54 protein-coding genes and 2 pseudogenes (1 of these 56 cut by a window edge) are annotated in these 56,071 nt (G+C 65.2%); 27 read left to right on the top strand and 29 right to left on the bottom strand.

Annotated features, from left to right (window positions below; all coding sequences use genetic code 11):
* Positions 1-910, bottom strand: a 910-nt coding sequence (locus AB3X94_RS05960) for an ammonium transporter (protein ID WP_368611028.1), incomplete at its 3' end; no start/stop codon positions are given.
* Between the two features lie 46 nt (positions 911-956).
* The gene (locus AB3X94_RS05965; protein ID WP_013088261.1) at positions 957-1,295 is read right to left on the bottom strand and encodes a P-II family nitrogen regulator; all 339 of its coding nucleotides are present in this window, start codon (positions 1,293-1,295) and stop codon (positions 957-959) included.
* Positions 1,296-1,682: 387 nt separating this feature from the next.
* On the opposite strand from AB3X94_RS05965, the gene AB3X94_RS05970 reads away from it, so the two are divergent.
* Both AB3X94_RS05970 and AB3X94_RS05975 read left to right on the top strand, forming a co-directional pair.
* Entirely contained in the window at positions 1,683-1,937 is a 255-nt protein-coding gene (locus AB3X94_RS05970) for an accessory factor UbiK family protein (protein WP_176109667.1), read from the top strand.
* 120 nt (positions 1,938-2,057) lie between these two features.
* Positions 2,058-3,680: pseudogene (locus AB3X94_RS05975) on the top strand (YifB family Mg chelatase-like AAA ATPase).
* A gap of 332 nt (positions 3,681-4,012) precedes the next feature.
* On the opposite strand, the gene AB3X94_RS05980 reads toward AB3X94_RS05975, so the two are convergent.
* Positions 4,013-4,696 (bottom strand): hypothetical protein, encoded by a 684-nt coding sequence (locus AB3X94_RS05980; protein ID WP_368611029.1) that lies wholly within the window; start codon positions 4,694-4,696, stop codon positions 4,013-4,015.
* Between the two features lie 205 nt (positions 4,697-4,901).
* Here AB3X94_RS05980 and AB3X94_RS05985 point away from each other — a divergent pair, with 205 nt between their 5' ends.
* On the top strand, positions 4,902-5,438 hold the full coding sequence (locus AB3X94_RS05985) for a TlpA disulfide reductase family protein (protein WP_176109669.1): 537 nt from the start codon (positions 4,902-4,904) through the stop codon (positions 5,436-5,438).
* A gap of 60 nt (positions 5,439-5,498) precedes the next feature.
* Here AB3X94_RS05985 and AB3X94_RS05990 read toward each other — a convergent pair whose 3' ends face one another.
* From AB3X94_RS05990 to AB3X94_RS06020, 7 genes are all read right to left on the bottom strand, one after another.
* Positions 5,499-6,848: a sigma-54 dependent transcriptional regulator gene (locus tag AB3X94_RS05990; RefSeq protein WP_176109670.1), complete on the bottom strand. Its 1,350-nt coding sequence runs from the start codon at positions 6,846-6,848 to the stop codon at positions 5,499-5,501.
* 31 nt (positions 6,849-6,879) lie between these two features.
* Positions 6,880-8,832, bottom strand: a complete 1,953-nt coding sequence (locus tag AB3X94_RS05995; protein WP_368611030.1) for an ATP-binding protein — start codon at positions 8,830-8,832, stop codon at positions 6,880-6,882.
* 152 nt (positions 8,833-8,984) lie between these two features.
* A complete protein-coding gene (locus AB3X94_RS06000; RefSeq protein WP_176109672.1) occupies positions 8,985-10,265 on the bottom strand; it encodes a dicarboxylate/amino acid:cation symporter in 1,281 nt (426 codons plus the stop codon).
* Between the two features lie 377 nt (positions 10,266-10,642).
* Entirely contained in the window at positions 10,643-11,395 is a 753-nt protein-coding gene (ugpQ, locus tag AB3X94_RS06005; protein ID WP_176109673.1) for a glycerophosphodiester phosphodiesterase, read from the bottom strand.
* Between the two features lie 125 nt (positions 11,396-11,520).
* On the bottom strand, positions 11,521-12,528 hold the full coding sequence (gene lipA / locus AB3X94_RS06010; protein WP_176109674.1) for a lipoyl synthase: 1,008 nt from the start codon (positions 12,526-12,528) through the stop codon (positions 11,521-11,523).
* Positions 12,529-12,541: 13 nt separating this feature from the next.
* Positions 12,542-13,267, bottom strand: coding sequence for a lipoyl(octanoyl) transferase LipB (gene lipB, locus AB3X94_RS06015; RefSeq protein WP_176109675.1), 726 nt, complete (start codon positions 13,265-13,267; stop codon positions 12,542-12,544).
* Positions 13,268-13,385: 118 nt separating this feature from the next.
* Positions 13,386-13,712: a DUF2917 domain-containing protein gene (locus AB3X94_RS06020; RefSeq protein WP_176109676.1), complete on the bottom strand. Its 327-nt coding sequence runs from the start codon at positions 13,710-13,712 to the stop codon at positions 13,386-13,388.
* A gap of 98 nt (positions 13,713-13,810) precedes the next feature.
* Between AB3X94_RS06020 and AB3X94_RS06025 the strand changes: the two genes are divergently transcribed.
* The gene (locus AB3X94_RS06025; RefSeq protein WP_176109677.1) at positions 13,811-14,794 is read left to right on the top strand and encodes a transcriptional regulator GcvA; all 984 of its coding nucleotides are present in this window, start codon (positions 13,811-13,813) and stop codon (positions 14,792-14,794) included.
* Between the two features lie 27 nt (positions 14,795-14,821).
* Here the strand turns inward: AB3X94_RS06025 and AB3X94_RS06030 are convergent, their stop codons facing one another.
* The 10 genes from AB3X94_RS06030 to AB3X94_RS06075 form a co-directional block, all read right to left on the bottom strand.
* Positions 14,822-15,091, bottom strand: a complete 270-nt coding sequence (locus AB3X94_RS06030) for a DUF493 family protein (RefSeq protein ID WP_013088246.1) — start codon at positions 15,089-15,091, stop codon at positions 14,822-14,824.
* Positions 15,063-16,022 (bottom strand): D-amino acid aminotransferase, encoded by a 960-nt coding sequence (locus AB3X94_RS06035; RefSeq protein WP_368611031.1) that lies wholly within the window; start codon positions 16,020-16,022, stop codon positions 15,063-15,065. Before AB3X94_RS06035 ends, AB3X94_RS06030 begins: the two co-directional genes overlap by 29 nt.
* Positions 16,023-16,035: 13 nt before the next feature.
* Positions 16,036-17,265: a D-alanyl-D-alanine carboxypeptidase family protein gene (locus tag AB3X94_RS06040; protein ID WP_176109679.1), complete on the bottom strand. Its 1,230-nt coding sequence runs from the start codon at positions 17,263-17,265 to the stop codon at positions 16,036-16,038.
* Between the two features lie 322 nt (positions 17,266-17,587).
* On the bottom strand, positions 17,588-18,232 hold the full coding sequence (locus AB3X94_RS06045) for an alpha/beta hydrolase (RefSeq protein WP_176109680.1): 645 nt from the start codon (positions 18,230-18,232) through the stop codon (positions 17,588-17,590).
* Positions 18,233-18,264: 32 nt separating this feature from the next.
* Positions 18,265-18,588: a ferredoxin gene (locus AB3X94_RS06050; protein ID WP_176122244.1), complete on the bottom strand. Its 324-nt coding sequence runs from the start codon at positions 18,586-18,588 to the stop codon at positions 18,265-18,267.
* Positions 18,589-18,724: 136 nt separating this feature from the next.
* A complete protein-coding gene (locus AB3X94_RS06055; RefSeq protein ID WP_368611032.1) occupies positions 18,725-19,882 on the bottom strand; it encodes a VanZ family protein in 1,158 nt (385 codons plus the stop codon).
* A 31-nt stretch (positions 19,883-19,913) separates the two neighbouring features.
* Positions 19,914-20,540 (bottom strand): ABC-type transport auxiliary lipoprotein family protein, encoded by a 627-nt coding sequence (locus AB3X94_RS06060; protein WP_368611033.1) that lies wholly within the window; start codon positions 20,538-20,540, stop codon positions 19,914-19,916.
* A 30-nt stretch (positions 20,541-20,570) separates the two neighbouring features.
* Positions 20,571-21,548, bottom strand: a complete 978-nt coding sequence (locus AB3X94_RS06065; RefSeq protein WP_368611034.1) for an MlaD family protein — start codon at positions 21,546-21,548, stop codon at positions 20,571-20,573.
* 46 nt (positions 21,549-21,594) lie between these two features.
* Positions 21,595-22,473 carry an ABC transporter ATP-binding protein gene (locus AB3X94_RS06070; protein ID WP_176109685.1) on the bottom strand — a complete coding sequence of 293 codons (879 nt, stop codon included), beginning with the start codon at positions 22,471-22,473 and terminating at the stop codon, positions 21,595-21,597.
* Complete coding sequence (locus AB3X94_RS06075; protein WP_176109686.1) at positions 22,470-23,603, bottom strand: ABC transporter permease; 1,134 nt, start codon at positions 23,601-23,603, stop codon at positions 22,470-22,472. Before AB3X94_RS06075 ends, AB3X94_RS06070 begins: the two co-directional genes overlap by 4 nt.
* 148 nt (positions 23,604-23,751) lie before the next feature.
* Between AB3X94_RS06075 and AB3X94_RS06080 the strand changes: the two genes are divergently transcribed.
* The 3 genes from AB3X94_RS06080 (at position 23,752) to AB3X94_RS06090 (ending at position 25,844) form a co-directional block, all read left to right on the top strand.
* Positions 23,752-24,690, top strand: coding sequence for a biotin--[acetyl-CoA-carboxylase] ligase (locus AB3X94_RS06080; RefSeq protein WP_176122248.1), 939 nt, complete (start codon positions 23,752-23,754; stop codon positions 24,688-24,690).
* Positions 24,687-25,526, top strand: a complete 840-nt coding sequence (locus tag AB3X94_RS06085; RefSeq protein ID WP_368611035.1) for a type III pantothenate kinase — start codon at positions 24,687-24,689, stop codon at positions 25,524-25,526. The genes AB3X94_RS06080 and AB3X94_RS06085 overlap by 4 nt, the downstream gene beginning before the upstream one ends.
* Positions 25,527-25,604: 78 nt before the next feature.
* Entirely contained in the window at positions 25,605-25,844 is a 240-nt protein-coding gene (locus tag AB3X94_RS06090) for a hypothetical protein (RefSeq protein ID WP_368611036.1), read from the top strand.
* Between the two features lie 68 nt (positions 25,845-25,912).
* On the opposite strand, the gene rfaE2 is transcribed toward AB3X94_RS06090, so the two are convergent.
* The 6 genes from rfaE2 to AB3X94_RS06120 all read right to left on the bottom strand — a co-directional run bounded on the left by rfaE2 (position 25,913) and on the right by AB3X94_RS06120 (position 32,160).
* Positions 25,913-26,395 (bottom strand): D-glycero-beta-D-manno-heptose 1-phosphate adenylyltransferase, encoded by a 483-nt coding sequence (gene rfaE2 / locus AB3X94_RS06095; RefSeq protein ID WP_176109690.1) that lies wholly within the window; start codon positions 26,393-26,395, stop codon positions 25,913-25,915.
* A 153-nt stretch (positions 26,396-26,548) separates the two neighbouring features.
* Positions 26,549-27,427 carry a ferritin-like domain-containing protein gene (locus AB3X94_RS06100; protein WP_176109691.1) on the bottom strand — a complete coding sequence of 293 codons (879 nt, stop codon included), beginning with the start codon at positions 27,425-27,427 and terminating at the stop codon, positions 26,549-26,551.
* Between the two features lie 480 nt (positions 27,428-27,907).
* On the bottom strand, positions 27,908-28,732 hold the full coding sequence (locus AB3X94_RS06105; RefSeq protein ID WP_176109692.1) for a PhaM family polyhydroxyalkanoate granule multifunctional regulatory protein: 825 nt from the start codon (positions 28,730-28,732) through the stop codon (positions 27,908-27,910).
* Between the two features lie 82 nt (positions 28,733-28,814).
* The gene (locus AB3X94_RS06110) at positions 28,815-29,672 is read right to left on the bottom strand and encodes an enoyl-CoA hydratase/isomerase family protein (RefSeq protein ID WP_368611037.1); all 858 of its coding nucleotides are present in this window, start codon (positions 29,670-29,672) and stop codon (positions 28,815-28,817) included.
* A gap of 54 nt (positions 29,673-29,726) precedes the next feature.
* On the bottom strand, positions 29,727-30,980 hold the full coding sequence (locus AB3X94_RS06115) for an ABC transporter substrate-binding protein (RefSeq protein WP_368611038.1): 1,254 nt from the start codon (positions 30,978-30,980) through the stop codon (positions 29,727-29,729).
* 196 nt (positions 30,981-31,176) lie between these two features.
* Entirely contained in the window at positions 31,177-32,160 is a 984-nt protein-coding gene (locus tag AB3X94_RS06120; RefSeq protein WP_368611039.1) for a fumarylacetoacetate hydrolase family protein, read from the bottom strand.
* 159 nt (positions 32,161-32,319) lie between these two features.
* On the opposite strand from AB3X94_RS06120, the gene AB3X94_RS06125 reads away from it, so the two are divergent.
* From AB3X94_RS06125 to AB3X94_RS06155, 7 genes and pseudogenes are all read left to right on the top strand, one after another.
* Complete coding sequence (locus tag AB3X94_RS06125; RefSeq protein ID WP_176109696.1) at positions 32,320-33,246, top strand: IclR family transcriptional regulator; 927 nt, start codon at positions 32,320-32,322, stop codon at positions 33,244-33,246.
* 41 nt (positions 33,247-33,287) lie between these two features.
* Positions 33,288-34,577 (top strand): DUF3108 domain-containing protein, encoded by a 1,290-nt coding sequence (locus AB3X94_RS06130; RefSeq protein ID WP_368611040.1) that lies wholly within the window; start codon positions 33,288-33,290, stop codon positions 34,575-34,577.
* Positions 34,578-34,729: 152 nt separating this feature from the next.
* The gene (locus AB3X94_RS06135) at positions 34,730-35,518 is read left to right on the top strand and encodes an alpha/beta fold hydrolase (protein ID WP_368611041.1); all 789 of its coding nucleotides are present in this window, start codon (positions 34,730-34,732) and stop codon (positions 35,516-35,518) included.
* Between the two features lie 119 nt (positions 35,519-35,637).
* Positions 35,638-35,895 carry a DUF3567 domain-containing protein gene (locus tag AB3X94_RS06140; protein ID WP_013088223.1) on the top strand — a complete coding sequence of 86 codons (258 nt, stop codon included), beginning with the start codon at positions 35,638-35,640 and terminating at the stop codon, positions 35,893-35,895.
* A 295-nt stretch (positions 35,896-36,190) separates the two neighbouring features.
* Positions 36,191-37,261 carry a homocysteine S-methyltransferase family protein gene (locus AB3X94_RS06145; RefSeq protein ID WP_368611042.1) on the top strand — a complete coding sequence of 357 codons (1,071 nt, stop codon included), beginning with the start codon at positions 36,191-36,193 and terminating at the stop codon, positions 37,259-37,261.
* Positions 37,262-37,323: 62 nt separating this feature from the next.
* A pseudogene (gene metH, locus AB3X94_RS06150) lies at positions 37,324-40,050 on the top strand (methionine synthase); the annotation flags it as partial.
* A 188-nt stretch (positions 40,051-40,238) separates the two neighbouring features.
* Complete coding sequence (locus AB3X94_RS06155; protein WP_176122261.1) at positions 40,239-40,436, top strand: acid-shock protein; 198 nt, start codon at positions 40,239-40,241, stop codon at positions 40,434-40,436.
* A gap of 131 nt (positions 40,437-40,567) precedes the next feature.
* Here the strand turns inward: AB3X94_RS06155 and AB3X94_RS06160 are convergent, their stop codons facing one another.
* On the bottom strand, positions 40,568-40,894 hold the full coding sequence (locus AB3X94_RS06160) for a DUF1840 domain-containing protein (RefSeq protein WP_013088219.1): 327 nt from the start codon (positions 40,892-40,894) through the stop codon (positions 40,568-40,570).
* Between the two features lie 458 nt (positions 40,895-41,352).
* Here AB3X94_RS06160 and argS point away from each other — a divergent pair, with 458 nt between their 5' ends.
* The 6 genes from argS (at position 41,353) to AB3X94_RS06190 (ending at position 48,338) form a co-directional block, all read left to right on the top strand.
* On the top strand, positions 41,353-43,143 hold the full coding sequence (argS, locus tag AB3X94_RS06165) for an arginine--tRNA ligase (RefSeq protein ID WP_368611043.1): 1,791 nt from the start codon (positions 41,353-41,355) through the stop codon (positions 43,141-43,143).
* A gap of 79 nt (positions 43,144-43,222) precedes the next feature.
* Positions 43,223-44,044, top strand: coding sequence for an SPOR domain-containing protein (locus AB3X94_RS06170; RefSeq protein WP_368611044.1), 822 nt, complete (start codon positions 43,223-43,225; stop codon positions 44,042-44,044).
* A 176-nt stretch (positions 44,045-44,220) separates the two neighbouring features.
* On the top strand, positions 44,221-44,859 hold the full coding sequence (locus AB3X94_RS06175) for a thiol:disulfide interchange protein DsbA/DsbL (RefSeq protein WP_368611045.1): 639 nt from the start codon (positions 44,221-44,223) through the stop codon (positions 44,857-44,859).
* A gap of 15 nt (positions 44,860-44,874) precedes the next feature.
* Entirely contained in the window at positions 44,875-45,648 is a 774-nt protein-coding gene (locus AB3X94_RS06180) for an SDR family oxidoreductase (protein WP_176109705.1), read from the top strand.
* A gap of 3 nt (positions 45,649-45,651) precedes the next feature.
* Positions 45,652-46,470, top strand: a complete 819-nt coding sequence (locus tag AB3X94_RS06185) for a helical backbone metal receptor (protein WP_176109706.1) — start codon at positions 45,652-45,654, stop codon at positions 46,468-46,470.
* Between the two features lie 281 nt (positions 46,471-46,751).
* Entirely contained in the window at positions 46,752-48,338 is a 1,587-nt protein-coding gene (locus AB3X94_RS06190) for an ABC transporter substrate-binding protein (RefSeq protein ID WP_176109707.1), read from the top strand.
* Between the two features lie 95 nt (positions 48,339-48,433).
* Here AB3X94_RS06190 and AB3X94_RS06195 read toward each other — a convergent pair whose 3' ends face one another.
* A complete protein-coding gene (locus tag AB3X94_RS06195; protein WP_312883619.1) occupies positions 48,434-49,027 on the bottom strand; it encodes a hypothetical protein in 594 nt (197 codons plus the stop codon).
* Between the two features lie 170 nt (positions 49,028-49,197).
* Here AB3X94_RS06195 and AB3X94_RS06200 point away from each other — a divergent pair, with 170 nt between their 5' ends.
* Together AB3X94_RS06200 and AB3X94_RS06205 are read left to right on the top strand one after the other, a co-directional pair.
* The gene (locus tag AB3X94_RS06200) at positions 49,198-49,938 is read left to right on the top strand and encodes a LysM peptidoglycan-binding domain-containing protein (protein WP_368611046.1); all 741 of its coding nucleotides are present in this window, start codon (positions 49,198-49,200) and stop codon (positions 49,936-49,938) included.
* Complete coding sequence (locus tag AB3X94_RS06205) at positions 49,926-50,369, top strand: lysozyme inhibitor LprI family protein (protein ID WP_368611047.1); 444 nt, start codon at positions 49,926-49,928, stop codon at positions 50,367-50,369. The genes AB3X94_RS06200 and AB3X94_RS06205 overlap by 13 nt, the downstream gene beginning before the upstream one ends.
* 100 nt (positions 50,370-50,469) lie before the next feature.
* On the opposite strand, the gene AB3X94_RS06210 is transcribed toward AB3X94_RS06205, so the two are convergent.
* Entirely contained in the window at positions 50,470-51,543 is a 1,074-nt protein-coding gene (locus AB3X94_RS06210) for an MBL fold metallo-hydrolase (protein ID WP_368611048.1), read from the bottom strand.
* Between the two features lie 158 nt (positions 51,544-51,701).
* Between AB3X94_RS06210 and AB3X94_RS06215 the strand changes: the two genes are divergently transcribed.
* From AB3X94_RS06215 to AB3X94_RS06235, 5 genes are all read left to right on the top strand, one after another.
* Positions 51,702-52,106 (top strand): MerR family DNA-binding transcriptional regulator, encoded by a 405-nt coding sequence (locus AB3X94_RS06215; RefSeq protein ID WP_176109710.1) that lies wholly within the window; start codon positions 51,702-51,704, stop codon positions 52,104-52,106.
* Positions 52,107-52,145: 39 nt separating this feature from the next.
* A complete protein-coding gene (gene aceK / locus AB3X94_RS06220) occupies positions 52,146-53,963 on the top strand; it encodes a bifunctional isocitrate dehydrogenase kinase/phosphatase (RefSeq protein WP_368611266.1) in 1,818 nt (605 codons plus the stop codon).
* Positions 53,964-54,035: 72 nt separating this feature from the next.
* Complete coding sequence (locus AB3X94_RS06225; protein WP_368611049.1) at positions 54,036-55,244, top strand: acetyl-CoA C-acetyltransferase; 1,209 nt, start codon at positions 54,036-54,038, stop codon at positions 55,242-55,244.
* 27 nt (positions 55,245-55,271) lie between these two features.
* Positions 55,272-55,949, top strand: coding sequence for an SDR family oxidoreductase (locus tag AB3X94_RS06230; protein ID WP_176109713.1), 678 nt, complete (start codon positions 55,272-55,274; stop codon positions 55,947-55,949).
* Between the two features lie 33 nt (positions 55,950-55,982).
* Positions 55,983-56,071 carry the 5' end (the start) of an acyl-CoA dehydrogenase family protein gene (locus AB3X94_RS06235; RefSeq protein WP_176109714.1) on the top strand. 1,042 nt of this gene lie beyond the right edge of the window, so only the first 89 of its 1,131 coding nucleotides appear in the window; its start codon is at positions 55,983-55,985; the stop codon falls past the right edge of the window.

Raw genomic sequence — 56,071 nt, forward strand, 5'->3', positions numbered from 1 at the left:
TGTGCGGCGCCATCGACTCCTTGCCGTAGCCGACGCGCTTGCCGAGCACCAGACAGCAGACCAGACCCGCGATACCCGCGTTGATGTGCACCACCGTGCCGCCCGCGAAGTCGAGGATGCCCGCGGTCGCCAGCCAGCCGCTCGGTTCCCACACCATGTGCGCGATCGGCGAGTAGACGATGATCGACCACAGCGTCATGAACACCAGCATCGCCGAGAACTTCATGCGGTCCGCGAACGCACCGGTGATCAGCGCCGGCGTGATGATCGCGAAAGTCATCTGGTAGACGAAGTAGACCGTCTCGGGGATCGTCGGCGCGAGATGGCTGACGGTCAGCGTCGTGGCCTTGTCGCCCTTGATGTAGTTCATGCCCGTCATGAACACGCGCGAGAAGCCGCCGATGAACGAGTTGCCCGGCGTGAACGCGAGGCTGTAGCCGACCACGGTCCAGACGATCGTCACCAGACAGGTGATCGCGAAGCTTTGCATCAGCGTCGCGAGCACGTTCTTCTTGCGGACCATGCCGCCGTAGAACAGTGCGAGGCCCGGGATCGTCATGAACAGCACCAGCGCGGTGGAAGTCAGCATCCACGCGGTGTCGCCGGAGTTGAGCTTCGACGAATCGACCGAGAACGGTGCGGTCGGCGCGGCCGGCGCGGCTGCGGCAGCGGCAGCCGATGCGTCGGTGGCGGCCGGTGCGCTTGCCGCCGGCGCGGCGGACGCTTCGGCGGCGGGAGCCGAAGCAGCCGGGGCAGCGACTGCGGCGGAGGCGTCCGGTGCGGGCGCGCTCGCCGTCGTATCGGGAGCGGAGGCGGCCGCGGGAGCGGACGCGTCGTCCGCGAGGGCGGTGCCGACACCGGCCGCGAGCAGCGAGCCGGCCATCAGCAGGGACATCATGAGTTTGCGCATCTTGGTTTTCCTCTTGTCGCGATCCGTGTCGCTATGCTTTGATTTTTTACAGTGCGTCCGCGCCGGTCTCGCCGGTGCGGATCCGAACCACCTGCTCGATCGGCGTGACGAAGATCTTGCCGTCGCCGATCTTGCCGGTTCGCGCCGCGCGCTCGAGCGCCTCGATCGCCTGATCCACGATGTCGTCCGATACCGCCGCTTCGATCTTCACCTTCGGCAGAAAATCGACCACGTATTCAGCGCCCCGATACAGCTCGGTGTGGCCCTTCTGCCGTCCGAAGCCTTTGACTTCGGTCACCGTGATGCCCGACACGCCGATCGCCGACAGGGCTTCGCGCGCTTCATCCAGCTTGAACGGCTTGATGATTGCGGTAATGAGTTTCATGAAATCCTCGCTAGTTGTTGCTGAACCGTTGCTGCCCCGTTGCGTACACGTGACCGCGGTCTCCTGCGCTCCCGGTAAAAGTGCCCTGGCAGTGCGCGCGCGGCAGTAACAGCAACTCCTATGCCATATCGTGTCTGACTGCGCGTCGCGCGGGTGGCGCAGCGCGCCCGGCCGGCCTTGTCCGAACGGCCAGCGGCGCGGCCGGCGGTGGCGCGGCGGGGGGATCGTTGCTAGAGTGTTCGAACGTTCTGAACGCGAGGCGCGCACCAAACACGCTCACGAGGCCACGGCAGCGAAGCAGCCGCGCGCACCAGGACCGCCCATTCGCCGCAACGGGGCACAGGCGCAATGAAACATGCACATTTTTTGTGCACCAAGGGGAACACGATGAAACAACCGAACGACGTTTTTAACGACTTCCAGGCTCGCGTCAGCGATCTGTTCAAGAATTCGCCGGCCAAGGATGTCGAACGCAACGTCAAAGCAATGCTGACGCAGGGCTTCTCGAAGCTCGATCTGGTCACGCGAGAGGAATTCGATACGCAGACCCAGGTGCTCGTGCGTACGCGCGCGCGCCTGGAAGAACTCGAGCGCCGCGTCGCCGAGCTCGAACAGAAGCTGCCGCTCACGCAGACGCCATAAGCACTGGTTGCAGCCTTAGCGCTGCGCAGTGCCGCACATCACCGGCAAGCGGGCCGTGACGTCATCAGCGTTTTAGGGGATTTGCGCGCGAAGTGAGCGCGCTGTCCGACGGGAGGGAATATGTCGCTTGCCGTGGTGCGCAGCCGCGCGCCGGCCGCTGGCCGTGCGCCCGAAGTGACCGTCGAGGTTCACCTCGCCAATGGACTGCCGTCCTTTTCGATCGTCGGCCTGCCCGACCTGGAAGTGCGCGAGAGCCGTGAGCGCGTGCGCGCGGCGCTGCAGAACTGCGGTTTTGATTTCCCGGTCCGCCGCATCACCGTCAACCTCGCGCCCGCCGATCTGCCGAAAGAATCCGGTCGTTTCGATCTGCCTATCGCGCTCGGCATCCTCGCCGCGAGCGGGCAAATTCCGGCCGAATCGCTGCTCTATCGCGAGTTCGCCGGCGAGCTGTCGCTGACCGGCGCGCTGCGGCCGATGCGCGGCGCGTTCGCGATGGCATGCGGCACCGCGCGGGGCGCTCTGACGAGCGCAGACGCCGCCGGCGCAGACGCCCACGCATCATCTGAAACGCGTTCCGCGTTGCCAGCCCTCCTCGATCAGCTAACCGCACAGGCGTTTCATACCCCACAGCTTTACCTGCCGGCCGCTAGCGCGGCGGAAGCGGCGCTCGTGCCCGGTGTCGACGTGTTCGGCGCCGCCGATCTGCCGTCGCTATGCGCGCACCTCGCAGGCGCGCCGGACGCGCGTCTTAGGCCGGTCGCCGCACCCGAGCTCTACGAGCACGCCGGCGCTCCGGCGCCGGACATGGCTGACGTGATCGGCCAGCGTGCCGCGCGGCGCGCACTCGAAGTCGCGGCGGCCGGCGGCCATCACGTGCTGCTGATCGGGCCGCCCGGCGCCGGCAAGTCGATGCTCGCGGCACGCCTGCCCGGCCTGCTGCCGCCAATGACCGACGACGAAGCGCTCGCTTCCGCCGCGCTGCTGTCGGCGAGCCGCATCGGCTTCAAGCCGTCGCAGTGGCGGCAGCGGCCGTTTCGCGCGCCGCACCATTCGTCGAGCGCGGCGGCGCTGGTCGGCGGACGCAATCCGCCGCAGCCTGGCGAGATCACGCTCGCGCATCTGGGCGTGCTGTTTCTCGACGAGCTTCCCGAATTCGACCGCGTGGTGCTCGAAACGCTGCGCGAGCCGCTCGAAGCCGGCCGCATCACGATCTCGCGCGCCGCCTAGCAAGCGGACTTCCCCGCTGCCTGCCAACTGATCGCCGCAATGAACCCGTGCCCGTGCGGCTGGCGCGGCGATCCGGGCGGGCGCTGCCGCTGTACGCCCGAAGTTGCGGCGCGCTATCTGCGTAAATTGTCGGGACCACTGCTCGACCGCATCGACATCCAGCTGGAAATTCCGGCTCTGACCGCCACCGAACTCGCGGCCCGCGCCGCTACCGCCGGCGAAGCAAGCGCGGCGATCGCACACCGCGTGAGCGCTGCGCGCGAGCGGCAACTGGTCCGGCAAGGCAAGACCAACCGCGAACTGGACGGGCGCGAAGTCGACGATGTGTGCCGCCCGGACGCAGCAGGCGAGGCACTGTTGCGCGAAGCCGGCGAGCGGTTTGGCTGGTCGGCGCGCGCGTACTACCGGGTGTTGAAGGTCGCGCGCACCGTCGCGGATCTGGCTGGCGAGGCGATGCCGAGCGCCGCACAGGTCGCCGAGGCCATCCAATACCGCCGCGCTTTTGGCTCGTTATGATGAGAAAAAACTACTGTCAAGACTTGACTTATTCACACAGCCACGATCCTGTTAGATTTTGATACAACTCGAAAGCGCGCAGACAGGCATCTCTCCAAGCCATTGATTTAATTCACTTTTTTAAAACGCCCTGCGCTCGTGGATTTTGGCGAAAGGCCCGTCTGATGGGCTTTTGCGGCCTTTGAAGGCGACTTCTCAACAGAGTTATCCACAGGTTGTGCGCATAACTCAAAAAGCTCAACGTAAACCGGTAATTAGCGCGCAAACCTGCGAAGGAACTTTCACTGCATTCGGCATTCTGAGGCGCGTCCGTTCGGCCAAAAATACCGCGTTCAGTAGAGTTGGAACGACGAAAAAAACTGGTCGACCTGGTCTTGCGGCAGCGGTTGATCGGCGATGATCGCCGCCTGGTACACGTGCCGGCCGCGCGCGACGAGCCGCGCATACACGGTGCGCGTTTCGTGTTTGGCGCCCGCGGCGCCGCTCACCGTCATTTCCTGCCCCGGAATCTTGCCGCCCGCCGCCAGCGGGATCTGCACCGCGTGAGCATCGGGTGTCGCGCCGACGTTGCGCGCCAGTCCCGCGCGCAGGAAATCGAGTGCGGCGCGCTGCGTCGCGTCGGTATCGTCGGGCAGCATCACGGTGCCGACAGCGAAGACCGCATTGCCCGCTTCTGCAGTCTGCATTGCCATCTGCATGGGTGTGCCGTCGATCTGCACCGCGCGCTGGTCGTTGCCCGGCTTGGCCGGGAAGTCGACCGTATAGCCCTTGTCGTTATTCATCACGGTGCGCCAGTCGAAGGTCGGCGAGCAGGCGCTGAGCGCGACGCCGAGCGCCAACGCGGCCGTCATCGCGCCGAGCACGGTACGAGCGTGACCGGGTCGCGTGAAAGCGCGAAGGAAATGGCCCGCCGGCTGGAATACGTCCGCACGGCGGGCGGGAATTCGGCGGATCAACGGAAAGCGGCACGAAACGCGGGCAACCAAGCGGCAGACGCGAAGAACGATTTGGAGCATGGGGCGAAAGAGATTGGGCTTGCGGAGCGTAAAACTCCATTATCCGCTGATCGGCTTCCGGTCCGTCGCGCCGAGCCGCACGCTTCGGCCACCTCGGCGCAGCCGCCCCATTGCAGCTACAATGGAAAAGCTATTCAGCACCGGCCCGAGCGCCATTGCACCGACCCATTTTTCCGCGCCGCGCGCGACTCACGAGGTTCCGTCCATGAGTTCCAATTCACCGACCGCCGCCCGGCGCACGAACCCGCTTCGCTATCTGATTGCGGTGGCCGTGGCCATTGCGCTCGCCGTCGCCGGTTACCTGGCGTTTGCCGGTCAACAGCGCGTGCCAGATGCGACCTTCACGCTGCTATCGGGACAGAAGCTCACGACCGCGGACCTGAAAGGCAAGGTTTATCTGGTCAATTTCTGGGCAACGAGCTGCGACACCTGCATGAAGGAAATGCCGCAGATGGTCGAGACCTATAACCGCTTCAAGAGCCAGGGCCTCGAATTCGTCGCGGTGGCGATGAACTACGACGCGCCGATGTACGTGACCAACTACACGCAAACGCGTCAGCTGCCGTTCAAGGTCGCCATGGACGACGGCTCGGCCGCCAAGCAGTTCGGCAACGTGCAGCTCACGCCGACCACCTTCGTCGTCGATAAAGACGGCAAGATCCTGAAGCGCTACGTCGGCGAGCCGCAATTCGCGGAACTCGACCAGTTGCTCGCCAAAGCGCTGAAAGCTGGCGCGGCTTAAGCCGGGTCAAGCAGATCCTCAACGCGCCGGCGCAATCTCCCGCCGCCGGTGCCCTCCTGATCACCGCTCCCCTTCGCCTTTTGCCGCAAGGCCATATCGCTTGATCTTCTCGTAGAGCGTCGCCTTGCCAAGCTGCAGCCGGTCTGCCGCGACCGCGACCACGCCGCCCGCCTGCTCCAACGCCTCGGCAATCATCGCGCGCTCGAACTGCTCGACACGCTCCTTCAGCGGATGGGTGGCCCCGTCGTCTTCGCCGAACGACAGCACCGGTTCGTCGGCGATGCCCAGCACGAAGCGGTCGGCGGCATTGCGCAGCTCGCGCACATTGCCCGGCCAGTCGCGCTGCATCAGGCTCGCACGCTGGCGATCGGTGAGCATCGGCGCCGGCCGCTGATAACGGACCGCAGCATCGAGCAGGAAATGCTCGAACAGCGGCACGATGTCCTCGCGACGCTCGCTCAACGGCGGCAGCGCGATCGTCACCACGTTGAGCCGGTACAGCAGATCGCGCCGGAACGAGCCATCCGCGACATGCTCGGCCATATCGCCCTTCGCCGCCGCGACCACGCGGCAATTGACCCGAATCGGCTGATTCGAGCCGAGCCGCTCGAGCACGCCATCCTGCAGCACGCGCAGCAGCTTGACCTGCAGCGCGAGCGGCATGCTCTCGATCTCGTCGAGAAACAGCGTGCCGCCCGACGCATGTTCGAGCTTGCCGATCCGCCGTTTGGCCGCACCGGTGAACGCGCCCGGCTCGTAGCCGAACATCTCTGACTCGAACATCGGCTCGGGCAGCGCGCCGCAGTTCACCGCGATGAACGGCTTGTCACGCCGCGGCGACATCTCGTGCAGGCTGCGCGCGATCAGCTCCTTGCCCGCACCGGTATCGCCGTTGATCAGCACGGACGCGTCGGTTGGCGCGACGTTGGCGATCAGGCGCCGCACCTGCTCGATCGCGGGACTACGGCCGATGATGCGCGGCGCGACCGCGTTCTGGCCAGCCAGCTCACGACGCAGCGCGAGGTTTTCGAGCACGAGCTTGCGGCGCTCCATTGCACGCCGCACGGTTTCGATCAGCCGCTCGGACGCGAACGGCTTTTCGATGAAGTCGTAGGCGCCGTCGCGCATCGCCTGCACGGCCATCGAGATATCGCCGTGGCCGGTGACCAGAATCACCGGCACGTCGGGCGCGCGCTCGTGGCACTGCGCGAGCAGATCGAGGCCGCTCGCGCCGGGCAGCCGGATATCGCTGACGATCACGCCGGAAAAGTCCGCGCTGATCAGCTTCGCCGCCGCCTCGACCGATGCATGGCCGATCACGTCGAAGCCGGCCAGTTGCAGGCTCTGCACGCTCGCGCGCCGCACCAGTTCGTCGTCTTCGATATACAGCACTTGCAGGCCATCGTTCATTGCGTGTTCCGGGTGATGCGTCAGTGTGAAATCAGGAGCCCGCCGTCAGCGGATCGTGCGAAGGACTGGTCTGCACGCGCGCGCGACGCAGCGTCAACACGAATGATGCACCGCCTTGCGGTGCGTTGCGCGCGACCAGCGAGCCGCCGCAATCACGCGCGATCGACGACGAAATCGCGAGGCCAAGGCCGAGCCCCTGGCCCATTTCCTTCGTCGTGAAGAACGGTTCGAACAGGTGCGGCAACACGTCGTCGGGAATGCCGGGGCCGTTGTCGCCGACCGCGATCGACAGATTCGCGGCGCCGGCCTCGACCTCGACCGTGATACGCGGCGGGTTCATGCCGGCAGTTGCGTCGAGCGCGTTGCCGAGCAGGTTGATCAGCACCTGTTCGAGCCGCAGATCGTCGCAATTCGCGATCAGCTCCGGATGATCGTCGGCGAGATTCAGCGGCGTGCGCGCGCCGCCTGGCGCAGCGGCGGCCTTCGCGACGGTGTCTGCCTCGGCATCGGTCAGCACGAATTCGAGCTCGACGCCCTGCAGACGCTTCTGCAGTAGCGCGACGACGTTGCGCAGCGCCCGCACGACCGACGCGCGCGCGCTGCGTGGCCGCGCGCGGCCGACGAACAGCTTCAGCTGATTGGTGATCTTGCCCATGCGCTCGGTGAGCGCCGCGATCGCTTCGAGATTCTCACGCGCCGATGCCTGATCGCCGCGTTCGAGCAGCACGCGGGTGTTGTCGGAGAAACTGCGCAGTGCCGCGAGCGGCTGGTTCAGCTCGTGCGTGATGCCGGCCGCCATCTGGCCGAGCGCGGCGAGCTTGCTCGCCTGGATCAGTTCGTCGTGCGCGGCGCGCAGCTCCTGTTCGGCGCGGGTGCGCTCGGCGACTTCCTTGTGCAGCTGCTCGTTCGCCTCGGACAGATCCGCGGTGCGCTCGGCGACGCGCTGGTTCAGTTCGGCATACGCCTTCTGCAGCAGCGCGCGGCTGCGCATCACTTCGCGCACGCGCGCGCGCCGCATGCGCCAGTAGAACGCGAGCAGCACCAGCGACACGTAGCCGAAGCCGGTGACGATGGTCGCCTTGAGCGCGTCGGCATCGACGGGGTCGACTGGGGACATCGTGATCAGATGCCAGTCCGGCTCGCCCATCGCGTGCCGCGACGCCAGGTAGCGCGGTGCCAGGCGCCCGCCGCCGATCCGCAGAATCTGCGCATTGCCTTCGAGCATGCGCTCGACCGTCACCGGCAGCGGCTCGATCGGCTGCTGCGCGTACTGGCGCGCCTGATAGATCGAATCGGCGATCCGGCCGGGCAGCGGCCGGATCGTGTGGTATTTCCACGCCGGCACCGACGACAGGAAGATCACGCCATGATCGTCGGTGACGACGAGCGGCTCGGACGCATCGACGCCCTGAAACCATTCGAGGTCGAGCTTGACGACCGCCACACCGACGATCTTGCCGTCGCGCCGCACCGGCTGCGAGATGTAGTAGCCGGGCGCCTGCGAAATCGTGCCGATGCCGAAGAAGCGGCCGACGCCGCCATTCATCGCATCGACGAAATACGGCCGGAACTGATAGCCGGCGCCGACGAAGCTGCCCGGGCCGCGCCAGTTGCTGGCGGCGACGCAGTAGCCGTCGAGCGAAATGATGTAGGTGACCGTCGCGCGCGCATGGCGGTTCAGGTCTTCGAGATAGAGATTCGCGCGCTGGACGTTGGCGGGGTTCGGATCGATCAGCACGTCCTGCACGATCGGATGCTCGGCGAGCAGATAAGGCAGCGATTCGTAGCGCTCGAGCGTGCTCCTGAGCGCGCTCGCGGTGCGCTCGGCGCGCACGGCGGCGTTGCGCCGCAGCGTGTCGACACCGCTTTTCCACGCAAGGCTGTAGGTGAGCCAGCATGCCGCCACGAGCCCGGCTGCGAGCGCGAAGAGAATCAGCAGGCGGCGGGTCACGTTGGTAAGGTCCGATAGATGAGCATCGGACATTGTGGCATAGGGCGGCAAGGGGTCGCCGCCCGAGGTAGGCGTCGAAGGTGCCGGGGACGCCGGAGCGACAGCAGACGCCTCGGAAAGACGCGCGGACGCCGGTTTCATGCTCAAGCGTCCGCGCTGGTCACGACAGGGTTGGCGAGCGCGGCTCAAACGCCGGCCGGCTCTTTGACCGCCACCTCGCCGCGCAGCACCTTGTTCAGCCTGGCGCGATCGAGCTCTTTTTCCCAGGCCGATACGACGACCGTCGCGACACCGTTGCCGACGATGTTCGTCAGCGCGCGGCACTCGCTCATGAAGCGGTCGATGCCAAGGATCAGCACCATGCCCGACAGCGGAATCGTCGGCACCACGGCCAGCGTCGCCGCGAGCGTGATGAAGCCCGCGCCGGTCACGCCGCTCGCGCCCTTCGAGGTCAGCATCGTCACCGCGAGCAGCGTCAGCTGCTGGCCCCACGAGAGGTCGGTGTTGGTCGCCTGGGCGATGAACAGCACCGCCATCGTCATGTAGATGTTGGTGCCGTCGAGGTTGAACGAGTAGCCGGTCGGCACCACGAGGCCCACCACCGAGCGCGAGCAGCCGAGATTTTCGAGCTTCTGCATCAGTTGCGGCAGCGCGGCTTCGGACGAGCTCGTGCCGAGCACGATCAGCATCTCTTCCTTGATGTACGCGACGAAACGCAGGATGTTGAAGCCCACCATCCGTGCGATTGCGCCGAGCACGACCACCACGAATACGATCGAGGTCAGATAGAACGTGCCGATCAGCTTGAGCATCGGCAGCAGCGAGCCGATGCCGTACTTGCCGATCGTGAAGGCCATCGCGCCGAACGCGCCGATCGGCGCGAGCTTCGTGATGATGCGCACCATGCCGAACAGAATGTGCGAGAGCCCTTCGATGAAGTTCGTGACGGGCTTGCCCTTCTCACCGGCCGTCGCGAGCACGGCGCCGAACAGCAGCGCGATCAGCAGGATCTGCAGGATTTCACCCTGCGCGAACGCCGACGACAGCGTGTCCGGAATCAGGTGCATGAAGAAGTCGACGGTCGACTGGCCGTGCGCCTTCGCGGCGTACGACGCGACCGCGCGGCTATCGAGCGAGGCCGGGTCGACGTTGAAGCCGGCGCCGGGTCGCAGCAGGTGCGTGGCGGCGAGGCCGAGCACCAGAGCGAACGTCGAGACGATTTCGAAGTACAGCAGCGCCTTGCCGCCGACGCGTCCGACCTTCTTCATGTCTTCCATGCCGGCGATGCCAGTCACGACCGTGCAGAAGATGATCGGCCCGATCACCATCTTGATCAGCTTGATGAAGCCGTCGCCGAGCGGCTTCATGTCGGTGGCGAGGTTCGGGTAGAAATGTCCGAGTACGATGCCGATGATGATCGCCACGATCACCTGGACGTACAGCACTTTATGGATAGGTTTCTTCACGATGGTTCCTGCGAGGGATATGAGCGAATGACCTGCCGCGACGCGCGACACGCAAACGAAACGTCGTCACGTGCGCGCACGGTAGCGGGCCGCTGCAAAGACGACGAATTCAGAAATACCGGGAAGGGAAATCGGACATCGTTGTCTCCTTGCTTTTATGTCGGGCCGTGGCGGCCACGCGTTTTAATTTGCAAGGTCGATGCCAGTTTAATTTCAGACTGAGAGCCTTGATTTTTATGGGTTTTTAGGTAAGGCGCGGCGCGCGCCGTCCCGGATTCCGGAAATCCGGACGAATGCTGTCGGGGAATCCGGAATCCAGTGCGCGCACGGTTGCGGGAAAACCCGCAGGGGTTGGCGCGAAGCTCGCGAGCGCGACTTCAGCTCAACAGATCGATCCGATCCGTGCAAATCATGTCGACGCCCCATTCTTCGAGCACCCGCGCGCGCGCCGGATCGTTCACCGTGTACGCGAGCACGCGCAGCCCGGCCGCGCGGATCTGCGCGACCAGCGGCTCGCTCAGATAACGGTGACTCGCGTGCAGCGATACGCAGTCGAGCTCACGCACGATGCTCAACCAGTCCGCCGGCACCTGCTCGAACAGCATGCCGCGCGGCAGCGACGGCGCGGCAGCGCGCGCGGCGGCGAGCGCGTCGAACGAAAATGACGACAGGAGCGGCGGCGTCTGCCCTCGCCAAAGCTCGAGCGCGCCTTGGGCGACCAGCGTGCCGGTGATGACTTCGCGGCCCGCACACGGCTTGATCTCGATGTTCGCGGCGATGCCGTCGCGCGCGCAACGCCCGGCCGCGTCGGCCAGCGTCGGCAGCCGCGTGCCGGCGAACGCGGCGCCGCGCCACGCGCCGGCATCCAGAGCGGCGAGTTGGTGCCAGGTGTGCATGGCCGCGGGCCCGTGGCCGTTGGTCGTGCGATCGAGCGTGTCGTCGTGCAGCAGGAACGGCGCGTTGTCGGCGGACAGCTTCGCGTCGAATTCGACCATGCGATAGCCGTAGCGCACGCAGGCGTCGAAACCGGCCAGCGTGTTTTCCGGCGCGAGCGTGCCGCCGCAGCGGTGCGCGATCAGCCGCGGATAAGGCCATTGCGCGGAGGTCCCGCGGTCGATCCCAGTTGCCACGTGTCGTTTCCTTACTGATAGATGAACGGTTCAAAAAAAAGCCCGCACATCGGCGGGCTTTTTCATTTTTGCGGGCGTGAAGCGAGGCAACAGCGGCGAGGCAACAGCGGCGAGGCGTCAGCGCGTCAGACTACGCCGGCTCCATGCGCCTGCACGTCGGCGTGATAGCTCGAACGAACCATCGCGCCCACCGCGGCGTGCGTGAAGCCCATCTTGTACGCCTCTTCCTCGTACATCTTGAAGGTGTCCGGATGCACGTAAGCGCGCACCGGCAGATGGTGCTCCGACGGCTGCAGATACTGGCCGATCGTCAGCATGTCGACGTCGTGCTCGCGCAGATCGCGCATCACCTGCAGGATTTCCTCTTCGGTTTCGCCGAGACCGACCATCAGGCCGGACTTGGTCGCGACGTGCGGATGCAGCGCCTTGAAGTCCTTCAACAGCTTCAGCGAATGCGCGTAGTCCGAACCCGGGCGCGCTTCCTTGTACAGGCGCGGCACCGTTTCGAGGTTGTGGTTCATCACGTCGGGCGGCGCCGCGTTGAGGATGCCGAGCGCGCGGTCGAGGCGGCCGCGGAAGTCCGGCGTCAGGATTTCGATGCGCGTTTCCGGCGACAGCTCGCGCGTCTGACGAATACATTCGACGAAGTGCGCCGCACCGCCGTCGCGCAGATCGTCACGATCGACGCTCGTGATCACCACGTACTTCAGCTTCAGCGCCGCAATGGTGCGCGCGAGGTTGGCCGGTTCGTCGACGTCGAGAGGATCGGGACGGCCGTGGCCCACGTCGCAGAACGGGCAGCGGCGCGTGCACTTGTCGCCCATGATCATGAAGGTCGCGGTGCCCTTGCCGAAGCATTCGCCGATGTTCGGGCAGCTCGCCTCTTCACACACCGTGTGAAGATTGTGCTCGCGCAGGATCTGCTTGATCTCGTAGAAGCGCGAGTTGCCGGTGGCCGCCTTCACGCGAATCCAGTCCGGCTTCTTCAGCTTTTCGATCGGGACGACCTTGATCGGGATGCGCGCGGTCTTGGCTTGCGCTTTCTGCTTCGCGGTAGCGTCGTAGGCGGCGGGGGCCGGCACGCCTTCGGGCGCGGGGTTGGCTGCTGCGGAATTCGCGGTTACGTCAGTCATTCGTTCGATCCAGTCAGGCGGTGAGCGCACCGGCCTGTGGTTGGGCGACGGCCGCGGGATTGCCGTCGAGGTTTGCGGTGAGACTTGCTGCGAGGGTACGGGCCACGTCGTCCCAGCCGGCGGCGACGCCGAGCGTCGCCATATCGACTGTTTCGAGCCCCGCGTAGCCGCATGGATTGATCGCGAGAAACGGCCGCAGGTCCATGTTCACGTTCAGACTCACGCCGTGATAGCTGCAACCGTTGCGGATTTTCAGGCCAAGCGCCGCGATCTTCGCGCCGGCATGCGACCCGGCCTCGGGCCCGGGCGCCACGTAGATGCCAGGGGCGCCCGCCTTGCGTTCTCCGGCGAGATTATACGCCGCCAGGGTGTCGATCACGGCCTGCTCGATCCGCGTGACCAGCTCGCGCACCATCAGCTTGCGCCGGCGCAGGTCGAGCAGCAGATACGCGACCACCTGGCCGGGCCCGTGATACGTGATCTGCCCGCCGCGGTCGACCTTGACGAGCGGAATGCTGCTGTCGGCCGCGAGCAGGTGAGCCGGATCGCCGGCCTGGCCGAGCGTGAAGACGGGCGGATGTTCGACGAGCCAGATTTCGTCGGGGGTGTCGGCGGTGCGGGCGTCGGTGAACGCACGCATCGCGTCGAAACTGACCTGGTAGGGTTCGAGGCCGAGCCAGCGCAGCTTGGGTGGCTCGATGGCAGCTAGAGGAGACGGAGAAACAGGGGTGGCGCACATGATCCCGCGAGTTTACCGAAATCTCGGAAACCGCGCCCGAGGGGACGGGACTCAACGCAGAGGGGCTGGCGCGCCGCCAGCCCCATCGTAAGACGCGGCGCGGCCGCCGCACCCACGCTCAAACCGTGCGCCAGCCGCCGCGCACGCGCATCATCCAGCGCTCGCCGATGCGCGCGAGCCAGTTCAGCGCGCGCTTGTCGCAGCGGGTCGGCACCAAGAACGTGACCTTTGCGAACGTGGCGCCCTCGGCGCTGAGCCAGAGCCGCTCGCCGCGGCGCAGATGCAGCGTCTGGCCGGGCTGCAGCCAGTAGTCTTTGGTGTCGTCGCTGCGCGTGACCCACACCGCGCCGCCGCGCACGGTCAGCTTCGTGCTGCGCGCGACCTTCAGCGGCAGCGTGTCGCCAGTGCGGATTTCATATGCAATGCTAGAGGAAATTTCTCGCATGAGGCCCTCGCCAAAAATGGTTTCCTGACTAGAATCCTAGGTGCAGTAAGGACTTGGGCAAAACGATCAAATTTCACGTCTATGTGAGAAATATTGCGATGGACCTGCGTCAACTTCCCGCTCTGAACGCGATCAAGGCGTTCGAAGCCGCCGCCCGCCACGAGAGCTTTTCGCGCGCCGCCGACGAGCTCTTCGTCACGCACGGCGCGGTCAGCCACCAGATCCGCGGGCTCGAGGCCGAGCTCGGCGTGTCGCTGTTTGCGCGTGACGGCAAGCGCGTGCGCCTCACCGAGACCGGCCGCCGCTACGCCACCCAGGTGCGCGCCGCGCTGATGGAGCTCGCCGACGCGACCCGCGCGATCCGCGCCGGCGACCGCGAGCGGCGCCTCGTGATATCGATGCTGTCGTCGTTCGCGGCGCGCTGGGTGACGCCGCGCATCGGCAGCTTTATCGAGGCGCATCCGCAGTGGGATCTCGAGCTGCTGACCACCAACGCGCTGACGGACTTCGCGCGCGACGACGTCGACGTGGCGATCCGTTTCGGCTTCGGCAAATATCCGGGACTGCACGCCGAGTTGCTTCTCGACGAGATTTTCTTCCCGGCCTGCTCGCCCAACTTCAACGGCGGCAAGCTGCCGCAAACCCCGGCCGATCTCGCCAAAGTCCCGCTGCTGCGCTCCGACGACGAGCTATGGCGCCCGTGGTTCGACGCCGCCGGCCTCACCGACTGGCCGGAGCCGAAACGCGGCGTGCTGTATCAGGATTCGTCGAATCTGCTGCAGGCGGCGGTCGACGGCCAGGGGGTTGCGCTCACGCGCCGCTCGCTCGCGATGCACGAAATCGCAGCAGGCCGGCTCGTGCGGCTATTCGATGTGGATGGGCCCAGCCCGTGGCAATACTATCTGGTCTGCCTGCCGCAGACGCTGGAGACCGCGCGGGTCAAGGCGTTTCGCGACTGGGTGTTCGACGAGGTGGCGCGCTTCAGGCAGCTGTTCGATCTCGCCTGCGCGGCGGGGCCTGAGGCGTGTGCGCGCCTGGTAGGGGAGCCAACGCCGGCGGACGCGTTGCGCGTCGCGCCGTGAGGCGAGAAATCGCGTGTGGCGTGTTGGTTACAGCACGACCTTGACCATCGGGTGCCCGGTCAGCGCGCGATAGATATCGTCGAGATGCGCGCGGCTCGTCGCGCGCACGTGGACGGTCAGCCCCGTGTAGGTGCCGCTGCTCGACGGCCGCGTCTCGACGCGCGACGCATCGACCTCGCTATCGAACTCGCGCACCACTTCGACGATCGTCGCGGCAAACTCGGGGTGCGATTTGCCCATGATCTTGATCGGGAAATCGCAGGGGAATTCAAACAGTGAGTCGTTCTCGGGATTCATTCTCTACTCCTTCTTGCGCCGCGGCGGCTTCGGCCGCCTTGGCTCGCTGATACGCCGCATACAGCGCCGCAAACACCGCGCCCGGCTGGCCAGCGCCGACCGGCGCGCCGTCGAGCCGCGTGACCGGCAGCACTTCCTTGGTCGCCGAGCTGACGATGATTTCATCGGCCGCGCGCACTTCGGCCTCGGTGATGTCGCGCGCCTCGAAGCGTATGCCGCATTCGGCCGTCAGCTCCTCGATGAGCCCATAGCGGATTCCTTCGAGAATCTTGTTGCTGCGCGGCGGCGCGACCAGTACGCCATCCTTCACGACCCACACGTTCGACGACGACCCTTCGGTCAGCAAACCATCGCGGAACTGCAGCGTCTCGAAGGCGTCGTTTTCGGCCGCGTGTTGCGCCATCAGCACGTTGCCGAGCAGCGACACCGACTTGATGTCGCAATTGAGCCAGCGACGATCCTCCGCGCTCACGCACGCGACGCCGCTCGCGCGCTGCACGGCGCCGGGCAGGCTCAGCGCGGTAACCATCACGAACACGGTCGGCTTCACGCCGGCCGGAAACGCGTGAGCGCGCTTCGCGACGCCGCGCGTCACCTGAATGTACGCGATCGCGTCCTGATCGGCACGCAAGCCGCCGTCTGCTTCGTTGGCCTCGACCACCCGCTCGATCAGCTCGCGCCAGCCGGCGTCGTCGAGCGGATTGGCGATGCCGATCTTGCCGACCGAGCGCGCGAGCCGCGCCAGATGCTGCTTCAGACGAAACGCGGTGCGGCGGCCGCTCGCGTGCGCGTACAACGGCGCCACTTCGTAAATGCCGTCGCCGAAAATGAAGCCGCGGTCGAGCACCGGCACGCGCGCTTCGGACAACGGCACCAGTTCGCCGTTCAGATAAACGATCGGCTCCGGCGAAACCTCGCAGACAGCGGTCATTGCGACGTAGCCCTTACTTTTTCTTGTTGAACATCAGCATCAGCGAATCCCATACGCGGCCGACCACACCGGCTTGCGGCACCGGCTGCAGCGCGAGCACCGGGAACTGCGCGAGCACCTTGCCGTCGGCGACGAGCTTGGCGGTGCCGATCTGCTGGCCGTTCGCGATCGGCGCGATCAGCGGATCGTTCAGTTCGATCTGCGGCTTCGCCTTGTCGCCGGCGCCCTTCGGCAGAGTGATGTACTGGTCGCTCTTCACGCCGACCTGCACGCTGTCCTGCGAACCCTTGTAGACGCGCGGCGTGGCCACGACCTGGTTCGCCTTGTACAGACGCGTCGTGTCGTAGGCGGTGTAGCCGTAGTTCAGCATCTTCAGGCTGTCCTGCACGCGGTCGTGTTCCTTGGTCTCGCCCATCATCACCGAGACGAGACGGCGCGACGCGTCCGTCGTGCCGGGCAGCGGACGCTTCGCGCTCGCGATCAGGCAGTAGCCGGCCGCTTGCGTGTGACCAGTCTTCAGACCGTCGACGCTCGGGTCGATCCACAGCAGACGGTTGCGGTTCGGCTGCTTGATCTTGTTGTACGTGAATTCCTTGACCGAGAAGATGTTGTAGTAGTCCGGATAGTCGCGGATCAGGCGCGCCGACAGGATCGCGAGATCGCCCGCGGTCGTGTAGTGCTGCGGGTCGGGCATGCCGTTCACGTCGGCGAAATGCGTGTTCTTCATGCCGAGCTTCTGCGCTTCCTTGTTCATCATGTCGACGAACTGCGCCTCGTTGCCGCCCACCAGTTCGGCGAGCGCGATCGCCGCGTCGTTGCCCGACTGCACGATCATGCCGTACACGAGGTCGTGCACGGTCACCGGCTTGAGCGCCTCGATGAACATCCGCGACTCGTCGTTGCGCACGCGCCGCACGGCTTCGCTCGGTTCGATGCTCTGATCCATCGTGATCTTCTTGGTGCCGAGCGCTTCGAACACCAGATACGCGGTCATCAGCTTGGTCAGCGACGCCGGCTCGACGCGTTCGTCGGCATTGGCGGACGCGAGCACCTGGTTGCTGGTCGCATCGACGAGCACCCACGAGCGCGCGTTGACGCCCGGCGGAGGCACCTGCGCGAACGCGGTGCTCGCGACCAGCGTGGCCGGCAGCACGAGGCCGACGGTAATGGCACGGTTGAGCGAAGTGGGAATGAAAGAAGCGACTGACGGGAAAGACGTGCGGCCAGAGGAGGAGAAACGCATAGGGTCGATTGGTGCAGAAAAATACGTTGCGCGACAGGCGCGCGGAGTTGGGGGAGCCGGTCGGCGGGGCATCTGGCCGTAAAACGGCGGGCGCCCGTTGGACTGATGGCGACGCAATCGGTTCGCGAGCACAGCGCTAAGCACCCGGCCGCGCCCTCCCGCGAAATGATTCCGCGGCGCGCGATTCTGCCGGCTGGGCGGCGCTGTGCCCAAAAAAAGAGCGCTCATTATACGCGCGCTCCCTGGTCAACTTCGTGCGTGTGTCGTTGATTTGCACACGTTTGCGCGTACCTGTCCCCCGCAAAACGCGTGTCGCGCGGTTTCAGCGCCAGGCGTCGACGATGATGCGCTTCAGGATGTGAAGCTTACGATGCAGAAAGTGCTCGGCGCCCGGAATCACGACGACCGGCAGTTCCTGCGGCCGCGCCCAGTCGAACACGGATTGGATCGGAACGGTCTCGTCGACTTCGCCGTGAATCACGAGCGTGCCTTCGGGCACAGGCGCGACGTCCCAGCGGCTCGCCGCGGTACCGACGAACACGATGCGCTCGATATCCCGGCCTTCCTCGCGCAGCTTCGCCGCGACATGCGACAGCACCACGGTGCCGAACGAAAAGCCCGCGAGTACGAGCGGCAGATCGCCAAAGTCCGGATCGGCCCGCATGTGCTCGAGGACCGCGCACAGATCGTCACGCTCGCCGACGCCCGCGTCGTGTTCGCCCTGAGTCTGGCCGACGCCGCGGAAATTCGACCGGTACGTGACGTAGTTCAGTTGCACGAGCGTGCGCGCGAGTGTCTGCGCGACCTTGTTGTCCATCGTGCCGCCAAACAGCGGATGCGGATGCGCGACGAGCGCAATGCCGCGCGGCGCGGCGCTTTTATCGCGGACGTCGTCGGGCAGGTCCAGCGCGACCTCGATCTTGCCGACCGGGCCGTCGATCAGATACTTCTTCGTGTTGACGTTCATCGGGATGCCTGTGGATCGTTTCGTGGTTCGCGTTATTGATCGATCTTCAGACGCTCGACGACCTTGCCGTTCACGAGATGCGATTCGACGATCTCGTCGATGTCGCTCTCGTCGACGTAGGTGTACCAGACCGCCTCGGGATACACGACGAGCGCCGGGCCCAGTTCGCAGCGATCGAGGCAGCCGGCCTTGTTGATGCGCACCTGGCCGGGACCGGCGAGCCCGAGTTGCTTCACGCGTTTTTTCGCGTACTCCTGCATCGCCTGCGCATTGCAGTTCGCGCAGCTCGGACGCTCGGCGCCGGGGTCGCGTTGATTCAGACAGAAGAAAACGTGGTGCTTGTAAAAGGAATCCATGATGTTCGGGAGGCGAGCCTGAAAGGAAGTGCAATGGCGCAGTCGGCATCCGGTATGCCGAAGCGCCCGTCGTGCGGACGATTATAGCGACCGGGCTGTGCACGCGCCGCGGCCTGGCGGCCGCAGCGCAAGCGCGTCAGGCCGGCTTCACGCGCCGCTTCAGCCACGCCCGCTCGACCGCGAACGCGAGCCACACCAGCGCCGCATAGGGCCACATCCACGCGAGCCAACGCGCGAGTCCGTTGAAATGCAGGTAGCGTCCCTGTCTCCAGTCGGCGAGCACCGCGTCGAAATACGGATTCACCGGCAGCAGATTGACGAACACGAGTGCGATGACCAGCGCGACCCCGGCGAGCGTCGCGCGCACGCGCCGCCGCAGCGGCAGCGCGACGAGCGCCGCGACGGTGCCGCACACGAGTCCGGGCAACGCGCCCGGCGTCGCCCAGTCGAACGCGAGGCCCGATTGCGATTGCAGAAACGTCGCGCCGGCCTTCACGCATAAGGTCGCGACGATGAACACGAACAGCAGGCGCACGCGCGGCGCATGACGGCGCATCGGCAGCGACGCGAGCGCGAGCGCCGCAAACAGGTTCAGCGTCGTGATCAGCGCTTCCCATGTGTCGTCGTCCAGCCACGCGGCGGCCGCCGCCGGCCATGTGCCGACCTGCCATGCAGACGGCGTCCACGCGAGCAGCGCGTCCTGGGTGGCTGGATCGACGCTCAGCCACAGCGCGCGCGGCCAGTTGCCGAGGCCGAACAGGCGCGGCGCCGGAAACATCGTCGCGAACGGCCACGCGGCGACGATGCACGCGAGCGTCGCATGGCCGCGCTCGAACCACAGCAGCCGCAGACGCCTGAGCAGGCCGCGATCGAGCAGCGCGCCGGTCAACGGCGACATCATCGCCGCGCCGATTAGCGCGCCGAGCGTGTTGGCCGCAAGGTCGAGATTGGAGGCGACGCGGGTCGGCAGATAGGTCTGCACGGCTTCCATCGTGCCCGACAGCAGGCCGCCCAACACGAACGCGAGCGCGACGGCCAGTGTGCCGCGCCAGCGCGGATACACCGCGAGCACCACCAGCGCGCCGAACGGCATATAGCCGAGCACGTTGGTGACGACGTCGAATGCAGTCAGGTACTGCGGCATCGGATCGAACAGATAGGCGAACGGCGCGATGCCGAGCGAGCGCCACCCCGAGAACGGATACCACGAGCCGTACACGATCAGCGCCGCGTACAGCAGCAGCGCCCGACGTGCCAGCGTCGACGGGCGGCGCAGCCACGGGCGTTCGCTCATGCGGCGCTCCTTTGCGTGCGCTGCCTGCCCGTCATTGCGCGGCGACCAGCGCCTGCGAGCCGAGCCACGCCGTGATCTGCGCGATGAGATCGTCGCTGGCCGCGGCGAGCGCCCGCGCGCCGCCGGCCGCATCCGCCGAATGCGCGGGCGCGTGCGCGACGAAGGTGTGCTGGCCGACCACCTTGCCACCCTGCATCAGCGTGGCGCGCGCGGCGATCGCGCCGTGGCTGTCGGTCGGGCTGGCGAAAACCTGCTCGAACTCGGTCAGATCGATCCGCAGCACCGGCGCGCTCACGCCGTCCGCGCCCGTCAGCACGGTGCCGCGCTCGCTCAGCGCGTTGCGCAGGCGCTGCGTCAGCAGTTGCGACGGCATCATCGTCCAGTGACTGTTGGCGTAGGCGGCCGTCTGCTGCGCATCGGCGTAGCTCAGCCGATACGTCAGCCGGTCCGATTCGAGCACGGACGGCGCGCTGACCTCGAGCACCTTGACGGCCGCCAGCCGGCTCGCGGCGGCGGCCTGCGGCGGCGGTCCGAAGTCGTAGCGGACGTCCGACACGACCGCGGACGTGCCCGCGCAGCCCGCCGCCAGCACGCCGAACGCGAGCAGCGCCGCGAGCGCGGCGCGAGAGGACAACAGTCGGTGAATCGAGCGTGACATGGGCATCTTCCTCTGTTCTAGCCGGCGAATTTAATGGGCTGCGGGGGCTGCGGGCGCGGCGGCGGCGGGCCACGCGAAGCCGGCCTCGCCCGGACCCGGCGCCGCGCGCGGCGCGCCGAACAGCACGCTGCGCGGATTGGTATTGAAGGTGTCGGCGGCGCGATCGATCGATTGCGCCGCCGAGCGCACGTCCTCGGTCAGCGAATTGACGCGCGGCAGCGTCTCGAAGCCGACCCGCGCGGACAGGTCCTGCAGCGATGTGTTCATCTGCGTGAGCGCATCGCCCGCCTGCTGCGCGGCCGTGCCGACCTTGTTCAGATTGCGCTCGAGGGGTCCGTCCGGACGGTTCAGGCCGGTGATCATCTGGTCGGTCGACGCGAGCGTGTGGTTCAGCTGGTCGATCGTGCCGGGCAGCTTGCTGGCGACCGGCGCCATCTCACGAGTCAGCGTCGCGACGCCCGAAGCCGCCTGCGCGATGCTCGCCGCCGTCTCGTGCAGCTGTTCGACCATTTCCGGCGAGAGCATGTCGTTCACGTTGTCGGTGACTTTTTCGAGCTTGCGCAGCAGCACGTCGCCGCGCTGCTGCAACTGGTCGAACAGACCGGGGCGCATCGGCAATTGCGCGACCTGATGCGCCGACGAGCGCAGCGGCGTCAGGTCGCGCCCGGTATCGTCGAGCTGGACGAACGCGATGCCGGTCACGCCCTGTAAGCCGAGGCTGCCGAACGTCGAATGCGTGATCGGCGCGTGCTCGTCGACCATGATGCGGATCAGGATCTGCCCCGGATGTGTCGGATCGAACTTGATCGACTGTACGCGGCCGACGTCGAGCCCGCGAAAGCGCACCGCCGCGTCCGCAAAGAGGCCGGTCACGTTGGTGCGCGCGATCAGGTCGTAAGGCACTCGCACGGTGCGGTCGACATTGAACAGATACGCGGCCAGCGCGATCGCCGCCGTCAGCACGACCGTGAAAAGCCCGGCCCAGAACGCATGCGCTTTGTTTTCCATGGTCAGTTTTCCAGGTTCGTAGCGGCCCGCTTGGTGGCGGCCGGCCTCACAGCGACAACTCGGACGACGCCGGCTCGAGCGCCGCCCGCGGCAGCTTCGCGCGGCGCTCGGGCGGCAGCGCCTGCAGCGCGCGGCGCCCGCGCAGGCCGAGGAAATATTCGCGGATGAACGGATGGTCGACGCCCGCGGCCTCCTCGACCGGCGCGTTGACGAGCACCTTGCGATCGGCAATCACGGCCACGCGCGTCGACAACGCGACCATCGTATCGAGATCGTGTGTGATCATCACGACCGTCAGACCGAGCGCGCGATGCAGCCCGGAGATCAGCTCGACGAATTCGTCGGACGCCTGCGGATCGAGGCCGGCGGTCGGTTCGTCGAGGAACAGCAGCTCGGGTTCGAGCGCGATCGCGCGCGCGATGCCGACCCGCTTGATCATGCCGCCCGACAGCGCCGACGGCATCTTCGACGCGTGCTTGCACGGCAGCCCGACCATTTCGAGCTTCAGCATCACGATGTCGCGCAGCAGGTCTTCGGGCACCTTGCCGAGCTCGCGCACCGGTTGCGCGACGTTGTCGAACACGGACAGCGACGAGAACAGCGCGCCGCGCTGGAACAGCATGCCGGAGCGGCTGCGCATCAGCAGCGCGGTCTCGGGGGAGATCGTGGCGAGGTCTTCGCCGAACAGCTTGATCGTGCCCCGCGACGGCCGCTCGAGGCCGAGAATCTGCCGCACCAGCGTGGTCTTGCCCGAGCCCGAGCCGCCGACGATTGACACGATCTCGCCGCGCCGCACGTCGAGGCTCAGATGCTGATGCACGATGTTGCGGCCGTAGCGCTTGGTGATGTCGATCACCTCGATCACCGGCTCGGCGATCGACGGTACGGGCTGGCCGCGTACGGCTTCGGTTAGTGGCGCGATCATCCGAGCCCCACGTTCTGAAAGAGGATCGCGAACACCGCGTCCGCGAGAATCACGATGGTGATCGACGTGACCACCGAGGTCGTCGTGCCTTCGCCGAGACTTTGCGAATTGGCCTTGATACGGAAACCGAAATGACAGCCGGCGAGCGCGATCAGCATGCCGAACACCGCGCCCTTGCCAAGGCCGATCCACAGGTTCGCGATCGGCACGACGACGGGCAGCTGCCGCGCGAAGAAGCTCATGTCGATACCGAGCACGAGCTTCGCGGCGAGCGCACCGCCTGTCAACGAGATCACGTTGGTCCACATCACGAGCAGAGGCATCGCGACGGACAGTGCGATCACGCGCGGCAGGATCAGCCGCAGACCGTGCGGGATGCCCATCACGCGCATCGCGTCGAGCTCCTCGGTTACGCGCATCACGCCGATCTGCGCGGTGATCGCCGAGCCCGAGCGGCCCGCCACCAGGATCGCCGACAAGACCGGGCCGAGTTCCCGAATCACCGCGAGGCCGAGAATATTGACGATAAACTGGTTCGCGCCAAAGATGCGCAATTGCTGTGCCGACAGATAGCTCAACACGATGCCAATCAGGAACGCGACGAGCGCAGTGATCGGCAGCGCGCGGGCGCCGGCGTTGTAGATGTTCGCGGAGATTTCGGTCCACGGCGTGAGTTTCGGTTTGCGCAGGATCGCGAGCAGATCGAGCACGAAGCGCCCGAGCATCGTGACACCGCCCTGCATGTGCTCGACGAACGAGAAGATGCCAAGGCCGAGACGCGTGAAGGGATCGAAGCGCGTGACCGGCTCGGCGCTCTCGCGCACCGTGTCGAGCAGCGCGATGCGCTCGAAGATGTCGCGCTGCGTGTCCGTGAGCGCGGTGCCCGGCGGCAATTTGCGGCCCCATACGCGCCACAGGGCCTGGCCGCCGACGTGGTCCATGCTGTCGACGCGCGACAGGTCCCACCCGCCGATGCCCTGCGCGCCGGTCAGCGAACGCAGTTGCGGAATCACGTGCCCGGTGTCGCGATCGCGCGCGAGCGCGAGCGCCGTCCACTGGCCCGAGAGACGGACGATCTTGCCTTGGCTGCCGGCCGCGACTTCGAGGCCGGGCGGAGTGTCGTAGTTCAAGGATCGCGTGAATCTGGTTATCGGATTAGCGGCCATTGTAACGAAGGCTCGGCCGCCCGGTCCGCCAGGATGTGCATCGATCCGCGTCGCCTCCTCGCCGGTCGGCATTCGAGTCCCAGGCGGGTTTGCTGTGGCTACAATACGAGGCATGAATGCCTCCAAGACTCCCGCCTCTCCGCCCGCTGCGGCAAGCGCGGCCGCGGCCTCGTCGTCGGCTTCGGCCGACTGGCGCATCGATCGCGAGCGCGCGGTCAAACTGTTCGGCGCGCATGCGCATGACTGGCCGATCGAAATCGTCGAAGAAACCGGTTCGACCAACGCCGATCTGATGGCGCACATGAAAGCACTGCCGCGACACGCGAACGCGCTGCCGCGGCCGATCGTGCGCGTCGCGTATCTGCAGACCGCCGGGCGTGGCCGTCGTGGCCGGCCGTGGTACGCGGAGCCCGGCAACGCGCTGCTGTTTTCAGTCGCGTGCGTATTGCCGCGCCCGCTCGAAGGGCTCGCGGGCTTGAGCCTCGCGGTGGGCGTCGCGCTCGTCGACGGGCTGCGCTCGCTGCCGGTCGCGGGTCCCGGACAGATCGCGCTGAAGTGGCCGAACGACGTGCTGCTCGAAGGCGACAAGCTCGCCGGCATCCTGATCGAAACCGCGTGGAGCACCGACGACGCGAGCGCGGTCGTGATCGGCATCGGCACCAACGTGAAGGGTGCCGACGAACTCGCGGCGAAGGTCGGCGCGCTGAACGCCGAGGTATCGCCGCAGGCGCGCGGCACCGTGCCGACCGCGTTGCAGCGCGCGCTGCCGAACGCGAATCTGACCGATACGCTGGCCGCCGAATTGAACGCGCTCGAACCGATGCTGCAGCGCTTCGGCGCTGAAGGCTTCGCACCGTTCCAGGCTCGCTGGAACGGAGTGCATGCGTACGCGGGCCGCGATGTGGTGCTGCTCGAGCAGGGTCAAGAACTCGCGCGCGGCGTGGCGGCGGGCGTCGACGAACGCGGCCAGTTGCTGCTCGATACGGCCGAAGGCCGCCGGAGCATCGCGACCGGCGACGTGTCGCTGCGCCTCGCCGACGGTGCCGCATGACGCAGCGCGCGCCTTATCTGCTGATCGACGCGGGCAATAGCCGGATCAAGTGGGCGCTGGTGCAGCCGGACGGGACGCAGTTGGCGAGCGGTGCGCTCGCGCATCACGACATTGCCGGGCCACGCGCGCAATCTGCTTCGCAAACCGGTTGGGCCGACTTGCCAGCGCCCTGCGGCGCGTGGCTCTCGAACGTCGCGGGCACGCAGATCGCGACGCACATCGCCGCGCTCGTCGAAGCGTTCTGGCCGCAACTGCCGCTCGCGACGATCCGCGCGAGCGCTCATCAATGCGGCGTGACCAATTGCTATACGACACCGCACTCGCTCGGTAGCGACCGCTGGTGCGGCATGATCGGCGCGCACGCGGCCTTTCCCGGCGAACATCTGCTGCTCGCGACCTTCGGCACCGCGACGACGCTCGAGGCGTTGCGTGCGGACGGCGCGTTTATCGGCGGATTGATTGCGCCGGGCTGGACGCTGATGATGCGCTCGCTCGGTGAGCACACCGCACAACTGCCGACGCTCGACGCCAAGTACGCGCGCGGTCTGCTCGGCGGGGCCGCTACAGCCGACGCGGCACGACGCGGTCCGTTTTTCGCAACGGATACGCCGCGCTCGCTGTCAGCGGGCTGCACGCTGGCGCAGGCCGGACTGATCGAGCGGATGTGGCGGGATCTGCAGGATGAATGGCAAGTGCCGGTGCGTCTCGTGGTCAGCGGCGGCGCCGCCGACGAAGTGGCGAGCGCGCTGAAAGTGCCGCATACTCGCCACGATTCGCTGGTGCTGTCGGGGCTCGCGCTGATCGCCGCCGAGGATACGGCGGGCCAAAGCGGCTGAATGCCTGCCGGGCGGGTGCGGCCGAGTTGCGCCCTCAGACCCCGCGCTCAACTTCTTTCTGGATTGGAAATACCCACGATGCTTCGCTGGCCGATCGCCATTCTGATTGTTGTCAACGTGCTGGCTTTCGTCGCGCTGCGTGGCGCCTTCGGCCCAATGCCCACCGCCAGCGGACGCGAGCCGAATCATCTGAACCGCCAGATTCATCCGAACTGGCTGAAGGTGCGCCCCGTCAGCGCCGCCGACGCGGCCGATCAGGCAGTGGTCGGCGGACCCGCACCGCAGGCACAGGTTTCGACATCGGAGTTGCCGCAGTGATCGGCCGAGCGACGCGGTCGATTAGACGCTCGGCATTGCGCCACGCGTTCGCGCGGCAACACGCAGCATCAATCCTGCGTGCGCACCTTCTTCAACAGCGCGGTCGTCGAGCGATCGTGCTCGAACGCGATCGCGAGCGCCTTGCCGCCCCAACCGCGCACGAGCGCCGATTCGGGTAGCGCGTCCATGTCGTAGTCGCCGCCCTTCACGAGCACGTCCGGGCGCAGCGCGGAAATCAGCTCGACCGGCGTTTTCTCGCCGAAGCCCACCACGTAGTCGACGCTTTCCAGCGCCGCGAGCAAGGCCATGCGGTCAGCCTCGTTGTTGATCGGCCGGTCGTCGCCTTTGCCGAGCATCCGGACCGATGCATCGCTATTCACACCGACGATCAGGCACGCGCCCAACGCCTTCGCGTCGGCCAGATAGGTGACGTGACCGCGATGCAGGATATCGAACACGCCGTTCGTAAATACGACGGGCGCGCGCAGCGAAGGACGCAGCTTCACCAGGGCATCGCGCGTCAGAATCTTGCGTTCAAAGATGGCGGTCATCGCACGGTCACAGAGTTGGGGAGTTGCGAAGTTGCGGGAAGAGGAATGCCGGGTGCCGCCACGATACATGCTGGGCGGCTCGAAGCAAAACGGTCCGGCAAGCTCACGCCTGCCGGACCGCCATTTGAAACGGTGCTGACACCGCCCGAGCCGTTACGCCGGTTGCTGCTGCGCCGGGCTTTGTTCAGCGGCTTGCAGACGCGTGACCACTTCCTTGCGATAACGGTTCAGTTCCTGCGCGGTGGTGAACGTGCGTTCGAACAGCAGCGACAGGTTGTGCAGAATGCGCTCGACGACTTTCTTTTCCCAGCCGTCGTCGAAACGGATCTGCTCGTCGAGCCAGCGCTCGAGCCATTCCGGATCCGGCAGACGCGACTGGATCGTGTCGCGCGGGAACAGCGCCTGGTTCACGTGCAGGTTGGTGGGGTGCAGCGGCTTTTCGGTGCGACGCGCCGACGCCATCAGCACGCCGATCTTGGCGAACGCGGCACGCGCGATGTCGCCGGTTTGCGCCATCGCCTTCTTCATGTAGCGCAGATACGCGCCGCCGTGGCGCGCTTCGTCGCGCGAGATGGTTTCGTAGATGTGCTTGATGACCGGCTCGGTGTGCCATTCGGCGGCGCGGCGATACCAGTGATTCAGGCGAATTTCGCCGCAGAAGTGCAGCATCAGCGTTTCGAGCGGCGGCGCGGGATCGAATTCGAAGCGCACCGCGTGCAGTTCCTCTTCGGTCGGGACCAGTTCCGGCTTGAAGCGGCGCAGGTATTCCATCAGCACCAGCGAGTGTTTCTGCTCCTCGAAGAACCAGACGCTCATGAATGCGGAGAAATCGCTGTCGTGATGATTGTCACGCAGAAACATTTCCGTGGCGGGCAAGGCCGACCATTCGGTGATCGCGTTCATCTTGATCGTCGCGGCCTGCTCGTCGGTCAACAGCGATGCATCGAATTTGTCCCAGGGAATGTCCTTCTCCATGTCCCATCGAACGGATTCGAGCGATTTATAAAGTTCCGGATAAAGCATGGTGTTCATAGTCCCACCCCTGTTCTGCACATACTGTGTGTGTCTGTTGCTGCTACGTGTAGCCGTTTTCACCTGTGACGAACGGACATGCCGTTTATCGGCCAAGCATTCAATTTTACGCGTTAACCGGCCGCCCAGAAGCATCGGGCAGCAAAGAAGTCCGGTCTGTTGTATTGGCGCCTGGAGCGTGAATCGGGCGCCGCGGCCAACCGTGGATGAGGAATACCCTTTGCCTGAGGTCGAGCCAGTCTGGGTCGACAACCGCACCGTCCAGCCCTGCACCGGTAGCGCCGGCGGCGAATGACGAGAGAGCGGCGGGATTGGTTGTTTTCGGCGCACGCCCCAAAGCCAGATCAAGCTTACACGATGATAGCACGCGCCTCCGGCGAAACCCGTGACAGAAGCGGTGCGAGCGTGCTATGGCATTGACTTCTCTCAATAAAGTCGGCAATTCGCGCAGGGTGCGAGCGTGTCGCCCGCACCGCCCGCTCACGTCGACTTTTTCTGCGTTGCGGCGCTCGTGCCCTCGCCGGACGCGCGTTTGGCCGATGTCGCGACGCGCTTCGCGGCCGGCCGTTTGGCGGCGGGCTTCGCGCTTCGCGCACCGGTGCCCGACGGATCGCCGCCCGACGGATCGCCGCCCGACGGATCGCCGCCCGACGGATCCGCAGCCTTCGACTCCGGGTTGCCCTGCGTGCCCCCGCCCGCCGCCGCGACCGCGACGGACGGCTGCGTCATCGCGAACTGCGCGATCTGATTGAACTGCGATTGCAGCAGATTCCACCACGCGGATGCATCGAAACCGGGTGCCGCGGGCGCTCCCTCGTCGTCTCTGTCGGCTGGAGGGGCGCTTTCGGGCGCGGGCTCAGCGGGCTTCGTCCAGCTCGGCGCCGGCGCGGGGCTCGGAGCGGGGCTCGGTGCGTCAGTCGCGGCCGCACCCGTTGCAGCTGCCGCCGCCTGCGACATCGAGGTCTGTGCGAACGCGCCGAACGCGCGCAGCGTCGCGAGCGTCGCGCGCTGCACTTCGAGCGCCTGGATCGCCGACTGCAGCATGCTCAGATTCAGCTTCAGCCATTGCTCGACCGCGCGCATGTCGGTGATGCGCTTGTCGAGCTCCTCGACGCTCGTGAGCGGCGCCATCATGTCGGACATCATCGACAGCGACGGACTCGTGCCGCCACCCGGCTGCGCGCCCGTCATGGCGGCGCCGAACGGTGACAGCCGAATCATGCTCCACATCCGATCGAGCATTTCAGCGGGCGGAAAACCGGGAAAGCCGGGAAAGGGCGGCGCGGAGCCAGTGGTGTCGGTCATGGTTGTCGCCTCGGTGCTGGATGACAGGTAGAGCGCGCGATGCCGCGCGCGTTGATTCGATCATACCGTTTGAGGTATGACATCACGATGGTTCGTCGTGACGCGGACGGCCCGCGCCAAAATCCGGCGCGCGCCGCTCGCGCAACGAGCTCAAGCCCTCGCGCACATCGGGCCCCGCGAAGCCCATGAACTCCAGCGCGAGCGACGTATCGAACGCGGGCCCCGCCGTGCGCAGCCAGTTGTTCAGCGCGTACTTGGTCCAGCGGATGGCGGTCTGCGACCCGTCGGCGAGCTTGCGCGCGACTTCGAACGCCTTCGGCAGCAGCGCGCTTTCGTCGACCGCGAGCGACACGAGCCCGATGCGCTCCGCCTCTTCGCCGCTCACCGGCTCGCACAGCAGCAGGTAGTACTTCGCCTTCGCAATGCCGCACAGGAGCGGCCAGACGATCGCCGCATGGTCGCCCGCGGCGACGCCGAGACGCGTATGTCCGTCGATGATGCGCGCCGTCTTCGCCGCGATCGAGATATCGGCGAGCAGCCCCGCGACGAGCCCCGCGCCGACCGCGGGCCCGTGCATCGCCGACACGATCGGCTTGCCGCAATTGATCACGTTGTAGACGAGGTCGCGCGCTTCGCGCCACACCCGCGTGCGCACCTCGAAATCGTTCGCCATGTCCTCGACGAGCTGCAGATCGCCGCCGGCCGAAAAGCCCTTGCCCTCGCCGCGAATGATCGCGACGCGCGTGTCGGGATCGCGATCGATGTCGCGCCAGATTTCCGCGAGCTCGTAATGCATGCGTGCGTCCGCGGTCGCGAGGCCGCTTTTATTCGCGCCCTCGCCGCTCATCACGACTTCGAGCACGCCGTGCGGATGACGCTGCAAACGCAGCGACTGGTAGTGCGCGTAGTACGCGTCGTTCGGTTGCGATGACTGAGTCATGGTGAGCAGTCCGTAGGTGATTCGTTCAGTCGCGCGCGGAACGTCGCGACCCGTTCAATGCGGCTGATAGAGCCACTTGCCATTAGTGATTTCGACCATCACGCGCGCGCGCTGATCGAGCCCGAGATGATCGGCCGCGCTCATGTTGACGACGCCGTTGGTATCCGCGAGACCGCGGGTTCCTTCGAGCGCATCGCGCAGCGCGCGGCGAAACGCCGGCGTGCCTGGCGCACCGCTCTTCAACGCAAGCGGAATTGCGTGCTCGAGCAACGCGTTCGCGTCCGAGGTGTACGAACCGAACGCCGACACGCTGCCCACGCCGTGCTGCGCCTCGAAGCGCGCGATGTATTCGAGCGCGAGGCGCCTGGCCGGATGATCGGCCGGCAATTGCGCGGCGACCAGCACCGGGCTCGCGGGCAGGTAAGTGCCGTTGCAATCGGCTCCGCACACGCGCAGGAAGTCGTTATTGCCGACGCCGTGGTTGTGATAGATGACGCCTTTGTAGCCGCGCTCGCGCAGCGTTTTCGGCGGCAGCGCGGCAGGCGTGCCGGCCGCGCCGACCACCACCGCGTCGGGGTGAGTCGCGAGAATCTTCAGCACCTGGCCGGTCACGCTCGGATCGGTGCGATTGAAGCGCTCGCTCGCGACCACGTCGATGTGATGCAGCTGCGCGAACTTCGCGACCTCGGCGTAGAAGGTCTCGCCGAGCGCGTCGGCCTGGCCGATGAACGCGATCGTCTTCACGCCGTGTCCGCTCGCATGCTCGGCGATCGCCGAGGCCATCATCGCGTCGGTCTGCGGCGTCTTGAAGACCCAGCGACGTTTCGCATCGACCGGTTCGATGATTTTCGCGGACGACGCGAGCGAGATCATCGGCGTTTCGCCCTCGGCGACCACGTCGATCATCGCGAGCGAATTCGGCGTGATCGATGAGCCGATGATCGCGTCGACGTGATTCTCGCTGATCAGCTTCTTGGTGTCCTGCACGGCCTGGGTCGTGTCCGAGGCATCGTCGAGCACGATGTACTCGACGTTTTGCCCGCCAATCTGTTTCGGCAGCAGCGCGACCGTGTCGCGCGCGGGAATGCCGAGCGATGCGGCCGGTCCGGTCAGCGACAACACGAGACCGATCTTCACCTGCGCGAACGATGTCAGCGGCAACGCGCAGACGAGCGCGGCGCACAGCGTCGCGGCGCGCCGCGCGAAGCGCCGGCCGCGTTGATACGAGCCGCGCGCGCTCGTGCGCGCTTGAACGAGTGACGCATCAGCGCGTCGATGTCCATCTGCGGGGAAGTTGAATCGCGGCATGCTGTCTCCTCACGTCGGGATTTTCGTTGTGATGTATTGCCGATGTGCTACCGATGCGTTGCTGCACGCTTTATGACATTCGCACCGTCCCAGCCGGCGCGCCAGTCAGTGTAGCCGCGCGCGCGGGCGGTGGCATCGGGCGAAACCCTTTCGCACGTATCGCCGCGTCAACGCATCGCCGCGTGAGCGCCGCGCTTCATTCGAGCGGCGCGATGCTCTGCTCGATCGCACCGAAAATCGACTTGCCCGCGTCGTCGAACATTTCGATCTTCACGGTGTCGCCGTACTTCATGAACTCCGTTTGCGGCGCGCCGTGCTCGATCGTTTCGAGGCAGCGCTTCTCCGCGATACAGCAGTAGCCGCGCTTCGCGTCCTTGTTCGACACCGTGCCCGAACCGACGATCGAACCAGCCCGCAGATTGCGCGTTTTCGCCGCATGGGCGATCAGCTGACCGAAGTGAAACACCATATCGGTGCCCGCGTCGGGCTGGCCGACTTTCCTGCCGTTCCAGTGGACGATCATCGGCCGATGCATGCGGCCTTCGCGCCAGTGTTCGCCGAGCTCGTCGGGCGTCACCGCGACCGGCGCGAACGACGTGGCCGGCTTGCTCTGGAAAAAGCCGAAGCCCTTCGCGAGTTCAGCGGGGATCAGGTGGCGCAATGACACGTCGTTGACGAGCGTCACCAGCCGCACGCCGCGCAATGCCTGCTCGGGCGTCGCGCCCATCGGCACGTCACCGGTAATGACCGCGACTTCGGCCTCGAAGTCGATGCCGTACTGTTCCGATGCGCACACGATGTCGTCGCGCGGGCCGATGAAGTCGTCGCTGCCGCCCTGGTACATCAGCGGGTCGGTCCAGAATTCGGGCGGCATTTCCGCGCCGCGTGCGCGCCGCACGAGTTCGACATGGTTCACGTACGATGAACCGTCGGCCCACTGGAACGCGCGCGGCAACGGCGCCATGCACTCTTTAGCGTCGAACGAAAAGCTGTTGCGCGCGCGGCCCTGGTTCAGCGCATCGTAGAGGTCGTGCAGTTGCGGCGCGTAGAAGGCCCAGTCGTCGAGCACGCGCTGCAGCGTGGGCGCGATCGCGTCGGCGATGGCCGCCGTGTGCAGGTCGCGGGACACGACGATCAGTTGACCGTCGCGCGTGCCGTCCTTCAGCGAGGCAAGTTTCATAGAGCTGTGAACCGTGTATTAGTGACGATGGAAGGAATCTATTCTACGATGGTGAATCGGCGCGGCCCAAGATGTGCGTGTTCTTCGTCGCTGTCACTGTCACCACCGCCGTTACGCGCCTATTACGATTACCGAACGCGCTGCCCGCGCCTTTTGCACATGTCCGCCAACGCCCGCTCCGGCACGATCCGCACCCGCACCGACCCCGCGTCCGCCGACGAACTGCCCGACCCCGCCGATGCCACCGACGCAACCGGTGTCGATGACGAAGCTGGTGAACCCGGCGAAGAAAAACTGCGCTCGGGCATCCAGTCGATCGAGGTCGGGTTCAGGCTGCTCGACGTGCTGACCCACGAGCCGCGCGCAATGATGCTGCGCGATCTCGCGCAGCGCGCGGGCATGAGTCCGGCGAAGGCGCATCGCTATCTGGTCAGCTTTCTGCGTCTCGGCGTGGTCGCGCAAGACCCGCTGTCCGGCCGCTACGAACTCGGCGGCTTCGCGTTGCAGCTGGGGCTCGCGCGGCTTGCGCGGGTCGACGGTGTGAAGCTCGCGCGCATCGCGCTCGCCGAGTTGCGCGACCGGCTCGATCTGACGGTCGGCATCGCCGTGTGGGGCAATCAGGGGCCGACGATGGTGCACTGGATGGAGTCGAGCTATCCGGCCAAGGCATCGTTGAAACTCGGCGACGTGATGCCCTTGCTGAGTTCCGCGACCGGTCTGCTGTTCGCTGCCTACCTGCCATCCGGCAAGACCGAGGCGATGATCGAGCGCGAGCTGGCCGACTCGCGGCGTTCGTCGCATAGCGGCGCGCCGCGCACCCGCGAAGACGTCGACAAGGTGCTCGCCGAGGTGCGCGAGCACGAGGCCGCGCGAGTCGAAGGCATGCTGCTGCCAACGATCCACGCGTTTTCGATGCCGGTATTCGATTCGACCGGCGAACTCGCACTCGCTCTCGTCGCGCTCGGCCATGAAGGCGGGTTCGATATCCGCTGGGGTGGCGAGATCGATACCGCGCTGCGCGAATGCGCGCGCAAGCTGTCGTACGAACTCGGCTATAGCGCGATCCCGCGTAGCGACAACGGTTGATACGCGCCAGTCCTTTCAAGCTCTCACAGAGTCAAGCGCCGATGGATTTTGCTTCCGCCAACCGCCGTGGTGATCGCCTTCCCGCTTTGGGCAGCGGGCCTGGACGCGGGGCGCGCGCGGGACGCTGGATCGCGGTGCTCGTGGTCGTGGCGATCTTGCACTGGATCGCGGCGCAATGGTTCGAGCGCAATCGCGTGGATCTGAATCCGGCGAATCACGAGCATGTGCCGGTGCAGGTCGCGCTGCTGACGCCCGAGAGGGTCGAGCGTCAACCGGCGCCAAAGCCGGCCGCGCCGGCACCGCACCCACCCGCGCCCACACGCAAGCCCGCGGCACGTCCGCCGCGCGAGCAGCATGTGTTGAGCGCGTTGCAGCCGGCCAAGCCGAACGAGCCGGCGGCCACGCCGGCGTCGGAGGCCGCGGCAAGCGCGCCGCCCGCCGCCGCGAGCGCGAATGCGCCGGTCAATGCCAATGCCAGCCGCGCCGCGGCGAGTGCCGCTGGCGCGGCCAGCGCGCCGCAGGCGTCGCAGGGCGTGAAGTTTTCGGTGCCGCCATCGGCCGAACTCGACTACGACACGTTCTACAACGGCGTGCGCAACGCGCCCGGCACGATCCATTGGGCGAGCAATGGGCAAGGCTACGAAATGGTCGTATCGGTGCCGCTGCCGTTCGTCGGTCCGTTCGTGTTTTCGAGCCACGGAGGGATCGACGCGTTTGGCCTCGCGCCGGCGCAGTACAGCGAAAAGCGTGGCCGTCGCGCGGAAGACATCGCGATCTTCAATCGCAGCGACGGGAAGATTGGCTTCACGCGCACGCCCGCCTCGTTACCGTTGCCCGACGGCGCGCAGGACCGCTTCAGCGTCGTGATGCAGCTCGCAAGCCTCGTGCGCGGCGAACCGGACGCCTATAAGCCCGGCGTGACGCGACAGTTTTTCGTCGTCGATTCCGATAGCGGCGAGAACTGGCCGATCGAGACGATCGGCGACGAAACGATCCGCGCGGCACAGGGCTACCTGCAGACGCGTCATTTCAAACGTCTGCCGCGGCACGATGGCGACCAGCGCCGCATCGACGTGTGGCTCGCGCCGTCGCTCGGCTGGCTGCCCGCGCGCATTCTGCAGACGGAGCCGAACGGTACCCAGTTCGAGCTGGTGTGGCGCGGCAAGCTAAATGTCGATGGGGCGTCGGCGGTGGATGCCTCGCCCTCAGCCCCCTCTGCCCCCTCCGCCACGAGCCCTGCGCCGGCGCCGGCCGACGCATCGGCAGTAACGCCCGAGCCCGCCCCCGCCGCAGCGGTCGATTCAACCGCTCCAACAATCATCAAACCGTGACACTTGTCGTGACACAGTGTCACGAGCAGATCTGCTCGAGATCGGCGAAACTTACTTTGCAACACTGACTCGCACGTCAATGGAGCCTCCGTTTGCGCGAACGGGGCGACCCACCGCGCTTTTTCACTGCGTTTCCTTCAAAGGAGTCCTGCATGCAAGTGAACATCAACGGTATCGAAACACGCTACGTGCTGAGCAACGAAGGCGGCGGCCCGTGGCTCACGTTCATCCATCAGCTGGGCGGCGATCTTTCCATCTGGGATCAGATGGCCGGCTATTTCCGCGACGATTACACAGTGCTGCGCTACGACGTGCGCGGCCACGGCCACAGCGCGGTCGCGCGCGAGCCGTTCACCATGCGCGATCTGGCCGACGATCTTGCCAAACTGCTCGATGCGCTCGGCGCGCGGACGACGCACCTGGTCGGCCTGTCGCTCGGCGGCATGATCGCGCAGCAATTCGCGCTCGACCATCCATTGCGCGTCGACACGCTGACGATCGCCGACAGCACCGGCGGCACTCCGCCCGAAAACCGCGAGTTGTGGAATCAGCGCGCCCACACCGCTCGCAGCGACGGCATGGAGGCGCTGCTGCCGTCGACGATCGCGCGTTGGCTCACGCCTGACTTTCAGGCCGGGCATCCCGAAGCGGTCGAGCCGATCCGTGAGGCATTTGCGCGCACCCCGCCGGAAGGCTTCGCGATGGCCTGCGAGGCGCTGCGCGACTTCGACCTGCGCGGCAAGCACGGCGCGATCCGCTTGCCTACGCTGACGGTGGCCGGACGTCACGACACGGGCACGCCCCCTGCTGCTACGCAGGCAATAGCGGAGGCGATCGAGGGCGCCCGCTTCGAGTTGCTGGATGCCGCGCATCTCGCGCCCGTCGAGCAATCTCACCGTTTTGCCGCGTTGCTTGAATCGTTTCTGGAGCGGCGAGTCTAACCGTCAGGTCCGGAGTTTTTTACTTGCGTCGTCCGGACCCACCCCTTGAATTCCATCCCCCATGCTCCACCTATGTTGCAGAAAAGGGCAGGAGCCCAACGGAAATAAGGAGTGTCGCCATGCAAATGATCTATAACAGCCCTAACTACTGTGTCGTCGAGTTTCCTCCGCAGGAAGGTCAGCTGGCCATGAAGTCGGGCGGCTACGAGATTGTTGACAAGAACATGCAGCGCGAAATCTACATCGACGGTGCAATGGCGGCGCGTTTTCGCGAGCATGTGCAAAAGCTGATCGAAGGCGAGCCGACGCTCGACGAGGTCGACGAATTCCTCGGTCAATTCGACAGCTTGATGCACCAACCCGTTGTTCTGCATTGACCGGAGGGGTTTGCTGGCGCTCAGGCGACATCGATCGACCGTACCGCGCGGCTTGTCCGGCGGGTTCCATCTTGCGGTCGGCGGCAATGAAAACGGCCCGGCAGGCTTTGGCTTGCCGGGCTATTTTTTATTGCTTCATCTGTTAGCGCGTTCTGAATTGCTGACGCGGCGCATTCGTATCGGTCGATTTTGCCGGTCGCGCCTCAAACACGCCCCCCGCCCGCCGGGCGCATCCGCGCGGCAGCGGCTACAATGACAGGCTTTCCGCCAATGCCGGCGCAAGCCCTCGTCCGCCATGACCCAGCCTGCTCAATCCATCACGCCAGTCCGTTCCGAGCCCGCCTATACTCGCGGCGCAGCGCTGCCCGCGCTGCTGAACTCGCGCATCCTGATCCTGGACGGCGCGATGGGCACGATGATCCAGCGCTACAAGCTCGACGAAGCCAGCTATCGCGGCGAGCGCTTCAAGGACTACGCGCGCGACATCAAGGGCAACAACGAACTGCTGTCGATCACCCAGCCGAAGATCATCTCCGAGATTCACGAGCAGTATCTGGCGGCGGGCGCGGACATCATCGAGACCAACACGTTCGGTGCGACCACGGTCGCACAGGCCGACTACGGCATGGAGTCGCTCGCCGTCGAGATGAACATCGAATCGGCGAAGCTCGCGCGCGCCGCGTGCGACAAATACGCGACGCCGGACAAGCCGCGCTTCGTCGCCGGCGCAATCGGCCCGACGCCGAAAACCGCCAGCATTTCGCCGGACGTCAACGATCCCGGCGCGCGCAATGTGACCTTCGACGAACTGCGCACCGCGTACTACGAGCAGGCGAAAGCGCTGCTCGACGGCGGCGCGGACCTGTTCCTCGTCGAAACGATCTTCGACACGCTGAACGCGAAAGCGGCGCTGTTCGCGCTCGACGAACTGTTCGAAAACACCGGCGAGCGTCTGCCGATCATGATCTCGGGCACCGTCACCGATGCCTCGGGCCGCATTTTGTCCGGCCAGACCGTCGAGGCCTTCTGGAACTCGCTGCGTCACGCGAAGCCGCTCACGTTCGGCCTGAACTGCGCGCTCGGCGCGGCGCTGATGCGCCCGTATATCGCCGAGCTCGCCAAGCTGTGCGACACCTACGTGTCGTGCTATCCGAACGCCGGTCTGCCGAATCCGATGAGCGACACCGGCTTCGACGAATTGCCCGCGGATACCTCGGGCCTGCTGAAGGAATTCGCCGAAGCGGGGCTCGTGAACATCGCGGGCGGCTGCTGCGGCACGACGCCCGAGCACATCGCGGCGATCGCGAAGGCGCTCGCCGATCTGAAGCCGCGCAAGTGGCCGAGCCAGTATCGCGACGCGGCCTGAGCCGGCCTTACGCACTTCACCCCGACGCCCAGCACGCCCCTTAACGCACGCACCCGACTCGTACATACGCCATGACCGACCACACCATGCGCCTTAGCGGCCTCGAGCCGTTCAACGTCACGTCCGGGACGCTCTTCATCAACGTTGGCGAACGCACTAACGTGACCGGCTCGAAAGCGTTCGCGCGAATGATCCTGAACAATCAGTTCGACGAGGCGTTGGCCGTCGCGCGCCAGCAGGTCGAGAACGGCGCGCAGGTCATCGACATCAACATGGACGAGGCGATGCTCGATTCGAAAGCGGCGATGGTGCGCTTCATGAATCTGATCGCGTCGGAGCCGGACATCGCGCGCGTGCCGATCATGATCGACTCGTCGAAGTGGGACGTGATCGAGGCGGGGCTCAAATGCGTGCAGGGCAAGGCGATCGTCAATTCGATCTCGCTGAAGGAAGGCAAGGAGCAGTTCGTTCACCACGCGAAGCTGATTCGGCGCTACGGCGCGGCCAGCGTCGTGATGGCCTTCGACGAACAGGGCCAGGCCGATACGTTCGCGCGCAAGAAGGAAATCTGCCGGCGCTCGTACGAGATACTCGTCAACGAAGTCGGCTTCCCGCCCGAAGACATCATCTTCGATCCGAACATCTTCGCGATCGCGACCGGCATCGAGGAGCACAACAACTACGCGGTCGACTTCATCGAGGCGACGCGTTGGATCAAGCAGAACCTGCCGTACGCGAAGGTGAGCGGCGGCGTGTCGAACGTGTCGTTCTCGTTTCGCGGCAACGACCCGGTGCGCGAGGCGATTCACACCGTGTTCCTCTATCACGCGATCCAGGCGGGGATGGACATGGGCATCGTCAACGCCGGTCAGCTCGGCGTCTATGCCGAGCTCGATCCCGAACTGCGCGAGCGGGTCGAAGACGTCGTGCTGAATCGACGTGAAGACGGTACCGACCGTCTGCTCGAAATTGCCGACAAGTTCAAGAGCGGCGCCGCGAAGAAGGAAGAGAACCTCGAGTGGCGCAACCAGCCGGTCGAAAAGCGTCTCGCGCACGCGCTCGTGAGCGGCATCACGACCTTCATCGTCGAAGACACCGAGGAAGTGCGCGCGAAGATCGCCGCCGAGGGCGGCCGTCCGATCAATGTGATCGAAGGCCCGCTGATGGACGGCATGAACATCGTCGGCGACCTGTTCGGTCAGGGCAAGATGTTCCTGCCGCAGGTCGTGAAGTCGGCGCGCGTGATGAAGCAGGCGGTCGCGCATCTGATCCCGTTCATCGAGGAAGAAAAGCGCCAGCTCGCGGCGGCCGGCGGCGATGTGCGCGCGAAGGGCAAGATCATCATCGCGACCGTCAAGGGCGACGTGCACGACATCGGTAAGAACATCGTGTCGGTCGTCCTCCAGTGCAACAACTTCGAAGTGGTCAACATGGGCGTGATGGTCCCGTGCAATGAGATCCTCGCGAAGGCGAAGGTCGAGGGCGCGGACATCGTCGGGCTGTCGGGCCTGATTACGCCGAGTCTCGAAGAGATGGCCTACGTCGCGTCGGAAATGCAGCGCGACGACTACTTCCGCGTGAAGAAGATTCCGCTGCTGATCGGCGGCGCGACCACCTCGCGCGTGCACACGGCGGTGAAGATCGCCCCGCAGTACGAGGGTCCGGTGGTCTACGTGCCGGACGCGTCGCGCTCGGTGTCGGTCGCCTCGAGCCTGCTGTCCGACGAGGGCGCCGCGAAGTACATCCACGAACTGAACGCCGACTACAACCGCATCCGCGATCAGCACGCGAACAAAAAAGCGCAGCCGATGGTCACACTCGCCCAAGCGCGCGCCAATAAGACGAAGATCGACTGGGCGGGCTATCAGCCGGTCAAGCCGAAGTTCATCGGCCGACGCGTGTTCAAGAACTTCGATCTGAACGAGCTCGCGAACTATATCGACTGGGGTCCGTTTTTCCAGACGTGGGATCTCGCCGGCCCATATCCGGCGATCCTCAACGACGAGATCGTCGGCGAATCGGCGCGACGCGTGTTCTCCGACGGCAAGTCGATGCTCGCGCGTCTGATTCAGGGCCGCTGGCTGCAGGCCAACGGCGTGATCACGCTGTTGCCGGCCAACACGGTGAACGACGACGACATCGAAATCTACACGGACGAATCGCGCACCGAAGTCGCGCTCACCTGGCGCAATCTGCGTCAACAGAGTGTGCGGCCGGTGGTCGACGGGGTGATGCGACCGAACCGGTCGCTCGCCGACTTCATCGCGCCGAAGGACTCGGGCGTCGCCGACTACATCGGCATGTTCGCGGTGACGGCGGGTCTTGGCGTCGACGTGAAGGAGAAGCAGTTCGAGAAGGATCTCGATGACTACAGCGCGATCATGCTGAAGGCGCTCGCGGACCGGCTCGCCGAAGCGTTCGCCGAAGCGATGCACGCGCGTGTGCGGCGCGACCTGTGGGGCTACGCGAGCAGCGAAAACCTCTCCAACGACGAACTGATCGCCGAAAAATACCGCGGCATTCGCCCGGCGCCGGGCTACCCGGCCTGCCCCGACCATCTCGTCAAGCGAGACATGTTCGAGGTGCTGCAGGCGAACGAAATCGGCATGAGCGTGACCGAATCGCTGGCGATGCTGCCGGCCGCGAGCGTGTCGGGCTTCTACCTCGCGCATCCGGACAGCACCTATTTCTCGGTCGGCAAGATCGGCGCGGATCAGCTCGACGACTACGCGCAGCGGATGTCGCTCTCGAAAGCGGACGCCGAGCGCGCGTTGGCGCCGTTGCTTTGAGCGTGAAGCGATGCGTGGCCCGGCCGTGCGGCCCGGGCCACGCATGCGCGACTATATCGAGTCCGAAAGACTGAATATTTGGCGCCACGGCAATTTCGGCTTTGTAGACTGAGTCGGCTTTCACCCCGTCAGGCGCGAGCACGACGCGCCGGCTCACCGAGATTGCAACCGTCAACGGAGAAAATCGTATGAAGAAGCTGACACTGTTATTGACCGCTGTTTCACTGGCCGCGGGTGCCTCCATGGCGCTCGCGCAGCCCGCCGCGCCGGGCGGATCGAGCTCGGTCAGCTCCTACTCGCCCCCCACCGAGGCGCATGTCAAAAAGGCGAAGAAGCAAAAGATGAAGAAGGGCGCGGCAGCGTCGGCGGCCTCCGAGAGCCAATGAGCGGCACGGCGGATAAAACCTTCTGAATGGCAAAGAGCCCGCGTCGAGCGGGCTCTTTTCTTTGGTGCGCCAAAAGAGCGCTTACGAAGTCCTTCTGAGTCCGGACCGCGGCGCTCGGGACCCGCCAGAAATCAGATCCCCCAGACGATATCCGCGTTTTCCTTCTGCGCCGCGCGCAGCATGTCGAGGAACGGATACGCGCGCTGCGCGAGACCGGGCGGAATCTCGTGACGATCACGGCCGTCCTCGCCCTCGTGGAAATGGCCCTCGTGCTCGGCGCGCTCCTGCTTATCGGATGTGATCGCCGCTTCGAGCTTTTCAATGGCCGGGCCCAGTTCGTCGTGAGTGATGACGCCCCGCTGCCCAAGGCGTTTGCCGACAATGCCGACCAGATACTGCGCCAGATTCTCCAGCATCATCACGTCCGGGCAGGCGTGGCACTTGAAAGTAATCAGCATGACTGTTCCCTTTTTCGTTATGTCGGGTGAGCGCACGAGCGTCCCAAGGGCTGCAGCTGCGCGCGCCTGACGTGGCGCCGGCAAGGCGCGGCGGCCACACCCCTCGCGGGCAGCTCATTGAACATATTAGCACCTGCTAAAATCCGTCTGAACGGAAAAGCGCGCCGCCCAGCGCCACGTACGGCGCGGCTCGACGAGCATCGCGCACGCGGGCAACCGGGGGCGTCGAATCATGGGCCGCAATCCGCATACCGCGCGAGCCTGCGTAACGGCAAGCCGCCGTGCGGAGTCCACCGCGTTGCGCGGCTTGAGTTGCGGGTCGCCGCATCGCCTGGGGACGCTGTGCCGGCGACGCAGCCATCAGCGCCTCAAAGCGCGGCCGCTCCACGCTTGCGACACCGGCCGCGGCTGGCGCCTCTTCCGCCTTACCGGATTGCCTCACTGGACTTGCAACAAGCATGCTGCCCGCACATAAACACACACTCGAAACACTGCTCGCCGACACGGTGAAGCAGGTCGCAACCGCCACGCAAGGCGCGACCGAAGCCGCTTTCGTCTCGCCCGCCATCGCGCTGGAGCGCCCGAAAGTCGCCGCGCATGGCGACGTCGCGTGCAACGTCGCGATGCAGCTTGCCAAGCCGCTGCGCGCCAATCCGCGCCAGCTCGCGCAACAGATCGTCGACGCGCTGCTCGTCAATCCGCAGGCCAAAGGCCTGATCGATACTGCCGAAGTGGCGGGCCCCGGCTTCATCAACCTGCGCCTCACGGCCGCCGCCAAGCAAGGCGTGATCGCCGCCGTGTTCGCCGAGAAGGATGCGTACGGCCGCTCGCGGCGCGACGCCGGCAAGCACGTGCTGATCGAGTTCGTGTCGGCCAACCCGACCGGCCCGCTGCACGTCGGCCACGGCCGCCAGGCCGCGCTCGGCGACGCGCTTGCGCACGTGCTCCAGTCGCAGGGCTGGGACGTGCATCGCGAGTTCTACTACAACGACGCCGGCGTGCAGATCAACACGCTCGCGCTGTCGACCCAGGCACGCGCACGCGGCCTCGCCCCCGGCGACGAAGGCTGGCCCGCGTCGGCCTACAACGGCGAGTACATCGCCGACATCGCCAAGGACTATCTGAACGGCATCACGGTCGAGGCGAGCGACGGCGAGCCGGTCACCGGCGCGCGCGACGTCGAGGACCTCGAGGCGATCCGCCGCTTCGCCGTCACGTATCTGCGTCGTGAGCAGGACATGGATTTGCAGGCGTTCGGCGTGAAGTTCGACCAGTACTACCTGGAATCGTCGCTGTACACGGAAGGCCGCGTGGAGAAAACCGTCGACGCGCTGATCGCCGCGGGCAAGACTTACGAGCAGGAAGGCGCGCTGTGGCTGCGCACGACCGACGACGGCGACGACAAGGACCGCGTGATGCGCAAGACCGACGGCACCTACACGTACTTCGTGCCGGACGTCGCCTATCACGTCGCGAAGTGGGAGCGCGGCTTCACGAAGGTCATCAACGTGCAGGGCTCGGATCACCACGGCACGATCGCGCGCGTGCGCGCCGGTCTGCAGGGTCTCGGCATCGGCATTCCGAAGGGCTACCCCGACTACATCCTGCACAAGATGGTCACGGTCATGCGCAACGGCGAAGAGGTGAAGATCTCGAAGCGCGCGGGCAGCTACGTGACGGTGCGCGACCTGATCGAATGGTCGGGTGGCGCGATGCCGGGCTCGGAAGCGGCCGTCGATCTGATCGACGAGGAAACCATCCGCCGCGGCCGCGACGCGGTGCGCTTCTTCCTGATTTCGCGCAAGGCGGACACCGAGTTCGTGTTCGACATCGACCTCGCGCTGAAGCAGAACGACGAGAATCCGGTGCACTACGTGCAGTATGCGCACGCCCGCATCTGCTCGGTGATCGCCGAATGCAACGCGCGCTACGGCCTCGACGAAAGCGCACTGCCGAGCGTCGATCTCGCGCCGCTCGCGAGCGAGCGCTCGATGGCGCTGCTCAACAAGCTCGCCGAATTCCCGGACATGCTGCAGCACGCCGCCGACGAACTCGCGCCGCACGCGGTCGCGTTCTACTTGCGAGAACTCGCCGGCGAATTTCACTCGTTCTACAATGATCGTGCCGAGCGCGTGCTGGTCGACGATGCGGCCGAACGCAACGCTCGCGTCGCGCTGCTCGCGGCCACGCGCCAGGTGCTGGCCAACGGTCTCGCGACGATCGGCGTCTCCGCTCCCGTCAAGATGTAACTCCTCCAGCGTAATATGCGCGCGGCCGTCGTTATAATCGGCGGCCGTTCCTGGATTCTTTTTGCAGGTGATTCGTACGATGGCAAAACCACGCCGCACAACAAAGCAATCGAAGCAAACCGGGGGCACTTTTCTCGGCATCGTGCTGGGCCTGATCGTCGGCCTGGCGATCGCGGTGGTGGTGGCGCTGTATATCACCCGTGCGCCTACGCCGTTCGTGTCGAAGGTCGCGCCACCGGCGCCGACCGACAACGGCGCGAGCCAGGCGCAATATGATCCGAACCGTCCGCTGCAAGGCAAGACGCCGGGCCAGCCGGTGCCGCAGGCCGCGCAACCCGCGCCGCCGAACACCGCGCCGGGCCAGACCAACGCGCAGACCCAGTCGGGCATGCTCGAAGAACCGCAGATCGTCGAAGTCCCGCCGTCGGGCGGCAACGCGAATAGCAACGGTACGGCGGTCGCGCCGAACCCCGCGCAGGAAAACGGCACCGGCGGCATCGTCGCGCCCGCGCCGGCGAAGAAGCCGCAGACCTCGAGCGCACCGGCCGCCACCGCGGCAGGCTCCGCGCCGAAGAGCTCGAGCGCGACCACCCTGGCCAACGTCAAGCCTGGCTCGGCTGCCGCGCCCGCGCCCGCACCTGCACCTGCACCCGGCGACGCGAACACCGGCTACTTCCTGCAGGTCGGCGCGTACAAGACCGCCGCCGATGCCGAGCAGCAGCGCGCGCGCCTCGCGTTCCAGGGCTTCGAATCGAAGGTCACGCAGCGCGATGCCGGCGGCGTCACGTACTACCGCGTGCGCATCGGGCCGTTCTCGAAGTTCGAGGACATGAATTCGAGCCGTCAGCGTCTGTCGGACGCAGGTGTCGATACCGCGGTGATCCGCTTCACCAAACAATAAATAAACGGTAATGCCGGCCCGCGCGGCGCGTCGAACTATCGGCGCGGCCTGCGAGTCACAAGCACGATGGCCGCTTCGACCTGTATTGTGGCGGGCCACCACACCGAATCCCACCAGCGGTGACGGGCCTTTCGCATGGCGTCGCCGCGCCACCGCCTTATCCGGGTCTACACGACATGAAAAAACTGCTGAGCATCCTGTTCCTCTCGCTGGGCCTGATCGCGGCGAGCGCGCATGCGTCGCCGACCGCGCCGGTGGCCGGCAAGGACTACACCGTGCTGGCCACGCCGCAACCTACCGACGTGCCGGCCGGCAAGATCGAAGTCATCGAATTCTTCTGGTACGGTTGCCCGCACTGCAATGAATTCAACCCGTTCCTCGAAGCATGGGTCAAGAAGCAGGCCCCGGACGTCGTGTTCCGCCGCGTGCCGGTCGCCTTCCGCGACGACTTCATCCCGCACTCGAAGATGTTCCACGCGCTCGACGCGCTCGGCCTCGCGAACGAACTGACGCCGAAGGTCTTCAACGAAATCCACGTCAACAAGAACTATCTGCTGACGCCGGAAGACCAGACCAAATTCCTCGCGAAGTTCGGCGTCGATCCGAAGAAGTACATGGAAGCGTACAACTCGTTCTCGACGCAAAGCGCGCTGCAGAAGGACAAGAAACTGCTCGACGGGTTCAAGATCGACGGCGTGCCGACGCTCGCCGTGCAGGGCAAGTATTTGACCGGCCCAGCCGCGACCGGCACCCTGCCGGGCACGATCCAGGTGCTCGATTACCTCGTCTCCCAAGTCCACGCCAAAAAGATGTAATCACGAGGCGCCGGTATGACCTCTCCGCTGAAGGTTTTCATTACCGGCGCTTCGAGCGGCATCGGCCTCGCGCTCGCCGGCGAATATGCACGGCGCGGCGCGATTCTCGGCCTCGTCGCCCGCCGCGGCGACGCGCTCGCCGCGTTCCAGCAGTCCCATCCCCAGAACACCGTCTCGATCTATGCGCTCGACGTGCGCGACGCGGAAGCGCTCGCCGATGCGGCCGCGCGCTTCATCGCCGAGCACGGCCTGCCCGACGTCGTGATCGCCAATGCCGGCATCAGCCGCGGCGCGCTGACCGGTCACGGCGATCTGCGCGCCTTCCGCGAGGTGATGGACATCAATTACTTCGGCATGGTCGCGACGTTCGAGCCGTTCGCCGCCGCGATGGCCGACACGAAACGCGGCACGCTGGTCGGCGTTGCGAGCGTCGCCGGTGTGCGCGGCTTGCCGGGCTCGGGTGCATATAGCGCGTCGAAGTCGGCGGCGCTGAAGTATCTCGAAGCGTTGCGCGTCGAGATGCGGCCGTTCGGCGTCGGTGTCGTGACGATCGCGCCCGGCTATATCCGCACGCCGATGACCGAGCACAATCCGTACAACATGCCGTTCCTGATGGACGCCGATCGCTTCGCGGCGAAGGTCGCACGAGCGGTCGAACGGCAGACGTCGTTCGCGGTGTTTCCGTGGCAGATGCGCGTGGCTGCGATGTTGCTGCACGTCCTGCCGCGCTGGCTCTACGACCGCGTGTTCGAACGCGCGCCGCGCAAGCCGCGCGCCGCCACCGAGTAAGTCATGCAACCCCGTGCGGTCGATGCAGCCGGCGTCGCGCACGAATCCGCGGGCGCCGACGCGCGCATCGTGTCGCTGGTGCCGAGCCTCACCGAAACACTGTTCGCGCTTGGGCTCGAGCGGCAGATCGTCGGGCGCACCGGCTTTTGCGTGCATCCGCGCGACAAGGTCCGCGCGGTGCCGAAGGTCGGCGGCACGAAAGCCGTCAAGCTCGACGCGATCCGCGCACTGCGCCCCACCCACCTGATCGTCAATATCGACGAAAACGAACGCGACACCGTCGAGCAACTGCGCGCGTTCTTGCCGCACATCGTCGTCACTCATCCGCAGACGCCGCGCGACAACCTCGCGCTGTACGCGCTGCTCGGCGCGATCTTCAGACGTGAAGAAGAAGCGCGGCGCTTGAGCGGCGCGCTCGATGCGCGTCTGCGCGAAGCCGCCGCTCAGACCTTCGCCGCGCAGAACGTGCTGTACCTGATCTGGCGCGAACCGTGGATGAGCGTCGCGCGCGACACCTACATCGCCGCGATGCTGCGTCTCGTGAACTGGCACACGTTGCCCGACGTGCACGGCGGCAGCGCGGGCGCCACGCGCTACCCGACGCTCGACTTCGACGCCGCGCCATGGCTCGCGCAAGTCGACCGCGTGCTGCTGTCGAGCGAGCCGTACCGCTTCACGGCCGCGCATCGCGATGCGCTCGCGCGCGATCCGCGTTTCACCGGCAAGCGCATCGAGCTCATCGATGGGGAAATGACGTCGTGGTACGGCGTGCGCGCAATCGAGGGCATCGGCTATCTGCTGCGGCAGGCCGCGGCGGTCTGAGGCGGCAACACAGCCACGCCGCCCCCATATGGATATGTCGATTAAATTGTTGTCGCCATAATGGCCCTTCGATAAGCTTTCGCGAAGGCGCGCCGCCGGCCATGCCTCGAAGGCAGGCCCCTCGGCCTCAGGCCGGGATCGCCCGACCTGTACGGCGGCGCCGGGAACGTATCACAATCGTGGCGACGCGCGCGCCGGGAGCGCTCTCCTGCCCGCTCACGCATCGCCGCCATAAACACAACCAGACGCACTGCCTGACTGCGCTCGTTACCGGAGATCCTATGCGCTTCAATCTGCTCGCAGCCGCCATCCTGCTCACGGCGCCCGCGCTCGCGCTCGCCAAACCACTGACCGTCTGTACCGAATCGAGTCCCGACGGCTTCGACGTCGTGCAGTTCAATTCGCTGGTCACGACGAATGCATCGGCCGACGTGATCTTCAACTCGCTGGTGTCGTTCGACGAAGCCGCGAAGAAGGTCGTGCCCGCGCTCGCCGACAAATGGGAAGTGAGCCCTGACGGCCTGACCTACACGTTCCATCTGCGTCCAAACGTGCAGTTCCAGACCACCGACTACTTCAAGCCCACCCGCGCGCTGAATGCCGACGACGTGATCTTCACGTTCGACCGCATGCTCAACGACAGCAATCCGTGGCACAAGGTGGCGGGCGCGAGCGGCTTCCCGCACGCGCAATCGATGGGGCTGCCGAAGCTGATCAAGTCGATTACCAAGGTCGACGACAACACGGTGAAGTTCGAGTTGAACGAGCCGAACGCGACGTTCGTGTCGATCCTGACGATGGGCTTCGCGTCGATCTATTCGGCCGAGTACGCGGACCAGTTGCTGAAGGCCGGCAAGCAGGTCGACCTGAACGCGAAGCCGATCGGCACCGGGCCCTTCGTGCTGAAGAGCTATACGAAAGACGCGGTGATCCGTTATGACGCGAACCCGACCTACTGGGGGCCGAAGCCGAAGATCGAGCGTCTGATCTACGCGATCACGCCGGACGCAACCGTGCGAGCGCAGAAGGTGAAGGCTGGCGAATGCCAGATCGCGTTATCGCCGAAGCCGCAGGATCTCGCCGACGCGAAGAAGGACAAGTCGCTCGCGATCGTGCAGACGCCCGCGTTCATGACGGCCTTCGTCGCGCTGAACACGCAGCAGAAGCCGCTCGACAACCAGAAGGTGCGCGCCGCGCTGAACATGGCGTTCGACCGCACGACGTATCTGAAGACGGTGTTCGACAATACCGCGACGCCGGCCGTGAACCCGTTTCCGCCGAACACGTGGAGCTACAACCACTCGATCAAGGGCTGGCCGTACGACCCGGCGAAGGCGAAGCAGTTGCTCACCGACGCGGGTTTTCCGAACGGCTTCCAAACGACCATCTGGGTGCGTCCGAACGGCAGCGTGTTGAATCCGAATCCGAAGGCCGGTGCCGAACTGCTGCAGGCCGACTTCGCGAAGATCGGCGTGAAGGCGGACGTCAAGGTGATCGAATGGGGCGAGCTGATCAAGCAGGCGAAGCAAGGCCAGCATGACTCGCTATTCATGGGATGGGCGGGCGACAACGGCGATCCGGACAACTATCTGTCGCCGCTCTTCAGTTGCAACGCGGTGAAGTCGGGCATCAACTTCGCGCGCTTCTGCGATCAGGATCTCGACAAGCTGATCGCCGACGGCAGAGCAACGTCCGATATCGCCAAGCGCACGAAAGCGTATGAAGCCGCGCAGCAGATCATCCACGACGAAGCGCTGTGGATTCCGCTCGGCTACCCGACCGCGGCCGCGATTACGCGTACGAGCGTGAACGGGTATCACGTGAGTCCTTTTGGACGGCAGAATTTTGGGGCGGTGGTGGTGCAGTGATTTTGCGCCGCGGTTGAAAGCGGAAAGGATAAGGCCGACCTTCACGGGTCGGCTTTTTTTGCGCCCAGCGTTTCCTGGTCGATAGAGGTCGTCCGTTACTTCACCGCGTTGTCTGCGGCGGCGATTTTTGGATCGAACGATACGCCTTCGAGACAATCACGATTACGTTCAGCGAAAGCGAAGGACAAGGTTCCCCACGGGAGAAAGGCTGAATATGCCGTGGTTTCATCCAGTGAATGCCCACGCGGAGAGTCCGTAATTTTGAGGTTGCTGTATTGCGCATGGACCATCGCGAGCGTGACGCATTCGCCGCTCAGCCGCCCGAGTGCAAGAAAGCCAGGATGCCCTCCAGTGTGGCGAACGCGCAAACCCACATTGCCGACCACGACACCATCTGCCATCTTCCCCGGACCGCCGACGTAAAAGTTGAATTCGGCATTTTGAATTGGATCTTTGGTGGTATCTCTGTCGACAAGGTGAGTCGCAAGCACGCTTTCGACTTTTGCCTTAGTGAACGGAATTTGCTGCGCCAAGGCGTCGATGGTCTGCCACAGTGTCATGTCCGGTTGAGTCATCTGTGGATCTTGTCCGTAGTGTCCGGCCGCGAGGCTGCATCCGCCAAACCACCCTGCCAGACAAAGTACTGCAAGCGCCTTCGTCCAATCACCTGAACGGGTAAGTCTTGTCATACCATCTTCCATAGTAGTCCGCGCTGGGTGCATCTGACATTCCGCAACCTTTTGCCGACGTGATCTCGGGCCTTTGACCGTTATACCGACTCCTAATGCAATTTTCCTCATGCAAGAAGCCAATAATTGCTCGCAAAGTACCCGCCCACACTTTTGCAGAGGAAATGGTTATGGCTATGCAAGCTCCAACGAGGACAGGTTTCGAACGGTGGCAGGACGGTGTTAGCAAGGCTGTAAGCGATGCAAGATGGAATTCCTGGGATTGCGAAATCCAGATGGCAGTCAACGAGTACAACCTCCATCTTCGCGGCACCTCGGGGTACGTGGCCTTGGATTGGCAGATTATCAAGGCGATATTGTGGGTCGAAACAGGTGCACACGATCCTCAGTGGAATTCCAAGCCGATGCGCATTGGGGTTGCAGGCGATCCTGGGTTGGCATCGCTGCTTTCGGGCAAAGAAGGCGGCGATTTGATTGTGCCGCCAGCCTGGAAAGGACGGCTGACAATGGCCTCAGCCAGAACGATACCGGCGTATAACATCCGTGCTGGCATTGGCTATTTGCTCATGCGCATGGCGCGTTATAAGTACCGAAGCGTACTCGGTGCTGACCCTGCGGTTTACGAAATGACTGTCAGGCTAGGGGATAGCCTCGACAAGATGGCGAAGGCTCAGGGCACCACCATCGACACGCTAAAAATGCTGAATTCCACCGCCACCGTTCTGCACCCCGGACAGGTATTGAAGTACCGGAAAGCTTCGGTTCAAAACACTATTGCAAGCTGGCGCCCCATCTCCACGGCATTGATAGCAGAGCGTTACAACGGAGGCGGTGACATCAATTACGCCAGGAAGCTCGACTACGCTTTGCCACTGGTGCGCAAAGGAAAGGTAGCCCTATGCGTGCAATGAAGCAGACCTGTTTCGGCCTGGCCGCCTGCCTATCAACAATGGCCCTCGCGGCCTCATCTGCTCCCGTCGCAAGCGAGCGGGCCTTACGCGAGGAATGCAGCGCGTTCTCGCAAGCGGGGATGCGGGACTGTCTGGCAGAAAAAGCAGAGGCCAGTCGGAAAGCCCTCAGACGCGCCGAGGAGAAGATGGCCGGCACCCTCTCCAAATGGGATGAAGACGACAAGTACGTCAACCAGGCCAAGGCAAAACTCGCCGCATCAAACAGAAAATTCGCTCAGTACCGTGAGGCTCAATGCGACTTCGCAGCTTCGTTAAGTGGTGGTGGAGCCGGCAGTGCGCGCGAAGTGCGCCGTTTAGCTTGCGTTTCCGAACTCAACAACCGGCGGGCCGAGCAACTACGCAACGCTGCATCTGACATGCCCTTGAAGTAATTCGCGTGAGAGGACACCCAGCATCGTTGCGCCGCTCAGTGCCTTCGCCCAGCGCGGACCTATTCGTCCGCGCTTCTCCGCCCGCGGCGAAGGTCCGAGATCACACCGCCGCAAACCGGATTACCCCATCCGCATCCTGCGTCCGCTTCAATTCCCCCGCCCGCCACAGCAGATGCAAATGCGCGAGCGCCTCACCCATCGCGAACGTCATCTGATGGATATCGAGTTGGCGCTTGAACATCAGCGGCACGATATCGGCGGCGCTACGCGGCTTTTCCGCGCACGCTTCGCGCACTTCGGCGAGCCGCGCGTCGTGATGCTCACGCAGTTGCTGAATGCGCGTGCGAACGCCGCGAAACGGCTTGCCATGCGACGGCAGCACGAGCGTGTCTTCTGGCATCGTCTCGTAACGGCCAAGCGACTCCAGATACAGTTCGAGCGGCGAGCCCTCAGGCTCGATATCGAACACCGACACGTTGGTTGAAATGCGCGGCAGCACCATGTCGCCTGAAATCAGCGTGCCGGTTTCCGCACAGTGCAGCGCGCAGTGTTCCGGCGAGTGGCCGAAACCCGTCACCACGCGCCACGTCCTGCCGCCGATCCTCACGTCCTCGGCTTCGCGCAAACGCCGGTATTGCCCCGGAATCGCCGGCACGAGGCTCGAGTAATAGCTCGTGCGATTGCGCAGCTTGTCGATCGATTCGGCATCGTTCAAACCGTGCCGTGCGAAGTGCCGCGCCGCGGCCTCGCCGCCCGCGTTCGAACCGTCGCCCGTCGCCATCACGCGCGCCTGCATGTATTCGCCGAGCGTCATCCACAGCCGCGCGTCCCAACGCTTTTGCTCGCCGCCGCCGCACACCCAGTCCGCGAGGCCGATGTGATCCGGATGGCAATGCGTGACGATCACGCGCAGCACCGGCAGCCCGTCGAGCGCCGAATCGAACACGCTCTCCCAATTCGCCTTGATCGTGTCCGACGTGATGCCGCAGTCGACCACGGTCCAGCCTTGCTGACCGTCGATCTCATCGCGCAGCAGCCACAGGTTGATATGGTCGAGAGCGAACGGTAACGGCATGCGCAGCCAAAGCACGCCTGGCGCGACTTCCATCGTGCGGCCCGAGTCGGGCATCGTGTCGTTGAACGGGTATTGGAGTTGGTGTTCGAGTGCATTCATGGGGACTGTCTTCCTCCGACGACTCTCCGGCATGGCCAGGTATGCGATGCCGGTCGGCCTGGTTGTGGTTGCGTTCCGCTCAGGTTGACGATAACGTAAACGTCGATTCTATCGTTCAATCCGGTTTTGTGCCGGCCAAGCGGCCACGAGATGTCCCGATGAATACGCAATACACGATCACCGAACTCGCGCGCGAATTCGACGTCACGCCACGCGCAATTCGTTTCTATGAAGACCAGGGTTTACTCTCGCCGAGCCGCGAGGGTTCGAGCGGCTTGCGACGCGTCTATTCCGGCCGCGACCGCACGCGTCTGAAGCTCACGCTGCGCGGCAAGCGGCTTGGCTTCACGCTGTCGGAGATCCGCGACCTGCTGGACGTCTACGAGTCGCCGACCGACACCGTGCCGCAATTGCACGCGTTTCTCGCGACGGTCGCGCGTCATCGCGAAGTGCTCGAACGTCAGCGCGAAGATCTCGACGCGACGCTCGAAGATCTGGCGCAGTACGAAGCGCAGGCGCGCGCGTTGCTCGATGGCACGAGGCGCGACGCGAAACCTGCCTGAAGCTGCCTGACTCTGACCGGCGTTTGCGGAGCGCGCGTGATGATTCACTTCCCCAAACTGTTATCGTCGCAAATCGGTTTCGACGTCGCGCAGACGATGCTCGAAGGGTTCGACCGTCACTACCGGATCTTTCGCGACGCGGCGATCCATGCGAAGACGCTGTTCGAAGCCGGCGACTGGCACGGCCTGCAAAGGCTCGCGCGCGACCGCATCGCGTCGTACGACGATCGCGTGCAGGAATGCGTGCACCTGCTCGAAGACGAGTACGACGCGGAGAACATCGACAGCGAAGTGTGGCAGCAGATCAAGCTGCACTACATTGGTCTTCTGACCACGCACCGTCAGCCCGAGTGCGCGGAAACCTTTTTTAATTCGGTTTCCTGCAAGATCCTGCACCGCTCGTACTTCAACAACGATTTCATTTTCGTGCGCCCGGCGATTTCGACCGAATACATCGAGAACGACGAACCGGCCGCGAAGCCGACCTATCGCGCGTATTACCCCGGCACGGACGGACTCGCCGCGACGCTGGAGCGGGTCGTCACGAACTTCCAGCTCGATCCGCCGTTCGAGGATCTGACGCGCGACGTCGCCTGTGTGGTGCAGTCGATTCGCGAAGCGTTCGGCGTGTTCGACGAAGCGCCGAATTTCCAGATTCACGTGCTGTCGTCGCTGTTTTATCGCAACAAGGCTGCGTACATCGTCGGGCGCATCATCAACGGCGACGCGCTGCTGCCGTTCGCGGTGCCGCTGCGTCACGTGAAACCGGGCGTGCTCGCACTGGACACCGTGCTGCTCAAGCGCGAGCAGTTGCTGATCATCTTCAGCTTCTCGCACTCGTATTTTCTGGTCGACATGGAAGTGCCGTCCGCGTATGTCGAGTTTCTGCGCACCGTGATGCCGGCCAAGCCGAAGGCGGAGATCTATACGTCGGTGGGTCTGCAGAAGCAGGGCAAGAATCTGTTCTATCGCGATCTGCTGCATCACCTCAAGCATTCGAGCGACCGCTTCATCGTCGCGCCCGGCATCAAGGGGCTCGTGATGCTGGTGTTCACGTTGCCGTCGTTCCCCTACGTGTTCAAGCTGATCAAGGACAACTTTCCGCCGCCGAAGGAAACCACGCGAGCGCAGATCCAGCAGAAGTATCTGCTCGTCAAACGCCACGACCGGCTCGGCCGCATGGCCGACACGCTCGAATATTCGAGCGTCGCGCTGCCGCTTGCGCGGCTCGACGAAACGCTGTTGCGCGAACTCGAGAAGGAAGTGCCGTCGCTGATCGAATACGACGGCGACAACCTCGTGATTCGCCACATGTACATCGAGCGACGCATGATCCCGCTCAATCTGTTCCTGCAGAACGGCAACGACGACGACATCGAGCACGGCATAAAGGAATACGGCAACGCGGTGAAGGAGCTGATCCAGGCGAACATCTTCCCCGGCGACATGCTGTACAAGAACTTCGGCGTGACGCGCCACGGCCGTGTCGTGTTCTACGACTACGACGAGATCGAGTACCTGACCGACTGCAACGTGCGCGCGGTGCCGGCGCCGCGCAACGAGGAAGACGAAATGTCGGACGAGCCGTGGTACCCGGTCGGTCCGCACGATATTTTCCCGGAGACGTACGGCACCTTCCTGCTCGGCGATCCGCGTGTGCGCCGCTCGTTCATGCGGCATCACGCGGATCTCTTCGAGCCCGAACTGTGGCAGCGATACAAGGATTTTCTCTTGAAGGGCGAGTTGCCCGATTTTTTCCCGTACGACCAGAACGTGCGCTTCTGCGTGCGTTATCCGGAGCGGTTCGCCGAAACAACCGATGCAGAGGCGAACGAGCCGAATGTGCGCGTGGCTTGATGAATCTCACGAGGGTTCACAGCAGGCCGCGCGCGGCGGTAGCCATCCAAGCTATGACCAAGGAGCTCAAACATGAGTGACGCAATTCAAAGTGGTATCCATGCCGATCCGATCGTGATCGTCAGCGCGGCGCGCACGCCGATGGCCGGCTTTCAGGGCGACTTCGCGTCGCTGAGCGCGCCACAACTCGGCGCGGTCGCGATCAAGGCGGCCGTCGAGCGCGCGGGTCTGAAGCCCGAGCAGATCGACGAAGCGGTGATGGGCTGCGTGCTGCCCGCCGGCCTCGGCCAGGCGCCCGCGCGCCAGGCCGCGCTCGGCGCGGGTCTGCCGCTCGCCACCGGCTGCACGACGGTGAACAAGATGTGCGGCTCCGGCATGCGCGCGGCGATGTTCGCGCACGACATGCTGGCCGCGGGCTCGCTCGACGTGATCGTCGCGGGCGGCATGGAAAGCATGACGAACGCGCCGTATCTGTTGCCGAAAGCGCGCGGCGGCATGCGCATGGGCCACGGCCAGGTGCTCGACCACATGTTCTACGACGGCCTCGAAGACGCGTACGACAAAGGCCGTCTGATGGGCACGTTCGCCGAGGAATGCGCGGCGTCGTTCGACTTCACGCGCGAGGCGCAGGACGCGTTCGCGGTCGAGTCGCTGAACCGCGCGAAACGCGCGAACGAGGACGGCTCGTTCGACTGGGAAATCGCGCCTGTTACGGTGGCGGCCCGCAAAGGCGACGTCACGATCGCGCGCGACGAGCAGCCGTTCAAGGCCAATCTCGACAAGATCCCCACGCTGAAGCCAGCGTTCAGCAAGACCGGCACCGTGACGGCGGCGAACTCGTCGTCGATCTCGGACGGCGCGGCCGCGCTGGTGATGATGCGCGAGTCGACCGCGAAGCGGCTCGGCGTCGCGCCGCTCGCACGCGTCGTCGGTCATTCGACGTTCGCGCAGGAGCCCGCGAAGTTCACGACCGCGCCGGTCGGCGCGATCCGCAAGCTGTTCGAGAAGAACGGCTGGCGCGGCGGCGACGTCGATCTGTACGAGATCAACGAAGCGTTCGCGGTCGTCACCATGGCCGCGATGAGAGAGCACGATTTGCCGCACGACAAGGTCAACGTGAACGGCGGAGCATGCGCGCTAGGCCATCCGATCGGCGCCTCGGGCGCGCGCATTCTGGTTACGCTCATCGGCGCGCTGAAGAATCGCGGTCTGAAGCGCGGCGTCGCGTCGCTGTGCATCGGCGGCGGCGAGGCGACCGCGATGGGTATCGAACTGATCTGAAGCGTTGACCAAACTTCGAGGAATACGATGAAAACAGTGTTGATCGTCGGTGCGTCGCGTGGCATCGGCCAGGAATTCGTGCGGCAGTACAAAAAAAGCGGCTGGCGCGTGCTCGCGACCGCGCGGGACGGCGCCGCGCTCGACGCGCTCAACGAGCTCGGCGCCGAAACCTTCATGCTCGACGTCACCGCGCCCGAAGAGATCGCGGCGCTCGGCTGGAAGCTCGACGGCGAACGGCTCGACGTCGCGATCGTGGTGTCGGGCGTGTACGGTCCGCGCACCGAAGGGATCGAGACGATCACCGCCGAGGACTTCGATCACGTGATGCATACGAACGTGCGCGGCCCGATGCAGCTGCTGCCGATCCTGCTGCCGCTCGTCGAGGAAACGGACGGCGTGCTCGCGGTGATTTCGAGCCGCATGGGCAGCATCGCCGATGCGAGCGGCACGACGGGCTGGCTGTATCGCACCAGCAAGGCGGCGCTGAACGCCGTGCTGAAGCTCGCGTCGCTCGACGCGCAACGCGCGACCTGCGTGTCGCTGCATCCCGGCTGGGTGCGCACCGACATGGGTGGCGCGCAGGCCGCGCTCGATCCGGCGCGCAGCGTCGCGGGCATGCGCGAGGTGCTGGCGCAGGCGGCGGCATCGCGCGACGCGTTCCACGGCCGCTTCGTTCAGCACGACGGTACGCAGCTCGACTGGTAGACAACCGGGTTGCATCGGATCGGAGACACACTCATGGTGCTTGATCAGGATCACCTGATGGTGCGCGACGCGCTGCGCACCTTCGTGCGCGAAGCGATCACGCCGTACGCGGCGCAATGGGA

The sequence above is a fragment of the Paraburkholderia sp. BR10923 genome, assembly GCF_040948765.1.
In the GTDB taxonomy this organism is placed as follows: domain Bacteria; phylum Pseudomonadota; class Gammaproteobacteria; order Burkholderiales; family Burkholderiaceae; genus Paraburkholderia; species Paraburkholderia youngii.

Bases quoted from the DNA above. Each gene is read 5' to 3' on its own strand.
- AB3X94_RS05965 (WP_013088261.1), bottom strand. From the start codon at position 1,295: ATGAAACTCATTACCGCAATCATCAAGCCGTTCAAGCTGGATGAAGCG.
- AB3X94_RS05970 (WP_176109667.1), top strand. From the start codon at position 1,683: ATGAAACAACCGAACGACGTTTTTAACGACTTCCAGGCTCGCGTCAGC.
- AB3X94_RS05980 (WP_368611029.1), bottom strand. From the start codon at position 4,696: ATGCTCCAAATCGTTCTTCGCGTCTGCCGCTTGGTTGCCCGCGTTTCG.
- AB3X94_RS05985 (WP_176109669.1), top strand. From the start codon at position 4,902: ATGAGTTCCAATTCACCGACCGCCGCCCGGCGCACGAACCCGCTTCGC.
- AB3X94_RS05990 (WP_176109670.1), bottom strand. From the start codon at position 6,848: ATGAACGATGGCCTGCAAGTGCTGTATATCGAAGACGACGAACTGGTG.
- AB3X94_RS05995 (WP_368611030.1), bottom strand. From the start codon at position 8,832: ATGTCCGATGCTCATCTATCGGACCTTACCAACGTGACCCGCCGCCTG.
- lipA (WP_176109674.1), bottom strand. From the start codon at position 12,528: ATGACTGACGTAACCGCGAATTCCGCAGCAGCCAACCCCGCGCCCGAA.
- lipB (WP_176109675.1), bottom strand. From the start codon at position 13,267: ATGTGCGCCACCCCTGTTTCTCCGTCTCCTCTAGCTGCCATCGAGCCA.
- AB3X94_RS06020 (WP_176109676.1), bottom strand. From the start codon at position 13,712: ATGCGAGAAATTTCCTCTAGCATTGCATATGAAATCCGCACTGGCGAC.
- AB3X94_RS06025 (WP_176109677.1), top strand. From the start codon at position 13,811: ATGGACCTGCGTCAACTTCCCGCTCTGAACGCGATCAAGGCGTTCGAA.
- AB3X94_RS06030 (WP_013088246.1), bottom strand. From the start codon at position 15,091: ATGAATCCCGAGAACGACTCACTGTTTGAATTCCCCTGCGATTTCCCG.
- AB3X94_RS06035 (WP_368611031.1), bottom strand. From the start codon at position 16,022: ATGACCGCTGTCTGCGAGGTTTCGCCGGAGCCGATCGTTTATCTGAAC.
- AB3X94_RS06040 (WP_176109679.1), bottom strand. From the start codon at position 17,265: ATGCGTTTCTCCTCCTCTGGCCGCACGTCTTTCCCGTCAGTCGCTTCT.
- AB3X94_RS06045 (WP_176109680.1), bottom strand. From the start codon at position 18,232: ATGAACGTCAACACGAAGAAGTATCTGATCGACGGCCCGGTCGGCAAG.
- AB3X94_RS06050 (WP_176122244.1), bottom strand. From the start codon at position 18,588: ATGGATTCCTTTTACAAGCACCACGTTTTCTTCTGTCTGAATCAACGC.
- AB3X94_RS06055 (WP_368611032.1), bottom strand. From the start codon at position 19,882: ATGAGCGAACGCCCGTGGCTGCGCCGCCCGTCGACGCTGGCACGTCGG.
- AB3X94_RS06060 (WP_368611033.1), bottom strand. From the start codon at position 20,540: ATGTCACGCTCGATTCACCGACTGTTGTCCTCTCGCGCCGCGCTCGCG.
- AB3X94_RS06065 (WP_368611034.1), bottom strand. From the start codon at position 21,548: ATGGAAAACAAAGCGCATGCGTTCTGGGCCGGGCTTTTCACGGTCGTG.
- AB3X94_RS06070 (WP_176109685.1), bottom strand. From the start codon at position 22,473: ATGATCGCGCCACTAACCGAAGCCGTACGCGGCCAGCCCGTACCGTCG.
- AB3X94_RS06080 (WP_176122248.1), top strand. From the start codon at position 23,752: ATGAATGCCTCCAAGACTCCCGCCTCTCCGCCCGCTGCGGCAAGCGCG.
- AB3X94_RS06085 (WP_368611035.1), top strand. From the start codon at position 24,687: ATGACGCAGCGCGCGCCTTATCTGCTGATCGACGCGGGCAATAGCCGG.
- AB3X94_RS06090 (WP_368611036.1), top strand. From the start codon at position 25,605: ATGCTTCGCTGGCCGATCGCCATTCTGATTGTTGTCAACGTGCTGGCT.
- rfaE2 (WP_176109690.1), bottom strand. From the start codon at position 26,395: ATGACCGCCATCTTTGAACGCAAGATTCTGACGCGCGATGCCCTGGTG.
- AB3X94_RS06100 (WP_176109691.1), bottom strand. From the start codon at position 27,427: ATGAACACCATGCTTTATCCGGAACTTTATAAATCGCTCGAATCCGTT.
- AB3X94_RS06105 (WP_176109692.1), bottom strand. From the start codon at position 28,732: ATGACCGACACCACTGGCTCCGCGCCGCCCTTTCCCGGCTTTCCCGGT.
- AB3X94_RS06110 (WP_368611037.1), bottom strand. From the start codon at position 29,672: ATGACTCAGTCATCGCAACCGAACGACGCGTACTACGCGCACTACCAG.
- AB3X94_RS06115 (WP_368611038.1), bottom strand. From the start codon at position 30,980: ATGCCGCGATTCAACTTCCCCGCAGATGGACATCGACGCGCTGATGCG.
- AB3X94_RS06120 (WP_368611039.1), bottom strand. From the start codon at position 32,160: ATGAAACTTGCCTCGCTGAAGGACGGCACGCGCGACGGTCAACTGATC.
- AB3X94_RS06125 (WP_176109696.1), top strand. From the start codon at position 32,320: ATGTCCGCCAACGCCCGCTCCGGCACGATCCGCACCCGCACCGACCCC.
- AB3X94_RS06130 (WP_368611040.1), top strand. From the start codon at position 33,288: ATGGATTTTGCTTCCGCCAACCGCCGTGGTGATCGCCTTCCCGCTTTG.
- AB3X94_RS06135 (WP_368611041.1), top strand. From the start codon at position 34,730: ATGCAAGTGAACATCAACGGTATCGAAACACGCTACGTGCTGAGCAAC.
- AB3X94_RS06140 (WP_013088223.1), top strand. From the start codon at position 35,638: ATGCAAATGATCTATAACAGCCCTAACTACTGTGTCGTCGAGTTTCCT.
- AB3X94_RS06145 (WP_368611042.1), top strand. From the start codon at position 36,191: ATGACCCAGCCTGCTCAATCCATCACGCCAGTCCGTTCCGAGCCCGCC.
- AB3X94_RS06155 (WP_176122261.1), top strand. From the start codon at position 40,239: ATGAAGAAGCTGACACTGTTATTGACCGCTGTTTCACTGGCCGCGGGT.
- AB3X94_RS06160 (WP_013088219.1), bottom strand. From the start codon at position 40,894: ATGCTGATTACTTTCAAGTGCCACGCCTGCCCGGACGTGATGATGCTG.
- argS (WP_368611043.1), top strand. From the start codon at position 41,353: ATGCTGCCCGCACATAAACACACACTCGAAACACTGCTCGCCGACACG.
- AB3X94_RS06170 (WP_368611044.1), top strand. From the start codon at position 43,223: ATGGCAAAACCACGCCGCACAACAAAGCAATCGAAGCAAACCGGGGGC.
- AB3X94_RS06175 (WP_368611045.1), top strand. From the start codon at position 44,221: ATGAAAAAACTGCTGAGCATCCTGTTCCTCTCGCTGGGCCTGATCGCG.
- AB3X94_RS06180 (WP_176109705.1), top strand. From the start codon at position 44,875: ATGACCTCTCCGCTGAAGGTTTTCATTACCGGCGCTTCGAGCGGCATC.
- AB3X94_RS06185 (WP_176109706.1), top strand. From the start codon at position 45,652: ATGCAACCCCGTGCGGTCGATGCAGCCGGCGTCGCGCACGAATCCGCG.
- AB3X94_RS06190 (WP_176109707.1), top strand. From the start codon at position 46,752: ATGCGCTTCAATCTGCTCGCAGCCGCCATCCTGCTCACGGCGCCCGCG.
- AB3X94_RS06195 (WP_312883619.1), bottom strand. From the start codon at position 49,027: ATGACAAGACTTACCCGTTCAGGTGATTGGACGAAGGCGCTTGCAGTA.
- AB3X94_RS06200 (WP_368611046.1), top strand. From the start codon at position 49,198: ATGGCTATGCAAGCTCCAACGAGGACAGGTTTCGAACGGTGGCAGGAC.
- AB3X94_RS06205 (WP_368611047.1), top strand. From the start codon at position 49,926: ATGCGTGCAATGAAGCAGACCTGTTTCGGCCTGGCCGCCTGCCTATCA.
- AB3X94_RS06210 (WP_368611048.1), bottom strand. From the start codon at position 51,543: ATGAATGCACTCGAACACCAACTCCAATACCCGTTCAACGACACGATG.
- AB3X94_RS06215 (WP_176109710.1), top strand. From the start codon at position 51,702: ATGAATACGCAATACACGATCACCGAACTCGCGCGCGAATTCGACGTC.
- aceK (WP_368611266.1), top strand. From the start codon at position 52,146: ATGATTCACTTCCCCAAACTGTTATCGTCGCAAATCGGTTTCGACGTC.
- AB3X94_RS06225 (WP_368611049.1), top strand. From the start codon at position 54,036: ATGAGTGACGCAATTCAAAGTGGTATCCATGCCGATCCGATCGTGATC.
- AB3X94_RS06230 (WP_176109713.1), top strand. From the start codon at position 55,272: ATGAAAACAGTGTTGATCGTCGGTGCGTCGCGTGGCATCGGCCAGGAA.